This is a genomic window from Rhodanobacter sp. FW101-FHT13A11, from assembly GCF_058790335.1.
This window is the reverse complement of sequence record NZ_JBYTCN010000006.1, coordinates 177,980-222,490: the sequence shown is the minus strand read 5'-3', so window position 1 is coordinate 222,490 and position 44,511 is coordinate 177,980. Positions and strand designations below refer to the sequence as shown.

Here is a 44,511-nt window from a genome sequence, read left to right as displayed (position 1 = left end):
GCGCGACCCGGCGGCCGCGCAGGTCGCGCAGGGCGGAATGTTCGAGCAGGCCTTCGCTGTCCTGCATGCCGCGCGGCACCAGCGGCGCGGCAACGCCGTGCCGACGCAAGGCGCGTGCCGTGCCCCGGCCCACCGCCAGCACCACTGCCGCCGTTTCGAGCGGCAGCAGCGCCGCGGCGTAACGCACCGCAGCGGGACTGGTGAACACCAGCAATTCGTCCGCCAGCGCCATGCGCAGGCCGTTGCGCGCGGCCACCTCGTCCGCCGCGCCGCGCAGCGCCAGGCCCGGCAGCAACAGCGGCACGCCACCGAGCGCGCGCACCCGCCGCGCCAGCGCCGAGGCGGTGCCGGCCGGACGCGTGATCACCACGGTCCGGCCGCGCAGCCGGGGTTTTCCGGAGGATTGCCGCTGCATCCGCGCACCGCGTCCCTTCACTGTGATGGCCCCAGTGTAGCGGTGGCCCTACACTGACGGGCTTCCCTTCCCGCGAATCCCCGATCACGTGAGTACCCTCGACGACGACGCGACACCTGCCCGACAACTGATCGCATTCATCCGCAACGAGATCCCGCTGGCCCACGCGATGGACCTGCAGCTGGCCGGCTGCGGAGACGATTTCCTCGGCCTGCGCGCGCCGCTGGCGCCGAACGTGAACGACAAGGGCTGCGCGTTCGGCGGCAGCCTGGTCAGCCTGATGACCCTGAGCGGCTGGGCGCTGGTGGAACTGGCGCTGCGCCGGCGCGGCCTCGACTGCGACGTGTTCGTGGCCGAGTCGGCCGTGCGCTACCTGGCGCCGCTGTGGCGGGACTTCCACAGCGAGGCGCGGCTCGCCGCACACGCCGATTGGGCCACCTTCTTCGACACGCTGGCCGCCCGCGGCAAGGCGCGCATCGGCGTGGACTGCGTGGTGCCCGACGACGACGGCCGGCCCGCCGCCACCCTGGCCGCCCGCTTCGTCGCCAAGCGGCGTGCCTGAGTCGTCCGCCGCCACTTGGGGCAGAATGGCCGGATATCCATCGGGGAGGAAGACCATGCGCCGCATCCTGAGCCTGCTTGTCGCGCTGTCCATGCTGCCGGCGCTGGCCGGTTGCGCCACCAAGACCCGCAGCGACGAGCTGACCACCACGCTGAAGGCCTATGGCAGCACGCTGCGCTGGGGCGACTTCCGCAGCGCGGCGCAGTTCATCGAACCGTCCCGCCGCGCCGCCCACCCGCTCAGCACGATCGACCTGGCGCGCTACCAGCAGGTACGGGTAAGCGAGTACGACGACGGCGCCGGCCCGGTGCCCAGCGGCGACTTCGACGTGCAGCAGACGGTGCTGATCAACCTGATCAACGTCCACACCCAGTCCGAGCGCAGCGTCGTCGACCACCAGACCTGGCACTACGACGAGAAGACCAAGCACTGGTGGCTGACCAGCGGGCTGCCGGACATCACGCAGGACTGAGCGCCTGAACAGGCGCCGGGCCGCGGCGGCCGCGACATACCCGTATAATCGCCGGTTTACCCGGATCGGCGCCGCGCGCGCGAAGTGGACTGACGATGAACGATTTCCTGCACAAGCTGCCCGAATTTGTCGGCAACCATGCGGCCTTGTCGGCCCTGTTCGTGATCCTGCTGCTGGCGTTGATCGTGATCCAGGTCAGCACGCTGTTCAGCAAGGTCAGGGAACTGAGCCCGGCCGGCCTGACCCAGCTGATCAACCGCGAGAACCCGCTGCTGATCGACCTGTCGGCGATCGCCGAGTTCGAGAAAATGCACGTGCCCGGCGCCAGGCACGTGGCGATGAGCCAGTTCGACCCGGAGCACAAGGACCTGGCCAAGGCGAAGGAACTGCCGGTGGTGGTGATGGACAAGGACGGCCGCGGCAACTCGCTGAAGGCTTCGCAGCGCCTGATCAAGGCCGGCTTCGGCAAGGTCTACACCCTGGGCGGCGGCGTGCTGGCCTGGCACGCGGCGCAGCTGCCAGTGGCCAAGGGCCGGTAGGAGCGCACCCTGTGCGCGATGGCTCTTTGCCATATCGCAAAAGAGCCATCGCGCACAGGGTGCGCTCCTACCGGTCGTGGATGCCGGCGCGCCCGGCGAGGATCTGCGCCAGCACGTCCGGCGCGTATTCGAACGAGTCGTAGTAGAGCCGCTCCTCCGGCAAGCCCGCAGCGAGGAATCGCGGATGCGCGGCGTCGATCATCACCGGCGGGCCGCTCATGTACAGGTCGTGGCCGGACAGGTCGGTCTGGTCCAGCAGCACCGCTTCGTGCACCAGTCCCGTACGCAGGCCGTCGGCCCGCGCCGGGTCGGAAACGACCGGGCAGAAACGCAGGTTCGGCAGCTCGCGCGCCCAGTATTCGGCCAGCGTGCGCAGGTACAGCCCGGCTGCGCTGCGTGCGCCCCAGTACACCCGCATCGGCCGGCGCGTGCCCAGCGCGATGAAGTGCTCCACGATCGCCTTGACCGGGGCGAAGCCGGTGCCGCCGGCCATGAAGATCATCGGCCGCTCGGAATCCTCGCGCGGCACGAAGGTGCCCAGCGGCCCCTCGATGCGCAGCCGGTCGCCCACCTGCAGCCGGTCGCTGACCCACGAGGTGAAGCCGCCGCCGGCGACGTGCCGCACGTGCAGTTCGATCATGCCGTCGTCGCGCGGGCCGTTGGCGACCGAGAACGGGCGGCGCCGGCCGTCGTCGAGCAGCACGTCCACGTACTGCCCCGGCAGCCGCTTCAGCCGGCGCTCGCCGTGGGCCGGCAGCAGGCGCAGGCCGATGACTTCGTTCGCCAGCCGCCATTTCTCCGCCACCACCATGTCGAGCTGGCGTCGCGCGATGTCCTCCACCGAGGGGACCTCGCGCGCCTCCAGCAGCAGGTCGCTGGCCGGCACCGCCTGGCACAGCAGCACCGCATGCTGCGCCAGCGCGCCCGCGTCCAGCGCCCGCGGCGGGTTGCGCGGGTAGTCGCAGCGCCCCTCCAGCAAGATCGCCTTGCAGCTGCCGCAGACGCCGGCCCGGCACGAATACGGCAACGCCACGCCGGCGCGCTGCGCCGCTTCCAGCACGGTTTCGCCGGGGGCCACCGAGAACCGGCGGCCGGAAGATTTGAGGGTGACGGTAAACACCAGTGCATTGTCGCGGCGATCGCAGCGGACAACAATGCGGCCTCGCACCGAAGGAATCAACGATGAGCCTCTGGAAACAACCCACCGACCTCGCCCGCCTCAACGGCTGGAGCGCCAGCACCATGATGGAGACGCTGGGCATCCGCATCACCGCGGTCGGCGACGACTGGCTGGCCGGCAGCATGCCGGTCGATTCGCGCACCCACCAGCCGTACGGCCTGCTGCACGGCGGCGCCTCGGTGGCGCTGGCCGAGACGCTGGGCAGCACCGCGGCGATGCTCACGCTGGACCCCGGGAAGGAACTGGCCGTCGGGCTCGATATCAACGCCAACCACGTGCGCGGCGTGCGCAGCGGCACCGTGACCGGCACCGCGAGGGCGCTGCACATCGGCCGCACCACCCAGGTGTGGGAGATCCGCATCGAGAACGAGGAAGGCGCGCTGGTGTGCATCTCGCGCATCACCATGGCGGTGATCCCGGCACGCGGCATGGGCGTACGTTGAGCGCGGTTTTTTCTGCGAAAACCCGCTCCCTCACCTTCCCGCAAGGGGATTTCCTCCGGTCACACTCCTCTCCCGGAGGGAGAGGAGGCAACCACAAAAGGCGCGGTACCTGATGACAGCCGACACGCCGTACGCCAGCCTCACCCCCGACCTGGTGCTCGACGCGGTCGGCGCCTGCGGCCTGTGGCCGGACGGCCGGCTGCTGGCGCTGAACAGCTACGAGAACCGGGTATGGCAAGTGGGCCTGGAAGACGCTTCGCCAGTGATCGCGAAGTTCTACCGGCCCGGCCGCTGGAGTGATGCGGCGATCATCGAGGAACATGCGTTCACGCAGGAACTGGCCGACGCCGAGCTGCCGGTGGTGGCGCCGCTCGCCTTCGGCGGCCGCACCCTGCTGCAGCATGGCGGCTTCCGCTATGCGCTGACCCCGCGCCGCGGCGGCCGCGCCCCGGAACTGGAGGCGCTGGACCAACTGCAATGGCTGGGCCGGCTGATTGCGCGCCTGCACCTGATCGGCGGCCGGCAGCCGTTCGCGCATCGCGACCGGCTCGACCGCGACACGATGGTGCGGCAGCCGATGCGCGCGGTGCTCGATTCGTCCCTGCTGCCGGCCTCGCTGCAGGCGAATTACCACGCCGCGGCGACGCGGCTGGATGCGACGATCGCCGCGCGTCTGGAAGCGCTCGGCCCGGTGCGGCAGCTGCGCCTGCACGGCGACTGCCATCCCGGCAACGTGCTGTGGACCGACGCCGGCCCGCACTTCGTCGATTTCGACGATGCGCGCAGCGGCCCGGCGGTGCAGGACCTGTGGATGCTCGCCAACGACGAACGCGCGATGGACGCCGTGCTCGAGGGCTACCGGCAGTTCCGCCCGTTCGACCACGCCGAGCTGGCACTGGTCCCGGCGTTGCGCGCGATGCGCCAGCTGCACTACGCCGGCTGGATCGCCGCGCGCTGGCACGACCCGGCCTTCCCCGCCGCGTTCCCGTTCGCCGCCGAATCGCGCTGGTGGGAACAGCACGTCGCCGACCTGCATGAGCTGGCCGACGCGCTCAGCTAGGCCCGGTGCGCCGGAGACATATCCGTAGGAGCCCGCTCGCGGGCGATGCTGTTGTTCTGATCTTCGCCCGAATCATCGAAACAGGAGCATCGCCCGCGAGCGGGCTCCTACCGGTTCCGTTCCGGGTATCCGCAAGAACTTCCTTCCGCCCGCACAAGCAGGCATGCTTGGCCGGATAACTTGCCGAGCGTGCCCATGAAACGATCCCGCACCGCCGCCCTGCTGCTGATGAGCACGGCTCCGTTGTTGCTGACCGCCTGCGATCGCAGCGAAAGCGCGTCGCGCGAAGGCCTGTACACCTCGGTCGAGGCCTGCGTGGCGCAGACCAACGACAGCGCCACCTGCCGGCAGGCGTTCGCCAAGGCGCAGCAGGATGCGACGGCCAGCGCGCCGCGCTTCGCCAACCGCGAGGCGTGCGAGGCCAGCTACGGCAAGGAGCAGTGCGCCGAACGCAGCGACGGAGCCAATCATTCGTTCTTCGGCCCGCTGATGACCGGCTTCTTCCTGTCGCAGATGATGTCGCGCAACGGCGTGGCCGCCAACGGCTTCAACAGCGCGCCGGCGTTCCGCGACAGCAACGGCGGCTGGCAGCGCCCGGCCGCCGGTGCCGGCGGCGTCTACCGCGGCGGCACCGGCACCGCGATGGTGCCGGTCAACGCCACGCCGAACCGCGCGGTCACGGTCAGCCGTTCCGGCTTCGGCAGCTCCGGCAGCAGCCGCGGCATCGGCGGCTGATGCGCCGCATCGCCACGGCCGAACGCCCCGACTGGCGCGCGAAGGCCGCCGCCTGCGGCTTCGGCTTCCACACCATCGACGACGCGCCGTACTGGGACGAGTCGGCGTACTACGCGTTCACCCTGCGCGAGATCGAGGACGGCATCGAGGCGCCCACCGAGGAACTGCACGCGATGGCGCTGGACATGGTCGAGCGCATCGTGGGCAGCGAGCAGCACATGCAGCAGCTGGCGATCCCCGAGCCGTACCGCGACTGGATCGCGCAGAGCTGGCGCGAGCGCCAGCCGCACCTGTACGGCCGCATGGACTTTGCCTACGGCGGCAACGGCCCGGCCAAGCTGTACGAGCTGAACTACGACACGCCCACCTCGCTGTTCGAGGCCGCGTTCTTCCAGTGGCAATGGCTGGAGGACCAGCTAGCGCGCGGCCAGCTGCCGGCCGGCAGCGATCAGTTCAACTCGATCTACGAGTCACTGGTGGAGGCGTTCGGCACCATCGCGCGCGGCATCGCGCGGCCGTTCCACTTCGCCGCCGTGCGCGATTCGGCGGAAGACCAGGGCACCGTCGCCTACCTGCGCGATTGCGCGCTGCAGGCGGGCATCGACTGCGGCACCCTGGCCATCGAGGACATCGGCGTGTCTGCCGACGGCCGTTTCACCGACCTCGACGACCAGGTGATCGGCTGCCTGTTCAAGCTGTATCCGCTGGAGGACATGTTCCGCGAATCGTTCGGCGCCTGCCTGCCGCGCTCCGGCCTGCAGCTGATCGAGCCGCCGTGGAAGGCGCTGCTGAGCAACAAGGGCATCCTGCCGCTGCTGTGGGAGGCGCATCGCGGCCACCCGAACCTGCTGCCGGCCGAGTTCGACGGCGGCGGCGAGTTGCCGCGCGGCTGGGTGCGCAAGCCGCTGCACTCGCGCGAAGGCGCCAACATCACGATGCACCTGGACGACGGCCGTGAACTGCGCACCGACGGTCCGTACCGCGACGGCCCGTGCATTCGCCAGGCTTGCCACCCGCTGCTCGGCTTCGATGGCCACTATCCGCTGATCGGCAGTTGGGTAGTCGGCGACCGTGCCTGCGGCATCGGCATCCGCGAGGACGATTCGCTGGTCACCCGGGACAGCGCCCGCTTCGTGCCACATGCCATCGTCGAGGAAGCGCGCGGCGTGCTGATCGCCTGAGCCGCCTCGCCATTCGCGGAAAATCGCGACGCCCACGCAAATCACGCCGGCCCTGCTCGGCTAAGCTTGCGTCTTTTGAACGGGGCCACGCGTGCGCAATTTTCTCTTTCGCCTGATCGGCATCCTCGAAGTCGCCGGCGGCCTGTACGGCGTGGCGGTGATGCTGCGCCGCCTGCTGCCGCTGGGCTCGACCCACGACAGCATCCTCGCGCTGATCGGCCTGCTCCTGTACGGCTTCGTACTGGTCGCCGGCGTGCGGCTGCTGGAAGGCGGCGAAGGCGGCGTGCGGCTGTCGCGCTGGGCGCAGCTGCTGCAGCTGCCGCTGATCGCCACGCCCATCTTCAGCTACGCGCTGCACTGTGGCGCCTTCGTCAACGTGTACGCCACCCTGCAGGCCGCGCCGCGGCTGGGCATCGACTGGCACTTCGGCAGCCAGGGCTTCGTGCTGGCGATGGCCGGACCGGCCGTGTCGCGGCTGGGCCTCAACCTGCTGGCGCTGCTGTCGTGGCTGGTACTGCGCCTGCGCTGAAGCGCTCTGCTCCATCCCCTGCGAAGCAGGGGATGGCTGGGGTGGGGTTCACTCTTGATCTTCCACGCCAGCTCGAGCAACCCCTCCCGGCCTCCTCTGCGCAGCAGGAGAGGAGCAAAGCACCGGCTATCATGCGCGGATGAACATACCCGCCGCGCTCCCCGTCATCCGCCTGAAATCCGACCGCAGCCCCGGCCACCCGTGGGTATGGTCGGCGCAGCTGCACAAGCCGGAGCAGAAGCTGCCGCCGGGCAGCCTGGTCGCGGTGCACGATGCGAAGGGCCGTTTCGTCGGCCGCGCGTTCTGGAACGGCCACGCGCGCATCGCGCTGCGCCTGCTCGATGCGCATCCGGACGCCGGCATCGATGCCGACTGGATCGCCGCGCGCCTTGCCCGCGCCGTGCAGCTGCGCCGCGACTGGCTGCGACTGGATGCCGTCAGCGACGCCTGGCGCGTGGTGCACAGCGAGGGCGACGGCCTGTCCGGCCTGATCGTCGACCGCTACGCCGACGTCCTGGTGATCGAATACTTCGCCGCCGGCATGTGGCGTTTCCGCGAGGCGATCCATGCCGCCCTGCTGGCGCACTTTCCCGACGCGCAGCTTTATTGGTTCGCCGAGTCGCACGTGCAGAAGCAGGAATCGTTCGACTGCCGCAGCCCCGAGGTGCCCGCGCCGTTCGAGGTGCATGAGCACGGGCTGCGCTTCCACGCCGCGCCCGGCCTGGGCCACAAGACCGGCTTCTTCGCCGACCAGCGCGACAACCGCAAGCGCTTCGCGGAACTGGCGAAGGGCCGCCGCGTGCTCGACCTGTGCTGCAACGCCGGCGGCTTCGCCGTGCATGCGATGGCGGCCGGTGCGCGCGAAGCGGTGGGCGTCGACCTCGATGCGGGCATCCTGGAAGTCGCCCGCGCCAACGCCGCCGCGAACAACGTCGCAGTGACATTCGAGCAGGCCGACATCTTCGACTGGGTGCGCGCGGCGGTAGCGCGCGGCGAGCGCTACGACGCGGTGATCCTCGACCCGGCCAAGCTCACCCGCGACCGCAGCAAGGTGATGGACGCGCTGAAGAAATACTTCGCGATGAACCGCATGGCGCTGGACATCATCCCGCCCGGCGGCCTGCTGCTGACCTGCTCGTGCACCGGCCTGGTCGGCGAAAGCGAGTTCCTGGAGATGCTGCGCCGGGTGGCGCTCAACGCCGGCCGCGAGATCCAGGTGCTGGAAGTGCGCGGCGCCGGCGCCGACCATCCGTTCCGCACCGACGTACCGGAAGGCCGCTACCTGAAGGCGGTGTTCTGCCGGGTGGATTGAAACTCCCGGGCCTCCGAGCTTGAACCTCGACAACGAGGGTATTTCGTAGGGCGGGCACGGCCCGCCGCTCTACCTCACGTCTGCGAAAACCAAAGCCGGCGGGCCGTGCCCGCCCTACGAGGCTGCCGGGTGGATGGGACCGCCAGCTTCATCTGCGGTAGTGGTTGTTTACGCGCTGCGCGGCAACCGCCCGCGCAGCGACACGGCATCGAACGGGCCGGGCTCGGCGATCAGCTCGCGCGCGGCATCCACCTGATCCCACACGTTCCACAGCAGCACGCCGCGCACGCGACCGCCTTCGAGGTAGTACACCACACCCTCGCGGTTCGGTTCGCGCCAGTCCTCAACCACCTGCAGCCGTGTATCGAGCAGGCCGACCGCCTCGTAGCCGAGGTCGAACAGATCGGAATAGAAGAACGGCAGCGCGATGTATTCCCCGGCAACCCCAGCCATCGCGCGGCCGGCATGGCGGCCCATGCTGACCGCCGCGTCCTCGTGCTCCACTCGCAGGCGCCGGCCCAGCGCCGGGTTGTAGAAGTTGGCCACGTCGCCGGCGGCCCAGATATCCGCGTCGCTGCTGCGCAGGCGGGCATCGGCCACGATGCCGTCATCGACGGCGAGGCCGGCCTGTTCGGCCAGCGCGGTGTTCGGCGTCACGCCGAGGCCGGCCACCGCCGCCTCCACGCGCAGCAGGCTGCCGTCGGACAGCACCAGCTCCACCCCGCCGTCGGTGGGGTTGCTGCCCTGCACGCGGGCGCCGCTGCGCACATCCACGCCGCGGCTGCGGTAGTAGTCGTCGAGGTAGTGCGCCAGGCCATCGGGGTAGCGCCCTGCGCCGATCGTCGCGCCGGGAAACAGCAAGGTCACCTTGCAGCCGAGGCTGCACAGCGAAGCCGCCAGCTCGCAGCCGATGAAGCCGCCGCCGATCACCGCGATGAAGGCGCCGGGCTTGGCGTAACGCCGCAAAGCCTGGTAATCGTCCAGCGTGCGGAAATGGATGATCCGCTCGCCGCCCTCGAACGGCAGCTGCCGCGGGGTGGCGCCGGTAGCCAGCAGCAGGCGGCGGTAACGGTAGCTGTCGCCGCGGTCGTCGCGCGCCACATGGGCCACGCGGTCCAGCGCCTCGATGCGCCGGCCCTGATGCAGCACGGCGCCGCTGGCCGCGGTGGCCAGGTCGATGTCGGCCAGCGATTTGTCGCCCTTCCACAGCGCTTTCGACAGCGGCGGTCGTTTGTACGGTGGTTGCGCCTCGGCGCCGACGACGCCCACGTTCGCCGCGGCATCGACCTCGCGGATCGCCTTGGCGGCAGCATCGGCAGCCATGCCGCCGCCGATGATCAGGTAATCGTGAATGTGCTCCATGTCTGTCTCCCGGGCCGACGGATCGGCCCATGATGCACCGCTGCAGCAACGGCGACGTGAAATAGGCGCAGCCGATGAGACGGCTGGACGTACACTGGATGCATCGACCCGGGAAAACGTTCCATGCCGCTCACCGAGACCCTGCTGACCGTCCTCGTCATCCTCGCCGCGCTGGTGCTGCTATTGCAGATCGCCGCGCTGCTGCGCGGGCGCGGCGACCCCGGCCTGGGCGCGAAGCTGGACGCGCTGAAGGACGACAGCGCCCGCGTCGAGCGCACGCTGCGCGAGGAGCAGCGCGCCGGGCGCGAGGAACTGCAGCAGGGCTTCGACCGTTTCCGCAGCCATCTCGGCGAACAGCTCAGCGGCACGTCGCAGCAGCAGGCCGAGCGCATCGACGGCTTCGGGCAGCGCCTGCACCTGCTCACCGAGCGAACCGACGCCGGCCTGCAGGCGCTGGCGCAACGCCTCGCCGACGATGCACGCAAGAGCCGTGAGGAAACCACGCTCGCGCTCAACCATTTCGGCGAGCAGCAGCAACAGCGCTTCAGCGCGCTCAGCGCCGAGCACGAGAAGCGCATGGGCGAAGTACGCGCCACGCTGGAGGCCAAGCTCGGCGCGATCCAGCAGGACAACGCGGCCAAGCTCGAGCAGATGCGCGCCACCGTCGACGAGAAACTGCACGCCACCCTCGAAACCCGCCTGGGCGAGTCTTTCAAGCTGGTCTCCGAACGCCTGGAAGCGGTGCAGCGCGGCCTGGGCGAGATGCAGAGCCTGGCCACCGGCGTGGGCGACCTCAAGCGCGTGCTCGGCAACGTGAAGACGCGTGGCGTACTGGGCGAAACCCAGCTCGGCGCGCTGCTCGAACAGCTGCTGACGCCCGACCAATACGCCGTCAACGTGGCCGTGGTGCCCAACTCCGACGCGCGGGTGGAATACGCCATCCACATGCCCAACGGCGTCGATGGTGCCGCGCTGTGGCTGCCGATCGACGCCAAGTTTCCGCTCGAGGACTACCAGCGACTGCAGGAAGCCCAGGAAAACGCCAACGCCAACGCCGCGGCGGACGCCGCCAACGCGCTGGAGCGGCGTGTGCGCGACGAGGCCAAGCGCATCCGCAGCAAATACGTGGTGCCGCCGCACACGGTGGATTTCGCCATCTTGTTCCTGCCCACCGAGGGCCTGTTCGCCGAAGTGCTGCGGCGGCCGGGCCTGTTCGAGTCGCTGCAGCGCGACCACCACATCACGGTCGCCGGGCCGACCACGCTGGCTGCGATCCTGACCAGCCTCAAGGCCGGCTTCCGCACGCTGGCGATCGAGAAACGCAGCAGCGAGGTATGGCAGCTGCTGGGCGCGGTCAAGACGGAATTCGGCAAGTTCGGCGTGGTGCTGGACAAGGTCAAGAAGAATCTCGACCAGGCCAGCAACCAGATCGACGCGACCGGCGCGCGCACCCGCGCGATCGAACGCAAACTGCGCAGCGTGGAAACCGCACCGGGCGAAGTCACCCAGCAGTTGCTGGGTGACGACGTGCCCGCGCCGGACGAGGGCGACGACCCGGAAGCCTGAGCGCCCCGCCATGCCCGCGCCTGCGCTGGGTGGACGCTGCCGTTAAACTGACCCAACCCGCAACCCCAAAGGCATCCGCATGAGCGACCAGCCCCAGCCGAACGACGTCAGCCAGGAACAGGCCGAGGAGGCCGTGCGCACACTGCTGCGCTGGGCCGGCGAGGATCCTTCGCGCGAAGGCCTGCTGGATACGCCCAAGCGGGTGGTGAAGGCCTACCGCGACTGGTTTTCCGGCTACGAATCCGACCCGGGCGACTACCTGCGCCGCACCTTCAAGGAAGTGAACGGCTACGACGAGATGGTGGTGCTGCGCGACATCGAGTTCGAGAGCCACTGCGAACACCACATGGCGCCGATCATCGGCCGCGCCCACGTCGGCTACCTGCCGACCAACCGGGTGGTCGGCATCAGCAAGCTGGCCCGCGTGGTGGACGGCTTCGCGCGCCGCTTCCAGGTGCAGGAAAAGCTCACCGCGCAGATCGCGCAGTGCATCCAGGAAACCCTGAAGCCGGCCGGCGTGGCGGTGGTGGTCGACGCCAGCCACGAGTGCATGACCACCCGCGGCGTGCACAAGCGCGGCGTGTCGATGGTGACCAGCCAGATGCTGGGCACCTTCCGCGACGACGCACGCACCCGCGCGGAGTTCCTGCAGTTCATCGGCATCCACGGCAGCCACCGCTGAACGCGCGCCTGGCCACCGCGCTGGCGCTGCTGCTGGCGGCATCGGCCACGCTGGCCCAGGACACGCGGGCACAGTACCTGCAACTGTTCGACAGCGACGGCGACGGCCGCGTCAGCGAGGCTGAGTACGTCGCCTACATGAGCCGCGGCTTCCAGGCGATGGACCGCAACGGCGACGGCATCCTCGAAATCGACGAACTGCCCGGCGGCCGCGGCCACCCGATCACGCTGCGGGAATACCAGGACAACCTGCGCCGCCAGTTCCACAAGCTCGACCGCCACCATCGCGGCTACCTCGACGCGCAGGAACTGACCGCGCCGCCGCGTTGATACCCCTGGGGAAGGTGTAGGAGCGCACCCTGTGCGCGATGCTCTGATGTGTCATCGGAACGAAGAACATCGCGCACTGGGTGCGCTCCTACACAGGCCTTTGGCTTTTGGCGAGGTGGCGCAAAGCGGCGGGCAGTGCCCGCCCTACAAAACCGCGGCCGGGAAGGGGGATAACCCGTGCGTCAGGCCGAAATCGCCAGCTTCTCGGAGCGGTACAGCTGCACCGTCGCCAGTACCGCGAGCAGCGCCGCCGCCGCGCTGCCGGCCAGGCACGGGCCGAGTTGCCCGGCGCTGACGCCGTCGCCGCGCAGCAGCTGCATGATGCCGAGGTTCTGGCCCAGCAGCGGCACCGCGTACATCCATGCCTGCGCCTTGATCGGCATGAACGACAGCAGCAGGCTGGGGATGATCGGCACCAGCATCAGCAGCGAGATGTAGGTCTGCGCCTCGCGGTAGCTCTTGGCGAATGCGGCCACCATCGACTGCAGCGCGGCCAGCAGCAGCACCAGCGGCAGCATCAGCAGCAGCACATGGCTGGCGAAGTGCAGGCCGAGGTCCAGTTCCATGCCGATCTTCCCGGCGGGGATGAATTGCCCCACCACGGCGAACGCCAGCAGGGTGACCAGCAGGCTGGCAAGGGAGAACGCGCAGATCGCTGCCAGCTTGCCGCACAGGATCTTCCAGCGCGGCACCGGGTTGGCGAACAGCGGTTCCAGCGATTGCCGCTCGCGCTCGCCGGCGGTGAGGTCGATCGCCAGGTACATGCCGCCCATGAAGATGGTGATGACGAAGAAGTACGGCAGCATCGCGAACATCAGCACGGCGCGCGACTGCGGCGTGGCCTGGTCGCGCTTGGCCACCTGCAGCGGCCAGGCCGTGCCCGGCGACAGGCCGCGCGCCACCAGCCGCATCGCGCCCTGCTGGCGCGCATAGCTTTCCACCAGCTGGGTGACCCGCTCCACCGAGGTGTTCGCGTCGCGCTGCGAGGAGTCGTAGAACAGCTCCACCTGCACCGGCTCGCCTTCGCGCCAGGCCTTGCCGTAACCGGGCGCGATGCGCAGCACCACGTCGGCGTCCTGCTTGCGCACCGCCTGGGCCGGGTCGGCCACCGACGCACCCGGCACCACGCCGCCGGCCTTCAGCGCGGCGACCAGGTTCGGCGCGTGCTCGGCGCCGATCACCGGCACCGGCAGCGACTTCTCGGCCTTGTCCAGTTCGCGGTTGAGGGTGAGGTTGATCAGCATCACGAACAGCAGCGGCCCCAGCAGCGGACCGGTGAGGAAGGCGCTGACGAGGGTGCGGCGGTCGCGCAGGTTCTCCTTCACCTCCTTCAGCAACACGGTGAGGAAGGCGCCGCCGCGCCGGGTTTTCGGTGGAGTCGTGGTCATGCCGCCAGTCCCTCGTCGGTGCCGATGATCTTCACGAAAGCGTCTTCCAGGTTGGATTCGCCGGTCTGTGCCCTGAGCGCATCGGGCGATTCGTCGGCCACCACGCGCCCGTGCGCGATCACCACGATGCGATCGCACAGCGCGGCGACCTCCTGCATGATGTGGCTGGAAAACAGCACGCAGCGGCCTTCGCCCTTCAACCGCAGCATGAACTGGCGCAACGCGCGGGTAGCCATCACGTCGAGGCCGTTGGTCGGCTCGTCGAGGATCACGTTGCGCGGGTCGTGCACCAGCGCGCGGGCGATCGCGGTCTTCACCCGCTGGCCCTGCGAGAAGCCCTCGGTGCGGCGGTCGGCGATGTCATCCATCTCCAGCGCCTTGATCAGCGCTTCGCGCCGGCTCGCCAGCAGGTCCTCCGACAGGCCGTGCAGGCGGCCGAAGTAATCGACGTTCTCACGCGCGGTCAGCCGCTTGTACAGGCCGCGCGCATCCGGCAGCACGCCGAGCCGGCGGCGCACGCCGAGCGGATCGACCGCCGCGTCGATGCCGTCCACCAGCACCTGGCCGCGGTCCGGCGCCATCAGCGTGTACAGCATGCGCAGCGTGGTGGTCTTGCCGGCGCCGTTGGGGCCGAGCAGGCCGGTGATCTCGCCGTCGCGGGCGCTGAAACCGACGCCGTCGACGGCCTTCACCGCGCCGAACGCCTTGTGCAGATCCCTCACCTCGATCATGGCGCCGCTCCTTAAGGGGTTGAACCGTTGAAATCGATGAAGATCGGCGTGGGCCGCAGCCGGTCCAGGCAGCTCGCGTCCAGCGCCTTCGGGTCGGGCTTCTCGACGAAGTGCTGGATCAGCTGCGGCGTGCAGCCGGACGCCATCACGCTGTGCGCCTGCCCCTCGAGCACCAGCACGCGCGCGTTCGGCAGGCCCTTCGCCACTTCCTCCGCGTAGCGCGGCGGAGTCACCGGGTCGTACTGGCCGGCCAGCAGCAGCACCGGCTTGGCGGTCTTCAGCGGCTGGTGGAAATCGGCCGGACGCGCGCCTTTCGGCCATGCCGAGCAGACCGCCTTCAGCGCGTCGACCATGCGCGTGCCGAGGATGGTCTGCGCATCCTGCGGGCGCGCCGTGAGCAGGTCGGCGTCCTCGCTGCAGATCACCGAATACTGCATGCCGCTGCCCATCAGGTCGGACAGCTCGCCGGACAGCAGCTTGGCCTGGCCCAGCAGCGGGCCGACGTCGCCGTGCGCGGCGGCATCGATCGACAGCGGCAGCAGCGCGGCGGTGGCCGGCGTATACGCGAACATGCGCACCACGCTGGCCAGCGAGTCTTCGTCCAGCATCCGCTTCACCGTCTGGTAGCTCTGCGGGTCGCGGAAGCTCACCTCGTGCGGGTTCGCGCGCAGCGCGTCGCGCAGCTGGTACAGGGTCTGGTCCGGGTCGCCGAACTTCGCCTTGCAGGCCGGCTCGGCGGTGCAGCGGGCGAACTGCGCCTTCAGCGCATCGTCCAGGTTGCGCGCGAAATCCTCGCCCAACGCCAGCGCATTCGGCACCGCGCTGTCCAGCACCACGCTGCGCACCGCGTCCGGGAAGCGCCTCAGGTACTGCTGCGCCATCCGCGTGCCGTACGACACGCCGAGCAGGTCGAGCGGCGGCGAACCGAGTGCCTTGCGCACGTCTTCCAGGTCCTGCGCCGCGATCGTGGTGGTGTAGTAGCGCGGATCGGCGTGGCCGGCCAGCTGGCGCAGGCACTCGGCGGCCGCCGCGCGCAGCTTGCCCGCGTCCAGCGTGCCGTCGTCGCCGGGCGCGGCGCGCTCGTCGACGTGCTTGCAGCCGAGGGCATTCGAGCCGCCCGTGCCGCGCTGGTCCAGCAGCAGCACGTGGCGGTGCGCCAGCAGCGGCTGCAGCACCGACGCCACCGTGCCGGCCGAGTCGGTTGCCGCCTGGCCGGGACCGCCGGCGAGGAACGCCAGCATGTCGGGGCTGGCCACTTGCGCGCGCGAACGCAGTACCGCCAGCTTCAGCCTGATCGTGCGGCCGTGCGGGTCGTCGCGGTTTTCCGGCACCGGGAACTCGGCGCACCACGCCGCGGTGCTCAGCCCGCTGTTCGGCTGGGCCAGTTCGCATGCGGTCAGCGTCAGCGAACCCAGTTGCCAGGTCGCCGCCGGCGCCGGCGGCAACGGTTTTGCCGCGGCGCTCGAAGCCGCGGCCGGCGCGGCGGCCACCGCGGCCGGCTCCCGCGCGCGCCACTGGTTCCAGGCCAGGAAACCCAGGCCCACGACCACGGCACCGATGCGGATCGCGGTACGTCCCTTCATTGCCATTCCCTCACTCCTCACCCGGTACGAAGATCGATTCGATCGGACGGCCGAACAGCCTCGCGATCCGGAACGCCAGCGGCAGGCTGGGGTCGTACTTGCCGGTTTCGATCGCGTTGACGGTCTGCCGCGACACGTCCAGCCGCGCGGCCAGGTCGGCCTGCGACCAGCCGTGCTCGCCACGCAGTTCGCGCACGTGGTTGTTCATCGCCCGCGGTAGCGCCTGGCGACCAGCAGCTTGGCCACGCCGAAACCAGCGAACAGGCACGGCATCACCCAGATCGCCACGGCCGCCGGGTCCACCGCCCAGCCGACGCCCGCGCTGAGCAGCAGGCCGAAGCTGAAGTAGCCGAAGCCGGCCGACATCGCCGCGATCGCGATCGCCTCCAGGTCGATGCGCCGCTCCAGTTCGTCCTGGTCGCGGATCACCCGCACGATCGCGCGGATCACCAGCACGATGGGCAGCAACGGCAGCAACGCCAGCACGATCCGCCACGGCAGGCTTCCGATCCTCGGCACCAGCACGCCGTACAACACGATCAGCACCACGTAGGCCAGCATCGCCGGGAGGAACTCGCGCAGGTAGCGGCGGTGTACGGCGCGCAGCGTCATGGCGCATCCTCCGCCGATGTGCCGCTCCGCACGCGCCGCCAGCGCAGGGCTCCGGCCACCATCGCAGCCAGCGCCAGCGCGGGCAGCGCCAAGGCGCGCGCGCCATCAAGCTGCTGGCGCAGCAGCATCGCCAGCGCAAGCAGCCCCATCACGGACGCGCCCAGCAGGCAGGCCCGCCACACCGGCATGCGGCCGTCGCCGCCGCACAGGGTGCCCGCGCCGTAACGGCGCGCCACCCACCAGCGCGTCGCGTCGTAGCCGATCAGCAACACCGGAAACGCCCAGATCAGCACCGATCCCTGCAGCGTCAGCACGCGCGCCGCGGCAAGAAAGCCGCCGACCAGACTGAGCACGCCGACCACCACGGTGGATACGCCCAGGCCGATCAGGTGCGTGCGCTGCTCCAGTTCGTCACCCTGCTGCACGCGCCGGACCATCAGCCAGACCACGTACAGCACCGGCAGCACCGGCGTCAGCGCCAGCGCGACCTTCAACAGCGTGTCGTCCGCGGTGCGGACCAGCGGCCATGCCAGCAACATCACGCCCACATAGACCGTCATGGCCAGCGACAGCCGCTGGCGATATTGCTTTTCGGTGGTTCGTGGCACCCGCATGGCGACTCCCTTGATCCGCTCATGTCAAGTCAACTTGACATGAGCAGCGTAGGGAATCAGCTTGTCCCATGTCAAGCGAACTTTACAAGCATGTCCATGACCCTCGCCAACTCCTCCGCTCGCCCGGTGCCTTCCATACGTTTTAAGTGACGTGGTTCGCAGTTTTTTCGTGCCATAATTTGTCAGGTAAGTCCGATAAATCGTCAACGAACCGTTGCCCTGCCTCGAATTCCACCGTTCCATGATCGGCACCAGCACTCGGAGTAACCGTTTACACGGAAGATATGGCACGTGTTTTGCCTATTGTGTACCAGCCTTGGCGGAACCCGCGCCAGCCATCCGTCCGGGGGGACGCCTGCAAGTGCACGACCCTACGCGCCGGGCCGCAGCATCACCTGCCGCTTCCCGGTCGTCGCCCCCCTGTATCAGTCACGCAAGTCCATACCAGTCGACACCACGAGGAAAACCATAATGCACAAGCTCCTGCTGCCCACCGCACTGCTCGCCGCCATGGCCGCCATCGGCTTCGCCCCGACCGCCCAGGCGGTTGACGGCACCATCAACATCACCGGCCAGGTGGTGGGCCAGACCTGCAAGGTCGAAGGCACCGCCTTCGGCACCCAGGCCACCAAGAACGTGGCCCTGCCGCTGGTGCTGGCGCCGGTGCTGAACGCCGCCGGCAACACGGCCAACAAGACCCCGTTCAGCCTCAGCATCACCGGCTGCGACCCGGCCCTGAGCACCGTGCAGACCCAGTTCTCGGGCGCCAACATCGACTCGGTCACCGGCAACCTGAAGCTCACCGGCACCGGCACCGCCACCAACGTGGAAATCCAGCTGCTGAATGCCAGCAACCAGGTGATGCCCCTGAACGGCGGCACCGCGACGGCGCAGAACTCCCAGGTGGTCGCGCTCTCGGGCGGCGCCGCCACCATGAACTACTCGGCGCAGTACATCGCTGTCGGCGGCGCGGCAGGCGCAGGCGCGGCGAACACCAGCGTCGAATTCACGATGAACTACCTGTAAGCCGTTTGCGGCCGTGGCCGGCATCGCCGACGCGGCCGCCTTCCACCCGGAACCCGCCATCCCAATGAACAGACTCGCCTGTGCTCTCGGCACGGGGCTGCTGGCCTTTTGCCTGGTCCTGAGCAACGCCCACGCCAGCGTCGTGATCGCCGGCACCCGCGTGGTGTTTTCCGCCGCGGCCGGCGAGACCACCGTGCGCCTGAACAACGACGGCAGCCAGCCGGCCCTGGTCGAAGCGTGGATCGACGACGGCAACCCCGCATCCACGCCCGACACGGCGAAAGTGCCGTTCCTCATCACGCCGCCGTTGTTCCGCATGGATGCGGGCAAGGGCCAGAGCCTGCGCATCGTCTACACCAACCAGTCGTTGCCGAAGGACCGCGAATCGCTGTTCTGGCTGAACGTGCTGGAGATCCCGCCCAGGCCCGCGGCGAAACCCGGCGAGGAGCAGAACACGCTGCAGTTCGCCGTGCGCTCGCGGCTGAAGCTTTTCTTCCGCCCGCCCCATCTGGCCGGCGACCCGCTCGGCGCCGCCCGGCAGGTCACCTGGACGGTGGCCGCCGACGGCGCGGGCTATGCGCTGGTGGCGCACAACCCCACGCCGTACCACATCACGTTCAGCCAGCTGTCGCTGAGCGTCGACCACGTGGCATACGCGCCCGGCAACGGCATGGTCGCGCCGCTGTCGACGCTGCGCCTGCCGATCAAGAACCTCCGCCGCGCGCCGGCGGCGGGTACCGTGATCGACTACACCGTCCTCAATGATTTCGGCGCCCCGGCGTCCTACCAGGGCACGATCGCGCGGTGAATCCGGCCAGCGCCAGCGCCACGCTTGCCGCCAGCGGGCCCGTCGCCCGCCGCCGGCTGCTGTCGGCCCTGGTCGGCCTGGCGCTGTGCGGCGGGGGCGGCCACGCCGCCGCGGCCACCGCGGGCGCGGATGCGAACGCTCCGGCGGCTGACGCCGTGGATGCCAGCTTCGACCGCAGCCTGCTTTCCGGCGCCGGCCAGAACACCACCGACCTGTCCCGTTTCGAGCGCGGCGACTTCATCCCGGCGGGTACCTACAGCGTCGACCTCTTCCTGAACGGCGGATCCGCCGGCCGCACCGACGTGCGCTTCGCCGCCGCATCGGCCGACGCCAGCGCCACCCCCTGCGTGACCCCGGCCCTGCTCGAGCGGCTGGAGCTGCACCCGGACAAGCTGTCGGCCCGCACCATGGCGGAGCTGACCGACGACCACGCCTGCGTCGACATCGCCAGCGTGATTCCCGGCGCCAGCATGAGCTTCGCGATGTCCGACCTGCGCCTGGACACCAGCGTGCCGCAGGCCTACCTGGGGCAGCTGGCGCGCGGCTACGTCGATCCGAAGTACTGGGACGCCGGGGTGAACGCCGGCCTGCTCAACTACAACCTCAACAGCTATCGCACCCGCAGCGGTGGCGTGGCGCAGACCTCGTCGTATCTCGGACTGACCGCCGGACTGAACCTGGGGTCGTGGCACTTGCGGCACGTTTCCTCGCTGAACTGGCAATCCGGGGTCGGCGGCGTGCGTTCCAGCCGCCACTGGCAGAACATCGCCAGCTACGTGCAGCACGACCTGCCACAGCTGCACGCCCAGCTGACCCTGGGCGATTCCTGGACCAGCGGCGAGATCTTCGACAGCTTCGGCCTGCGCGGCGTGCAACTCGCCACCGACGACCGCATGCTGCCGCAGTCGCTGCGCGGCTACGCGCCGACCGTGCGCGGCATCGCCGACAGCAACGCCAAAGTGACCGTGCGCCAGAACGGCATGGTGATCTACCAGACCACGGTGGCCCCCGGCCCGTTCGCCATCGACGATCTCTACGCCACCGGCTACGGCGGCGACCTCGAGGTCGGCGTGACCGAGGCCAACGGCCGCGTGCACACGTTCTCGGTGCCCTACGCCTCGGTGCCGCAGCTGCTGCGGCCGGGCGCCGTGCGCTTCAGCATGGCCGCCGGCCAGCTGCGCGACGAGACGATCGTGCACAAGCCGGACGTGGCCCAGGCCACCGTGCAGCGAGGCTTCTCCAACCTGCTCACCGGCTACGCCGGCGTACTCGGCTCGTCGGGCTACGGCGCGGTGCTGCTGGGCGGCGCGCTGAACACGAGCCATGGCGCGTTCGCCATGGACATCACCGCCGCGCGCACGCACATCCCCGGCATGGACACGCTGTCCGGCCAGAGCGTGCGCCTGAGCTACAGCAAGATGCTGGCGCAGACCGGCACTTCGCTGACCGTGGCCGCGTACCGCTATTCGACCAGCGGCTACCTCGCCCTGGGCGACGCCGCGCGGGCGCGCGACTATGCGCGCCGCGGCCTGCCCGTGTTCGCCACGGGCCGACCGGCCCGGCCGCTGACGATCAACGGCGTGCCGGTGTCGGACCTGCTCACGCCGGCACAGCAGGCGGCGCTGGCCGGCGGCGACTACCGCAACTACCTGGTGCCGGCCGGCGTGGACCGCCAGCGCGACAACTTCAGCCTCACCCTCAGCCAGCGGCTGGGCGCGCGCGGCGGCTCGCTCTACATCAACGGCTCAGCCCGCGACTACTGGAACCGCAGCGGCAGCGACACGCAGTTCCAGGTCGGCTACAACAACTCGTTCCATCGGATGAACTACAACCTCTCGGCCAGCCGCGAGCGCGACCCGTTCGGGCGCAGCGACAACCGCTACATGGTCAACGTCACCATCCCGCTGGGCAGCGGCCAGCACGCCGCGACCCTCACCGGCACGCTGACCCGCGACAGCCACGGCGCCATGCAGGAACAGGCCACCCTGGGCGGCACCGCCGGCGTCGACGACCGCTTCAATTACGGCGTGACCGCTACCCGCGACAGCGGCGGCAACGCCAGCTACGGCAACACGGGCAGTACCGGCAGCATCAACGCGGGCTACCGCGGCAGCCATGCGCAATTCAGCGCCGGCTTCGGCGCGGGCAGCGGCTATTCGCAGTCCTCGCTGGGCGTGACCGGCAGCATCGTCGCGCATCCGGGCGGGATCACCTTCGGCCAGCCGATGGGCGACACCGTGGCCATCGTGCAGGCACCTGACGCCGCGGGCGCGCGCGTCGGCAACGCGGCCGGCGTGCGCATCGACCGCGCCGGCTACGCGCTGGTGCCGTACATCACGCCCTACATCCTCAACACGATCAGCATCGACCCCACCGGATTGCCGCTGGACGTGCAGCTCGACAACACCAGCACCCAGGTGGCGCCGCGCGCCGGTGCCGTGGTGCTGGTGAAGTTCAAGAGCCAGAGCGGGCACTTCGTGCTGATCCAGACACGCCTGCCGGGCGGCGCGACGCTGCCGTTCGGCGCGGAAGTCACCGATGAGCGAGGCCGGTCGATCGGCGTGGTCGGCCAGGCCGGGCGCATCATGGTGCGTACCGCCCGCGAAGCCGGACGCCTGAGCGTGCAATGGCAGGATCGGGACGCCACCCGCACCTGCTCGTTCCCGTACCGGTTGAAGGCCCGCGGCAAGGACCGGCAGGGCGCCGGTGCCATCGAGCAGATCGACGCGGCCTGCGATCAGCCCCACGACGCGGCGCAGGTCGCCGGGAGCGGAACATGATGCGCACCGCCATCCGGTGGACCACGCTGTTGCTGCTGCTCCTGGCGGCGCCGGGCGCCCATGCCGTATGCCGCTACCTGTCCGGCGGCAATACCACGGTCAGCTTCGCGCTGCCTACCACCATCTCGATCGCGGCGAACACGCCCAACGGCACGGTGCTTGCCACCTCGGCACAGGCCTCACCCGCCAATCCACCCACCATCACCTGCGGCTACTACAACGGCAACAGCAGCAACTGGAAGGTCCAGGCCGAGACGATGACCTACGGCGTCGCCAATGCCCGCGGCGGATACCTGGCGGACAACTACACCTATGACAGCGGCATCCCGGGCATCGGCTACCGCATCACGCACCCGCGCGCCTACCTGACGGCGTATCCGCTCAACAGCCAATCCGTCAGCCAGGCGACGTTCAAAGTGAGCTCCGGCCTGGAACTGGTCAAGACCGGCCCGATCACCTCCGGCGGCACGCTGGCGGCGGGCAAGCTGGGTGATTGGCAATGGACCGACGCGGGAGGAAACAACCTGTTCCCGGAAACGTTCTGGCTCGGCAACTCCATCACCTTCACCACGCCGAGCTGCACGATCGTCGCCAACCCGATCAACGTCGTCCTGCCCAAGGCGCTCGGCAGCGCCTTCACCGGGGTCGGCGCGACCTCGGGCAAGACGCCCTTCCAGATCCAGCTGTCCTGCCCGCCGGGAACCGCGGTGTCCGCGATCACCATGCACGCCGCGTTCCCCGACAGCCACACCGGCGTGGTGGCGCCGGCCGGTGCCGGCTATGCGGCCGGCGTCGGCGTGCAGATTCTCGACGGCAACTCGAACGCGGTGACGTTCGAGACGCAGGCCGTAGTGACTCCGGCGGCCACCACGTCGATCCCCTACTACGCGCAGTATTTCCAGACCGCGGCGGCGGTCACCAGCGGCCCGGTCAAGGCCACCGTGACCTTCGACATTTTCTATCAATAAGCGGCAGTCAGACGGCGCCTGCGACGGCCGGCGTCAGTCGTAGGTGTGGATGACGACCTTCGCCGCGGCCTCGCCACTAGTCGTGGCGTAGCCGGCGAAATAGTCGAGCAACCGGTCGTGGTTCCGATTCGCCGTGGCCAAGTCGACCACCACGCGCGAATAGGGGCGGCCAGGGTCGGTGGCGGTGTTGCCGCAGCTCATGCGTTGCGGGGCGGCGCCGGCACGGGAATAAGCTCCAACCTCATCCGGACCCGCCGCGGGACAGGTCGGCTCGACCACCGCGCCCGAGAACACGACCCGACCGTCCGCCGCGTACGCGCTCGAGACGCCCACGAGCATGGCCAGACCTGCCAACGCAATGCCAAGCGGACCGCGCATACCGCTCACCTCATCGAGGTACGACCCCGCCTATGCGGAGCCTCCTAGCGGGTCATCGGCCCGATCCATTCGACCTTGATCGATTCCGGCGAAGCCGTTGCCGTAAATGTGACGTCCATCACATTGACGGGGAGAGTCGGGACTGAAAGCCCGACGCTCGTTACCCGCCCCGGTCGTTTAGCCTTCGGCAGGTGAATTGGCCGTGACATATCGGTGAACGGCGGCCCCGCCGTGCATCACGGCGGATGACCGGCGTCGCCGGCCACGACGCACCGGCCCCACTCAGCGCGACGAAATGTACTTCTCCCGCCGGATCTGCGGCACCGGCAGGCCGAATTCCTTCAGCGCGTTGAACGCGGCATCGACCATGTTGGGGTTGCCGCACAGGTAGGCGATGTCACGGTCGGCGCGGGGGCCGAGTTCGGCCAACGCGTGCTGCACGTGGCCAAGGCGGTCGCCGGGGCGCGGCACGGCGCGGGCCTCGCGGCTGAGGCAGCCGTGGAAGGCGAAGCCGGGGTGGGCCTGGGAGAACGCCTCGAATTCCTCGCCGTAGAGCAGCTCCCGCTCGTTGCGGGCACCGTACAGCAGCACCACCTCGCGGCCGCCCCTCGCCAGCAGCTTCTCGATCTGCGGCAGCATCGCGCGGTACGGGGTGACGCCGGTGCCGGTGGCCAGCAGCAGGTAGCGCGGGTGGCTGTCGGTTTCCTGCAGGCAGAAGCGGCCGTACGGACCGCTGGCGTCGATCACGCCGCCCGGCGGCAGTTCACCGAGCAGTTTGGTGGCGGCGCCGCCCTCGACGTAGCTCACCGCGATCTCGATGCGCCGCACCGGCGAGTGGCCGTCGCCGATGGTCGCCACCGAGTAGCTGCGCTTGGTCGCCGTGCCATCGTCGTAATGGAAATGCACCTGCAGGAACTGGCCGGGCTGGAACGCCAGCGGCTGGCCGTCGACGCGCTCGAACACCAGGTGGCGCACCGCGGGCGCGAGCATGCGGCTGTCGACGAGACGGAGCTGGAAGTGGTCGGCCATGGAGGGTTTCCGGAAACGGTGTGTGCCGTCCGGCAGGGCCGGACGACGGGGGGTAGCCCGCTATAATAAGGGCTAACCCCCTCGGTGCAGCCCATGTCCCCGCAGTCCCAAGATACGGCCCCGGCGCTTGTCGTCGACAACCTGCGCAAAACCTACGGCAACGGCGTCGAGGCCCTGAAGGGCATCAGCCTCACCGTGCAGCCCGGCGACTTCTTCGCCCTGCTCGGCCCGAACGGGGCCGGCAAGTCCACCCTGATCGGCATCCTGTCCTCGCTGGTGAATTCCACCTCCGGCGACGCGCGGGTGTTCGGCATCTCGGTGAACCGGCAGCGCAGCGAGGCGATGAGGCTGATCGGCCTGGTGCCGCAGGAGATCAACTTCAACCAGTTCGAGAAGCCGTTCGACATCTGCGTGAACGAGGCGGGCTTCTACGGCATCCCGCGGAAGACCGCCGCCGAGCGCGCGGAGAAGTACCTGAAGGAACTGCGCCTGTGGGACAAGGCGCAGATGCAGGCGCGCACGCTGTCCGGCGGCATGAAGCGGCGGCTGATGATCGCCCGCGCGATGATGAACGAGCCGCGGCTGCTGATCCTCGACGAGCCCACCGCCGGCGTCGACATCGAGATCCGCCGCTCGATGTGGCAGTTCGTCAGCGCCATCAACGCGGCCGGCACCACGGTGATCCTCACCACGCACTATCTGGAGGAAGCCGAGTCGCTCTGCCGCAACATCGCGATCATCGACCACGGCACCATCGTCGAGAACACCAGCATGAAGCGCCTGCTGGCGACGCTGGACGTGGAGACCTTCGTGCTCGACGTGGCCGCCATCCCGGCCGGGCTGCCCAGCATCCCCAACGTCACCCTGCGCTGCCGCGACGAACACACGCTGGAGGCCGAGATGGCCCGCTCGCACGACCTCAACTCGCTGTTCGCGACGCTGTCCGCGCACGGCATCGCGGTGACCTCGATGCGCAACAAGACCAACCGGCTGGAGGAGCTGTTCGTGCGGCTGGTGGAAGGCGGGCGCAACGGCAACCATCAGGAGCAGGCCGCATGAGCAACGCCGCCGCCAACCTGGTCGCCCTCAACACCATCGTGCGCCGCGAGATCGTGCGCATCATGCGCATCTGGACGCAGACGCTGATCCCGCCGGCGATCACCATGACGCTGTACTTCGTGATCTTCGGCAAGCTGATCGGCAGCCGCATCGGCAGCATCCAGGGCGGCTTCACCTACATGCAGTACATCGTGCCGGGCCTGGTGATGATGAGCATCATCACCAACAGCTACGGCAACATCTCCAGCTCGTTCTTCGGCGCCAAGTTCAGCCGCGCGGTGGAGGAGATGCTGGTGTCGCCGATGCCGAACTGGGTGATCCTTGCCGGCTACGTCGCCGGCGCGGTGGTGCGCGGCCTGGTGGTCGGCCTGCTGGTGCTGGTCATCGCGCTGTTCTTCACCGACCTGCACGTGATGCACCCGCTGATCACGTTCGCCTCGGTGCTGCTGGGCGCCACCATCTTCTCGCTGGCCGGCTTCGTCAACGCGGTGTACGCGAAGAAGTTCGACGACATCGCGCTGGTGCCCACCTTCATCCTCACCCCGCTGACCTACCTGGGTGGCGTGTTCTACTCGATCAACATGCTGGGCGAGCCGTGGCAGGCGATCTCGCGCGCCAACCCGATCCTGTACATGGTCAACGCGTTCCGCTACGGCGTGCTCGGCATCAGCGACGTGCACGTGGGCTGGGCCTTCGTGGTGATGCTCGGCTTCGTGGTCGCGCTGTCGGTCGTGGCGCTGCAGCTGCTCAAGCGCGGCGTCGGGCTGCGATCCTGACAACACTGTAGGAGCGCACCCTGTGCGCGATGCTCTTGCGTGACATGACAAAGAGCTATCGCGCACAGGGTGCGCTCCTACATCGAGGGTCGAAATGCGCGTCAACAAATACATCAGCGAAGCCGGCCTGTGCTCGCGCCGCGAGGCGGACGAGCTGCTGCTCGCCGGGCGCGTCAGCATCAACGGCGAGGTGGTCAGCACCGGCGCCAAGGCGCTGCAAGGCGACGAGGTGCGCGTGGACGGCGAGGTCGTCAAGGCGCGCATCCTCGCCGCCACGCCGGCCGCGAAAAAGGCGGTCTATATCGCGCTGAACAAGCCGGTCGGCATCACCTGCACCACCGAGCGCGGCGTGGACGGCAACATCGTGGATTTCATCGACCACCCGCAGCGGATCTTCCCGATCGGCCGGCTGGACAAGGATTCCGAGGGGCTGATCCTGCTGACCAGCAACGGCGACATCGTCAACGAGATCCTGCGCGCCGAGAACCACCACGAGAAGGAATACCTGGTGGCGGTGAACAAGCCGGTCACCGACAAGTTCCTGGCCGGCATGGCCAAGGGCGTGCGCATCCACGGCCAGATGACGAAACCCTGCCGCACCCGCCGCATCGCCAAGTTCGGCTTCGCCATCGTGCTGACCCAGGGCCTGAACCGGCAGATCCGCCTGATGGCCGCAGCGTTCGGCTACCGCGTCACCCAATTGCGCCGCGTGCGCATCGTCAACGTGAAGCTCGGCCACCTCAAGGTCGGCCAGTGGCGCAACCTCACCGAGGCCGAGCTGAAGGGCCTGTTGCCCGGCCGCACGCAGTGGTGATTCTCTCCTCCCCCTGCTTGCAGGGGGAGGCTGGGAGGGGGTGAGGCTCTTGCCGTAAAGCACCCAACCCCAACCCTCCCCTGCAAGCAGGGGGGAGTGGCACCGGCAAGCCTCAGGCAGCCGGCAGGCTCTGCAAATCCCAGCGCGGACGCACCTGCACGGTTGCGTCCTGATGCTGGCCGCCGGCCAGGCGGATCGCGCCGGCCAGCGCGATCATCGCGCCGTTGTCGGTGCAGAAGTCCAGCCGCGGGAAATACACCCGGAAACCGTCCTTCTCGCCGGCCCTGGCCAGCTCGCTGCGCAGGTGGCGGTTCGCGCCCACGCCGCCGGCGATCACCAGCCGCTGCGTGCCCGTGGCCTCGAGCGCGCGGCGGCACTTGATGACCAGCGTGTCGACGATCGCCTCCTCGAACGCGCGGGCGATGTCGGCGCGGGTCTGCTCGCCCTGGTCGGATTGCTGCCACGCCAGCAGCACCTGGGTCTTCAGGCCGGAGAAGCTGAAATCCAGCCCCGGCCGGTCGGTCATCGGGCGCGAGAAGCGGAACGCGCCGGCGGTGCCCTGCCCGGCCAGCTTCGCCAGCGCCGGGCCGCCGGGGTACGGCAGGCCCATCAGCTTGGCGGTCTTGTCGAACGCCTCGCCGGCGGCGTCGTCCAGGGTGTCGCCCAGGATCGTGTAGCGGCCGATCGCCTGCACCTCGACCAGCATCGAATGGCCGCCGGAGACCAGCAGGGCCACGAACGGCGGCTCCGGCGGATCCTCTTCCAGCAGCGGCGCCAGCAGGTGGCCCTCCATGTGGTGCACCCCGATCGCCGGCACGCCCAGCGCCCAGGCCAGCGCACGTCCGGCGGAAGCCCCGACCAGCAGGGCGCCGACCAGGCCGGGCCCGGCGGTGTAGGCCACCCCGCCGAGGTCGTGCACGGTCAGCCCGGCCTCGGCCAGCGCCTCGCGGATCAGCGGCAGCAGCTTGCGCACGTGGTCGCGGCTGGCCAGTTCCGGCACCACGCCGCCGTAGTCGGCGTGCAGCTTGATCTGGCTGTACAGGGTGTGCGCCAACAGGCCGCGGCCCGGCGCATCCGGCTCCCAGCGCAGCAGGGCCACGCCGGTCTCGTCGCAGGAGGTTTCGATGCCCAGCACGGGCTTGTTCGCCGGCTTTGAAAATTCTGTGGTATCCACGGTATAATTCGCGGCTCGCCCTATTTGACAGTCCCGTACCAGCGGGCAGATTACCACTCGGAGTTTCCATGCCCAACGTAAAAGTTCGCGAGAACGAGCCGTTCGAGATCGCACTGCGTCGTTTCAAGCGTACCTGCGAAAAGGCCGGCGTCCTGGCTGAAACGCGCAAGCGCGAGTTCTACGAAAAGCCGACCCAGGAACGCAAGCGCAAGCGCGCCGCCGCGGTGAAGCGCCACCTGCGCCGCCTGTCGCGCGACGTTTCGCGCAAGGTCCGCCTGTACTGAGTTTCCCGCTCGCCGCCCGTCGGCGGGCCCGCCAGCGTCTTCACGCTGCGCATGCAGGAAACACGGTCGGCGCGGGTTCTCGCAGCCGCCGCAAGCACTCCGGATTCGACATGGGCCGGCGTTGTCCCCCAGGGCAACGCCGGCTTTGTCGTTTCCGTAGAATCAGCCACCCGACCCCGAGGCCTTCGCCATGACCCTCAAGCAGCAGATCACCGAAGACATGAAGACCGCCATGCGCGGCGGCGACAAGCACCGGCTGGGCGTGATCCGGCTGATGCTGGCGGCGGTCAAGCAGCGCGAGGTGGACGAGCGGATCGAGCTGGACGACATGCAGGTGCTCAGCGTGCTGGAGAAGATGCTGAAGCAGCGCAAGGACTCGGTCAGCCAGTACGCCGCGGCCGGCCGCGAGGACCTGGCCGACGTGGAGCGCGCCGAGATGACGGTGATCGAGGGCTACCTGCCGGCCAAGCTCGGCGACGCCGAGATCGACGCCCTGATCAGCGCCGCGATCGCCGACACCGGCGCCAGCTCGCCGCGCGACATGGGCAAGGTGGTGGCCGCGGTGAAGGAAAAGGCCGCCGGCCGCGCCGACATGGGCGTGGTTTCGGCCCGGATCAAGGCGCGCCTGGCCGGCTGAGCGTGCCGGCCACGAACAGCAGCCCCAGCAGCACCAGCATGCCGGCGACCACGGCCAGCGCGATGCGATGGCGGCGCCGGCGCAGCCGCTGCCAGTTCGCCACGTCGAGGAAATAGCGCCCCTCGCCCGGGCAGCGCAGCACCGCATGGCTTACCAGCTGGTACCAGGCCATGCCCGGTTTCAGGCCCAGTTGCTCCGCCGTGCAGGCGGTCGCCGCCGCGGTCGCGGCAGCCCGCTCGAATGCGCGCACGATCGCGCGCTGCTTGATCATCATCACCGCGCTGATCACCATGGCTTGCCGCTCCCGGAATACCCTCGGAAGCTTGCCGCCCCACACCGCCACTGGCAAGCGGCGCGATGCATCGCGTTCACGGCCGCCCCGCTACAAACGCCGTGTCCCGCCGCACACCTTGCCGCGCGGGCGATCGTCGCCGCAGGAGAAGCACATGCTGAAGTGGGCCCTCATATTCGCCATCATCTCGCTGGTCACCGGCTGGCTCGGTTTCGGCAGTGTCTCCGGCGCCACTGCCACCATCGCCAAGGTGCTGTTCGTGTGCTTCGCGATCCTGTTCCTGCTGGCCGTACTGGCGCTGATCGGCGTGATCAGTCTGTTCTAGCCAAGCTGTTCCAGCGGCGATTCAGGCCGGCGTCCTGACCGGAGCGGCGGATTGACCGCACGACGGCCATCGCGGCGGGCGGGGCGAAAGCGCGCCTCCCGACGGTGCGCGGCTCTTCACCGCGGCATTTCGCCTCAGGTCGGCGCAATCCGCCCGAGCCTCCCTGGCGGCGACCGACTAGACTAGACGGTCTATGCGCGGCCTGATTCCCGACAGCTTCATCGATGAACTGCTTGCCCGCGTCGATATCGTCGACGTGATCGAGCGGCGCGTGCCGCTGAAGAAGGCCGGACGCGAGTGGACCGCCTGCTGCCCGTTCCACAACGAGCGCACGCCCTCGTTCTACGTCAGCCCGGCCAAGCAGTTCTTCCACTGCTTCGGCTGCGGCGCGCACGGCAGCGCGGTGAAGTTCCTGATGGACTACGAGCGGCTGGAGTTTCCGGACGCGGTGGAGGAGCTGGCGCAGACGGTGGGCCTCACCGTGCCGCGCGAGGGCGGCCGCGACGAGCGCCCGCGCGAGGACAAGACCGACCTGTATGCCCTGCTCGACGCCGCCGCCAGCTGGTACGAAGGCGAGCTGCCGCGCAGCGCCGACGCCCAGGCGTACTGCGGCAAGCGCGGGCTGGACGCGGAAACGATCAAGCGCTTCCGCCTCGGCTGGGCGCCGGCCGGCTACGATGGGGTGATCAAGGCGCTGGGCAACAGCCCGCGGCGGATGGAGCTGCTGAACGAGGCCGGCATGGTCGCCTCCAGCGAACGCGGCAGCAAGTACGACCGCTTCCGCGAGCGGCTGATGTTCCCCATCCTCGACCGCCGCGGGCGGGTGATCGCGTTCGGCGGGAGGGTTATCCAAAAGTCCAGCGAGGGATCGCCGGTTCTTGATCCTCGCGCGCAGGACGCGCGCAAGAGTGAAGGCCCCAAGTATCTCAACTCGCCGGAGACCCCGCTGTTCCACAAGGGCCGCGAGCTGTTCGCGCTGTGGCAGGTGAAGCAGGCGAACGCGAACCTGCAGCGGATCGTGGTGGTCGAGGGCTACATGGACGTGATCGCGCTGCACCAGGCCGGGCTGCCGATCGCGGTGGCCACGCTGGGCACGGCGACCACGCCCGAGCACACCGAGGTGCTGTTCCGCGCCGCGCCGGACGTGGTGTTCTGTTTCGACGGCGACCGCGCCGGCCGCGCCGCGGCGTGGAAGGCGCTGGAATCCGCGCTGCCGCGCCTGCGCGACGGCCGCCAGGCGTACTTCCTGTTCCTGCCCGACGGCGAGGACCCGGACACGCTGGTGCGCAAGGAAGGCAAGGAGGGTTTCGAAAAGCGCATCCGGGAAGCGATGCCGCTGTCGGACTACTTCTTCAACGAGCTGTCGCACGATGTCGACATGGCCAGCCTCGATGGCCGCGCCCGGCTGGCCGAGCGCGCCCGCCCGCTGATCGCGAAACTGCCCGATGGCGCGTTCCGCGACCTGATGGGGCAGGAGCTGGAGAAGCGCAGCGGCGCGCGCGCCTTGCTGCAGGCCGATCCGGCCGTGCACCGCGCTGTGCAGCGGCCGGTGGCGGTGCAGCGCAGCCTGGTGCGCAGCGCGATCTCGCTGCTGCTGGCGCAGCCAGGCATGGCCGACCAAGTGGAAAGGCCTTACCGCTTCCTGCGCCTGGACAAGCCAGGCGTGGAGCTGCTCGCCGAACTGCTCGACCTGGCCCGCGCCCGCCCCGGCATCAACTCCGCGATGCTGGTGGAGCACTTCGCCGAGCGGCCGGAATACCCCTCGCTGCAGAAGCTGATGGCGGCGATGTCGGTGGGCGAACCGGAAAGCCAGCGCACCGAATTCTTCGACGCGCTGGCGCGGATGGAGGACCAGGCCTGCACCCAGCGCCGCGACGCCTTGACCGCGAAGAGCCGCGAAGGCCGGCTGGACTCCGCCGAGAAAGCCGAATTGCGCGAACTGCTGGCCGCCCGCGCACGGCCGCCGGTGGCCTCGGCCTGAGCATGACGAGCCGCCGTCTGCCCGCGTGCGCCCTGCGTCATGCCGCCCCATCGGCCATCGGCCGGCGCCCGACTGTGGGAACATGCCCGGCTGCGGCCCGGCGGCCCCCGTCTGAAGCGCAAGGACACTGATGGACCTGCTGCAGCAACTGGTGACGATCTTCGCCGAAAACGGCTATGTCGCGGTGTTCATCGCGCTGATGATCTGCGGCGCCGGCCTGCCGCTGCCGGAGGACGTCACCCTGGTCGCCGGCGGCGTGATCGCGGGCCTGGGCTACGCCAACGTGCACGCGATGTTCGCGCTGGCGATGTCCGGCGTGCTGCTGGGCGACTGCGCCATCTTCCTGCTCGGCCACCACTACGGCGCACGCATCCTGCAATGGCGCTTCGTGGCGCGCGTGCTGACGCCGGAGCGCTACGTCAAGGTGCAGGAGAAGTTCGACCAGTACGGCAACCGCATGCTGTTCTTCGCGCGCTTCCTGCCCGGCATGCGCACCACCGTCTACCTCACCGCCGGCACCACCCACCGGGTGTCGTTCCTGCGCTTCCTGCTGATCGACACGCTGGCTGCGCTGATCAGCGTGCCGATCTGGGTCTACCTGGGCTATTTCGGCGCCGACAACCACGAGTGGCTGGCGAAGTGGATACACCGCGGCCAGAGCAGCCTGTGGGTGCTGCTGGGCATCCTCGTGTTCACCGCGCTGATGCTGTGGTGGCGGCGCCGGCGCCGCACGCGCTGTGGGCTGGACTGAGCCGCCGGCATGTCGTCGCGCCGCGCCGGTCCCGACAACTTCACGCTCGCCCTGCTCGCCACCGTGGTGCTGGCCTCGCTGCTGCCGTGCCGGGGCGGGGCGGCGCGGGCGTTCGACGCGATCACCGACGGCGCGATCGCGCTGCTGTTCTTCCTGCACGGCGCCAAGCTGCCGCGCGCGGCGATCATGCAGGGCCTCACCCACTGGCGGCTGCACCTGACCGTGCTCGCCAGCACCTTCGTGCTGTTCCCGCTGCTGGGGCTGGCGCTGCAGCCGGTCGGCCACGCGCTGCTGACGCCCGGGCTGTACCTCGGCGTGCTGTTCGTGTGCACGTTGCCGTCCACGGTGCAGTCGTCGATCGCGTTCACCTCGATCGCCGGCGGCAACGTCTCCGCCGCGGTGGTCAGCGCGTCGATGTCGAACCTGCTCGGCATCGTGCTGACCCCGCTGCTGGTCGGCCTGCTGCTGGCCGGCCACGGCGGCGGCGCCTCCTGGCGGGGCGCGCTGGACATCGTGCTGCAGCTGCTGCTGCCGTTCGTGCTGGGCCACGCGGCCCGGCGCTGGATCGGCGGCTTCGTCGACCGCCACCGGCCGCTGCTCGGCTATACCGACCAGGGCACGATCCTGCTGGTGGTGTACACCGCGTTCAGCGCCGCGGTGGTCGGCGGCCTGTGGCACGACACGCCGCTCTCCGCCCTGCTCGCCACCCTGGCGATGTGCGCGCTGCTGCTGGCCCTGGTGATGCCGACGCTGGCCTGGACCGCGCGCCGGCTCGGCTTCCCGCGCGGGGACCAGATCGCCATCGTGTTCTGCGGCTCCAAGAAGAGCATGGCCAGCGGCATCCCGATGGCCAAGATCCTGTTCGCCGGCCAGCTCGGCGGCCTCGGCGCGCTGGTGCTGCCGCTGATGATCTTCCACCAGCTGCAGCTGATGGTGTGCGCGGTGGTGGCGCGGCGCTACGCCGTGCGGGGCGACCGCATCACCGCCGAAGACAGCCGCGAGGCCGACTGAGGCGACCCGCGGAAGCGCCGCCCACGACGCTCCCGCAGGTGCAAGGCACCGGCATGTGCCGCCGCTACAGCCAGCGTCCGTAACGACGGATGTAGATCAGCTTCATCAGCTGGGTCAGCACGCAGTAGGTCAGCACGGTCAGCGCGACCCAGCCGAAGAACACCGTCGGCAGTGGCACCATGCCGATCTTGGCGCCGATTCCAGTGAACGGTATGAACAGGCCGACCAAGATGACCGCGGTGGTCAGCGCCAGTACCGGCGCCGAGGCGATGCTCTGCAGGAACGGGATCCGGCGCGTGCGGATCATGTGCACGATCAGCGTCTGCGTCAGCAGGCTCTCGATGAACCAGCCGGACTGGAAGAACGGCTGGTGCGCCGTCGAATTCGCGCCGAACACGTACCACAGCAGCAGGAACGTGGTGATGTCGAAGATCGAGCTGACCGGGCCGATCCACACCATGAAGCGGCCGATGTCGCTGGCGTCCCACTTGCGCGGCTTGCGCAGGTACTCGTCGTCCATGCGGTCGAACGGGATCGACAGCTGCGAGATGTCGTACAGCAGGTTCAGCACCAGGATCTGCAGCGGCAGCATCGGCAGGAACGGCAGGAACGCGCTCGCCACCAGCACCGAGAACATATTGCCGAAGTTCGAGCTGGCGGTCATCTTGATGTACTTGATGATGTTGCCGAACGTGATGCGGCCCTCGATCACGCCCTCCTCCAGCACCATCAGGTTCTTTTCGAGCAGGATGATGTCGGCCGATTCCTTCGCGATGTCGGTGGCGGTATCCACCGAGATGCCCACATCCGCCTCGCGCAGCGCCGGCGCGTCGTTGATGCCGTCGCCGAGGAAGCCCACCGTGTGGCCCTGGCGCTGCAGCGACTTCACCACGCGCGCCTTCTGCAGCGGCGACATCTTGGCGAATACCGTGGTGCGCTTGACCAGCTCGTCGAGCGCCGCATCGTCCAGCGGCTCGATGTGCCGGCCCTGCGCCGAATGCTCCACGTCCAGCCCCACCTCGCGGCAGATCTTGCGCGTCACCGCCTCGTTGTCGCCGGTGATGACCTTCACCTGCACGCCATGATGATGCAGCGCGGCGATCGCGGTGGCTGCCGAATCCTTCGGCGGATCGAGGAAGGCCAGGCAACCCACCGCGGTCAGCCCGCTCTCGTCGGCGACGCCGTACGGACGCCCGGCCGGCGGCTGCTGCTTCACCGCCACCACCAGCACGCGCAGGCCGTCTTCGTTGAGCCCGCGCGTCATCTCCTTGATCTCGTCGCGCTGCGCGTCGGTCATCGGCACGATCTCGTCGCCGGTCTTCGCCCAGGCGCAGGTCGACAGCATCTCCTCCACCGCACCCTTGCACACGATCAGGTCGTGACCGTCGCCGTTGCCGAGCACGACGGACATGCGCCGGCGCTGGAAGTCGAACGGGATCTCGTCGACGATGCGGTAGTGCGCCGCGGTCGGCTCCAGGTCGCGATGCGCCAGCACCGCCTTGTCCATCAGGTTCTTCAGGCCGGTCTGGAAGCGGCTGTTGAGGTAGCCGTACTCCAGCGCCTCGTCGGACTCCTCGCCGTGCAGGTCGAGATGCCGCTCGAGCACGATCTTGTCCAGCGTGAGCGTGCCGGTCTTGTCGGTGCACAGCACGTCCATCGCGCCGAAGTTCTGGATCGCGTTGAGCCGCTTCACCACCACCTTGCGCCGGGACATCGCCAGCGCGCCCTTGGCCAGGTTCGCGGTGACGATCAGCGGCAGCATCTCCGGGGTGAGGCCGACCGCCACCGACAGCGCGAACATGAACGCCTGCAGCCAGTCGTGCTTGTCGAAGCCGTTGATCAGGAACACCACCGGCGCCATCACCGCCATGAAGCGGATCAGCAGCCAGCTGACGCTGTTCACGCCGCGGTCGAAGCTGGTCTGCACGCGCTGGCCCACGATGCTGTGCGCCAGCGAGCCGAGATAGCTGCGCGGGCCGGTCGCCACCGCCACCGCGGTGGCGGTGCCGCTGACCACGTTGGTGCCCATGTAGCAGATCGTCGGCAGGTCCAGCGGATTGGCGTGGTCCGCCTCAGCCGCGCCGTGCGCTCCCGGCGCGGCCTTCTCCACCGGCAACGACTCGCCGGTGAGGATCGCCTGGCTGATGAACAGGTCCTTCGCGTGCAGCAGGCGCAGGTCGGCGGGCACCATGTCGCCCGCGGCCAGGTGCACGATGTCGCCGGCGACCAGCTCGCCCACCGGCACCTCGATGCGCTCGCTGTGGCCGTCGGAGGCGCGCCGCGTCACCGTGGCGGTGTTGCGCACCATCGCCTTCAGCTTCTCCGCCGCCTTCGAGGAGCGGTACTCCTGGGTGAAGCTCAGCAGCACGCTGATGCCCACCATCACCGCGATGATGGCCGGCCCGGTGAGGTCGCTGGAGTCGGTGAACAGCTGCACCCCGGCCAGCACCAGCAGCACGATGATGAACGGGTTCTTGAACGCGCGCAGCAGCTGCCGCGACCAGTGCGGCGGCTTCTCGTGCGAGACCTCGTTGATGCCGTCGCGGGCCAGCCGCTCGGCGATCTGCCCCTCGTCGAGACCGGCCGGCGTGCTGTCCAGCCCGGCCAGCAGCGCCTCGTTGTCGCGGAACGCCTCCTGCGCCACCGCCACATGCAAGGGTGCCGACGCACCCCTGTCGGCCGCCCTCGGCAGAGCGCCCTGGATGGATTGCTTGATCATGACCCGCTTCCGTGAATTCGCCGATACCTGCCGCCGGTGCGAGTCCGCGGAATCAATCCGCCAACTTCGCCGGCGCCGGTGTGCCTGGCCGCGCATGCGGCCGGAACGGTTCCGCCACTGGCGGAGGCCATCCCTTGCATGACGTCATGGCGACCATCAGCGACTGGATACCAGTGCGAGATGGCCGGAGGATGGCAGCGCGTCGCCGCGGGCCTTCGTTGCCGCCGACGTGCGGCCGCCGGCGTCGGCGCGGCGGTGCAGTTCGACCACGTTGCTGCCGGCCGACCGCTCCAGCGGGGCGGGCACGGTGATGGTGTAGGTGGCGCGCACGGCCTCGCGGCGGCCAGCCAGCAGCCGGCGCAGCATGTGCAGCAAAACGGAATCGCGAAGGAGCTTCATGGCCCATCTCCTCGTTACGGCGCCCGCGGCGCCGGAGGAGGTGGGCCGGTCTTCCCTAGTCGAGGAAAGCGCCGGCCGACCGCAGGCGGTCGCCGCAGATCATCAGCTTGTTATGCAATGCCGGCATCCGATGCTCGCGGATGTCGACGTTGCGACTAGGGTAAACGTCCATATGCCTTGGTTAGTCAGGACAGGGAGCCCGCCGACGCTGGACGCGCCGGGGGGCGCGGGCATTGTCGTGCTGCGTTGCCGCAGTGTCAATCCCGGCAAGCGCCCTGCTCGAACGAAAGTTGCTGCGCACGCGGCCGGAATGTTCCGCTCAGCCCACCGCTGCCGACGAGACCGCCGGCTGCAGCAACGGCGACACCAGCCAGTGGTCGGCCAGCAGGAACGCGAACAGCGCCATCAGGTAGACGATGGAGTAGTTGAACACCTTCATCGCGTACAGCTCGTCCGGCGGGTTCAGCAGGCGCACCGCGTAATACAGGAACGCCCCGCCCAGCACCGCCGCGCCGCCCAGGTAGACCAGCCCGCTCATCCCGGTCAGCGCCGGCAGCAGGGTCACCAGCACCAGCAGCACGGTGTAGAACAGGATGTGCCAGCGGGTGAACACCACGCCATGGGTGACCGGCAGCATCGGCACCTGGGCGCGCGAGTAGTCGTCGCGGCGGAAGATCGCCAGCGCCCAGAAATGCGGCGGCGTCCACACGAAGATGATCAGGCACAGCTGCAGCGCGTACGGGTGCAGCGCGCCGGTCACCGCGGTCCAGCCCAGCACCGGCGGGATCGCGCCGGCGAGGCCGCCGATCACGATGTTCTGCGGCGAGGCGCGCTTCAGGAAGGCGGTGTAGATCACCGCGTAGCCGATCAGCCCGGCGAAGGTCAGCACCGCGGTCAGCGTGTTGACCAGCAGCACCAGCACCAGCATCGAGGCGATGCCCAGCGCCAGCGCGAACACGAACACCTGGCGCGGGTTGAGGTGCCCGGTGGCGAGCGGCCGGTGCGCCGTGCGCACCATCACCTTGTCGATGCGCTGGTCGATCAGCTGGTTGAACGCGGCGGCCGAGGACGATGCCAGCCAGATGCCCAGCGTGCCGAACACCAGCGCCTGCCAGTGCGGCAACCCGGGCACGGCGAGGAACATGCCGATCACCGCGCAGAACACCAGCAGGGCGACGATGCGCGGCTTGGTCAGTTGCATGTACTCGTGGAAGGCGCTCATCGTCAGTGTCGTCCCGGCGGCAGGAAGATCGATTCGTCGCGCCGCCGCTGCGTGCGCGCCAGCGTGGCCAGCAGGGTGAACAGCAGCAGCGCGGCCACGCCATTGTGCGCGGTCGCCACCGCCAGCGGCAGGCCGAAGTACACGTTGCTGATGCCCAGCAGCACCTGGCCCGCCAGCGCCAGCGCGATCGCCAGGCCGCAGCCGACCAGGCCGCGCCGGGCGGCCCTGGTCGCCAGCCAGCCGAGGTAGCAGAACACCACCAGCGCACCGAGCCGGTGTGCGATCTGGATCGCGCTGCGCGCAGCCATATCGAGCACGCCGCCCTCGTAGTTCACGCCGATCCCGCGCCACAGCACGAAGCCCTCGCGGAAATCCGTGGGCGGCGCCCACTGGCCGAGGCACTGCGGGAACGAACCGGGGCCGTAGCCGCAGGCCAGCGCCGCGTAGTTCGCCGAGGTCCAGCCGCCCAGCGCGATCTGGCACAGCAGCAGCACGATGCCGATCGCCACCAGCCGGCGCAAATCGGCGAAGCGATCGTCCGCCGCCGCCACGCCGGCGAAGCGCAGTGCGGCGTACGCCAGCAGCGCGAACGTGGCCATGCCGCCGAGCAGATGGCCCATCACCACGATCGGCTTGAGCAGCAAGGTCACCGTCCACATGCCGAGCATCGCCTGGAAGATGATCACCGCCAGCGCCAGCACGCAGATCTTCCAGGCACCGGGCCGCGGCAGGCGGATCGCGGCGAGCAGCGGCAGCGCGATTGCACAGGCCGCCAGCAACGACGACCACAGGTGTTCGCCGCGCATGTACAGGCCCACCCCGAGTGCCGCGAACACGGCGCCGGCGAGCACCGCCAGCAGCGCACTGCGCCGGCGCCAGCTGGCGAGCACCGCCAGCAGCAGCACCAGCACCCCGAGCGTGCCGGCGAGGAAGCGGTGCACCTGTTCGCGCCAGGCCTTGTGCGCCTCGTACGGGCGGTCCGGGAAGGCCGCGTCGGCGTGCGCCACCGCCTGCGCGTGCTGCGGCCAGGTGACCTGGCCGTAGCAGGTCGGCCAGTCCGGGCAGGACAGGCCGGCGTTCGACAGCCGCACGAAGGCGCCGAACATCACCAGCCCGAACGCGAACACCGCCGCGAACAGCGCCAGCCAGCGCAGGGTTTTCAGGGAGCGTGCCGACATCACTTGATCACCTTCACCATGTCCCGCAACAGGCCGGGAACCTCGAAGCCCGCCGGGTACAGCGACAGTGCAGTGCCGTTGGATTCCACCAATACGGCACTGACGCTGTCCGGCGCGGCCGGCGCGTACGCGGCCAGCTTGCCATCGACGTCGCTACCGAGCGTCCAGAAGGTCTGCATCGCGGTGCGCCGGCCCGGATCCGCCGGCGGCACGCCGACGTAGAGCAGGCGCAGGCGCGACTGGTTGCGGTTGAGCATGACGCGCGCCTTGGCGATCCCGGTCAGCGTCTCGAAGCATTGCGCGGCGCAGTCCGGGCCGGCCAGTGCAATCAGGGTGAATCGCGGTTCGCTGTCGCGCCATGGCCATGATGTGCCGTCGTACAGCCGCACCTGCAACTGCTCGGCGACGAAGTTGCGCTGCGGCAGGATCGGCTGGCCGTTGCCCTTCACGCCCGGCTGCCAGCCGCTCCAGTTGAGCAGGCCGGCGATGATCATCGGCGCGGCAAACACCAGCGCGACCAGCAGCAGGAACCTTCGGCTTTTGCGCACGGCGGCGGGGTCAACGGCTTTCATCGGACTTGACGACCTTCGGGGAATCAGGGCTTGCGCGGTGGGCGCTTGCGATGCACGACCAGCAGGATCACCACCGCGGCAAGCGCGAAGGTGAACCACTGGAACGCGTAGGCGCGATGCCGCGCCGGCGGCATCGCGGAGAAATCGAGGGTATGCACGCGTACGTAGATCGAGGCCGGATCGGGATCCAGCGCCAGCAGCCGCGGAAACAGCGGGCGGCCGAGGTCGCGGACGATCTCCGCCGGGTCCAGGAAGATGCTGCTCTTCGGCCACTGCGCCTGCCGCGCCAGCGCATTGCCGCCCATCTCGAAGCCGGGCGGCGGCGGCGGCACGTACACGCCTTGCAGGCTCACCTCGCCGTCGGGCAGCGGCGGCAGCTGCGGCGTCTTGCCGTTGCCGTTGCCGGGCAGGAAGCCCAGGTCGACCAGCAGCAGCGGCGCCTGGCCGTCCACCGCCAGCGGCGCGAATACCTCCACGCCGCCGAAACTGTCGTGCTTCGGGTTGTCCAGCAGGTACAGCCGGTCGGCCAGGTAGCGGCCGCTCACGCGCACCCGCGGAAAGCCGTCCGCCGGCGGTGTTTCGGCGACCCTGGCGAAGTCCTGCAGCGGCGCCTCCGCCGATGCGGCATACCGCCGCAGAAGCGCTTCCTTGAAGTCGGCGCGATGCAGCTGCCAGACGCCCAAACGCACGAACAGCAAGGCTCCGGCCGCAGTCAGCAGCAACGCCCACCAGGAAGGACGGCGAAACCCGTTCACGCCGGGCGCCTGGCGGCGACCGCTATACTGGCCTTGTCGAACTGGATCGGGTCAATCACGTGGAAACCATCTATAAAATCGCGCTGGTGGTGGTGCTGCTGGTGGTGATCTTCAGCCTCGGCCAGGCGCTGTACTTCATGATGACCGACAAGGACGACGACCGGCGCACGGTGTGGGCGCTGACCCGCCGCATCGGCCTGTCGCTGCTGTTCATCGCCATGGTCGCGTTCGGCATCTGGATGGGCTGGCTGCACCCGCACGACGTCGGCCAGTGATTGTAACCGCACGGCGGCGACTGTTCCTCCGCAAGACGAAAAAGCCCGCCGAATGGCGGGCTTTTCGTATGCGGACCCGACCTAGGACAACACATCCTTCGATGGTCCTACCCAGGCCAGAGCATTTTTGAAGAGTCCGGCCAAGGATGGCCGGTTTTTGACCTTCGCTCTCCGCGACACGACGTCGCGTGAAAATCAAAGTATATAGACGAACATGAACAGGCCGAGCCAGACCACGTCGACGAAGTGCCAGTACCAGGCCACCGCCTCGAAGCCGAAGTGGTGCTCCTTGTTGAAGTGGCCCTTCAGCACGCGCAGCCAGATCACCGCCAGCATGATCGTGCCCAGCGTCACGTGCAGGCCGTGGAAGCCGGTGAGCAGGAAGAAGGTCGAGCCGTAGACGCCGCTGTGCAGGGTGAGGTTCAGTTCCTTGTACGCCTCGATGTACTCGTGCGCCTGGAAGTACAGGAAGGTGGCGCCGAGCAATACGGTCAGGCCCAGGAACAGCAGGATCCTGCCGCGGTGGCCGGCACGCAGCGCATGGTGCGCGATCGTCACGGTGACGCTGGAGGTGAGCAGGATCAGCGTGTTCAGCAGCGGCAGCCCCCACGCCGGCACGGTGCGGAACGCGCCGCCGGCCTGCTCCGGGCCGTTGCCGCCATTGGCGCCCCAAGCGGCGGCGTAGTCGCTCCACAGGAACTGATGGGTCAGCACGCCGTGGCCGTGGCCGCCGAGCCACGGCACCGAGAACATGCGGATGTAGAACAGCGCGCCGAAGAACGCGCCGAAGAACATCACCTCGGAGAAGATGAACCACATCATGCCCATGCGGAACGAGGTGTCCACCTGGTGGTTGTAGCTGCCGGCCAGCGACTCGTTGATCACCGAGCGGAACCAGCCGAAGAACATGCCCAGCACGCCGATCACGCCGACGCTCAGCACGGTCTTGCCGAAGCCGGCGTCGCCGGGCTCGGCGTTCAGCCAGTGCGCGGCACCGAACACGGTGATGAACATGACCACCGCGGCCACGAAAGGCCAGGTGCTCTTGGCTGGAACGAAGTAAGCGTCGTGCTGCTGACCCATGGTGAGACCCCGTGGATTTCTCTTGATGACTTTTGCCCCGTCGTGCCGCCCGGGGAACTGCAGGCCGGCCGTCGAGCCGGGCCGGTCGGAAAAACGTGTGGCGCCCGCGATACCGCTATTTCATCAGCATGATCTGCAGGAACGACAGCAGGAAGAACGCCAGCACGATCGCCACCAGCACCGTCACGGTGCGCCGCACGCCCTTGCGGCGGCCTTCGCCGTCGTCGGCAGCTGGATGGTTGGCGGTGTGCTGGGTCATTCCGGTTCGTTCCGTTGCGAGGCCCCGGCGGTGTGCCCGGGGCCTCGCGGTCAGGTTCAGTCGTTCACGTGGCCGTGCGCCAGTTCGTCGTCGTTGATCACCGGCGGCACCTCGAAGGTATGGTGCGGCGCCGGCGACGGCACCGTCCACTCCAGGCCCTTGGCGCCTTCCCAGACGCGGTCGGTAGCCTTCTTCTTCGAGAAGAACACGCAGTGGATCACCACGCCGACGAAGATCAGCTGGGTGGCGCCGAACAGGAAGCCGCCGATCGAGCTGATCATGTTGAAGTTGGCGAACGCCACGTTGTAGTCGGGAATGCGGCGCGGCATGCCGGCCAGGCCCAGGAAGTGCTGCGGGAAGAACAGCACGTTGACCCAGATCACGCTATTCCAGAAGTGCACCTTGCCCCAGAACTCGTTGTACATGTGGCCGGTCCACTTCGGCATCCAGTAGTACGCCGAGCCGATGATCGCGAACAGCGCGCCGGTCACCAGCACGTAGTGGAAGTGCGCCACCACGAAGTACGTGTCGTGGTACTGGAAGTCGGCCGGCACCAGCGCCAGCATCAGGCCGGAGAAACCGCCGATGGTGAACAGGATGATGAAGGCGAGCGCGAACAGCATCGGCGTCTCGAACGTCATCGAGCCGCCCCACATGGTGGCGACCCAGTTGAACACCTTCACGCCGGTCGGCACCGAGATCAGCATGGTGGCGTACATGAAGAAGATCTCGGCGCCCAGCGGCAGGCCCACCGCGAACATGTGGTGCGCCCACACGATGAACGACAGGAACGCGATGCAGGCGATCGCGAACACCATCGCCTTGTAGCCGAAGATCGGCTTGCGCGCGAAGGTCGGCACGATCTCCGAGATGATCCCGAACGCCGGCAGGATCATGATGTACACCTCGGGGTGGCCGAAGAACCAGAAGATGTGCTGGTACAGCACCGGGTCGCCGCCGCCGCCCGGGTTGAAGAAATTGGTGCCGAAGTACTTGTCGGTGAGCAGCATGGTCACCGCGCCGGCCAGCACCGGCATCACCGCGATCAGCAGGAAGGCGGTGATCAGCCAGCTCCACACGAACACCGGCATCTTCAGCAGGTCCATGCCGGGCGCGCGCATGTTGAGGATGGTGGCGATGATGTTGATCGCGCCCATGATCGAGCTGATGCCCATCAGGTGGATGGCGAACACCACGTAGGCCAGCGAATCGGTCTGCAGCGCCAGCGGCGGGTACATGGTCCAGCCGCCGGCCGGGCCGCCGCCGGGCAGGAACAGCGTGGACAGCATCAGCAGGAAAGCGAACGGCAGGATCCAGAACGACAGGTTGTTCATGCGCGGCAGCGCCATGTCCGGCGCGCCGACCATCAGCGGGATCATCCAGTTGCCGAGGCCGACGAAGGCCGGCATGATCGCGCCGAAGATCATGATCAGCGCGTGCATGGTGGTCAGCTCGTTGAAGAAGTACGGCTGCATCAGCTGCATGCCGGGCTTGAACAACTCGGCGCGGATCAACATCGCAAAGCTGCCGCCGATGAAGAACATCGTCAGCGAGAAGATCAGGTACAGCGTGCCGATGTCCTTGTGGTTGGTCGACATGAACCAGCGCTGGAAGAAACTTTTCGGCGCGCCGTGGTGATCGTCGTGCTGATCATGGGTGGCTGCGTAGGACATGGCCTTGCACCTCTAACCTGGAATATTGAATGCGACTGCGAGAGAAACGGGTGCCGGGCGGGGCTCAGCCCTGCTTGGCCGCGGCCGGAGCGGCGACCTGCGCGGTTTGCGGCGCCGGAGCCGGCGCGGCGGAGCGCGCCTCCTGCTCGGCCAGCCACTTGGCGAAATCCGCCTTGGTCTTGACCTCCACCACGATCGGCATGAAGCCGTGGTCCTGGCCGCACAGCTCGGCGCACTGGCCGCGATAGGTGCCCGGCGTGGTGAAGTTGGCCCAGGCCGCGTTGATGATCCCGGGGATCGCGTCGAGCTTCCAGCCGGCCGCCGGCACCCACCAGGAGTGGATCACGTCGCCGCTGGTGATCACGAAGCGGATCTTGGTGTCGACCGGCACTACCAGCGGCTTGTCGACGTTCAGCAGGTAGGTGCTTTCGTCGCCGACCTTCACCGCGAACGGGTCCAGGCCGGAACCGAGCTGGCGGGTCTGGTCGCTCTGCGAGTCGAGCTTGGACATGAAGCCGACCTTGTCGATCGACTTGCCCAGGTAATCGACGTAGTCGTAACGCCACTTCCACTGGTAGCCGGTGACCTTGACGGTCATCTGCGAGCCGGTGGTGTCGGCCCAGCTGGCGAGGCCGCCGGTGGCCAGGTAGGCCAGGGTGATCAGGATCAGCACCGGGATGGTGGTCCAGACCACTTCCACCGTGGTGTTGTGCGACCACTTCTCGGCGACCGCGCCGCGCGACTTGCGGAAGCGGAACATCGCCACGAACATCGCGCCGAACACCAGCACGCCGATCACGGTGCACACGGCCAGCGCAATGTTGTTGAGGTGGTACGGCACCTGCGACCAGGTGCTCGCGCCGCGCTCCATGTTCAGCTGCCACGGACCGGGGGCGGCCAGGGCCACGCTGCCGAACGATGCAAGGGCGAGGGCCGCCGCTGCCGTGAATGATCGCCTGATGCCGCCAGATGTCATGTCTTGCACCTT

At 68.8% G+C, this 44,511-nt stretch carries 50 protein-coding genes (1 of these 50 running past the window's edge); 26 read left to right on the top strand and 24 right to left on the bottom strand.

Features of this window, described 5'->3' with window-relative positions; translation table 11 throughout:
- Positions 1–415 (bottom strand): uroporphyrinogen-III synthase (locus AC3WRN_RS09280; RefSeq protein ID WP_492622749.1); only part of this gene is annotated, 415 nt, incomplete at its 3' end.
- An 88-nt stretch (positions 416–503) separates the two neighbouring features.
- Between AC3WRN_RS09280 and AC3WRN_RS09275 the strand changes: the two genes are divergently transcribed.
- The 3 genes from AC3WRN_RS09275 to AC3WRN_RS09265 all read left to right on the top strand — a co-directional run bounded on the left by AC3WRN_RS09275 (position 504) and on the right by AC3WRN_RS09265 (position 1,988).
- Positions 504–977, top strand: a complete 474-nt coding sequence (locus AC3WRN_RS09275) for a YiiD C-terminal domain-containing protein (RefSeq protein WP_068092156.1) — start codon at positions 504–506, stop codon at positions 975–977.
- A 55-nt stretch (positions 978–1,032) separates the two neighbouring features.
- Complete coding sequence (locus AC3WRN_RS09270) at positions 1,033–1,449, top strand: lipoprotein (protein ID WP_492622748.1); 417 nt, start codon at positions 1,033–1,035, stop codon at positions 1,447–1,449.
- A gap of 95 nt (positions 1,450–1,544) precedes the next feature.
- Entirely contained in the window at positions 1,545–1,988 is a 444-nt protein-coding gene (locus tag AC3WRN_RS09265) for a rhodanese-like domain-containing protein (RefSeq protein ID WP_492622747.1), read from the top strand.
- Between the two features lie 67 nt (positions 1,989–2,055).
- Here AC3WRN_RS09265 and AC3WRN_RS09260 read toward each other — a convergent pair whose 3' ends face one another.
- Positions 2,056–3,108, bottom strand: coding sequence for a 2Fe-2S iron-sulfur cluster-binding protein (locus tag AC3WRN_RS09260; protein WP_492622746.1), 1,053 nt, complete (start codon positions 3,106–3,108; stop codon positions 2,056–2,058).
- A gap of 62 nt (positions 3,109–3,170) precedes the next feature.
- On the opposite strand from AC3WRN_RS09260, the gene AC3WRN_RS09255 reads away from it, so the two are divergent.
- From AC3WRN_RS09255 to AC3WRN_RS09230, 6 genes are all read left to right on the top strand, one after another.
- The gene (locus tag AC3WRN_RS09255) at positions 3,171–3,611 is read left to right on the top strand and encodes a hotdog fold thioesterase (RefSeq protein ID WP_492622745.1); all 441 of its coding nucleotides are present in this window, start codon (positions 3,171–3,173) and stop codon (positions 3,609–3,611) included.
- 112 nt (positions 3,612–3,723) lie between these two features.
- Positions 3,724–4,671 (top strand): serine/threonine protein kinase, encoded by a 948-nt coding sequence (locus AC3WRN_RS09250; protein WP_492622744.1) that lies wholly within the window; start codon positions 3,724–3,726, stop codon positions 4,669–4,671.
- Between the two features lie 195 nt (positions 4,672–4,866).
- Complete coding sequence (locus AC3WRN_RS09245; protein WP_068092174.1) at positions 4,867–5,406, top strand: DUF1190 domain-containing protein; 540 nt, start codon at positions 4,867–4,869, stop codon at positions 5,404–5,406.
- The gene (locus AC3WRN_RS09240; protein WP_492622743.1) at positions 5,406–6,587 is read left to right on the top strand and encodes a glutathionylspermidine synthase family protein; all 1,182 of its coding nucleotides are present in this window, start codon (positions 5,406–5,408) and stop codon (positions 6,585–6,587) included. The genes AC3WRN_RS09245 and AC3WRN_RS09240 overlap by 1 nt, the downstream gene beginning before the upstream one ends.
- Positions 6,588–6,678: 91 nt before the next feature.
- Entirely contained in the window at positions 6,679–7,116 is a 438-nt protein-coding gene (locus AC3WRN_RS09235; RefSeq protein ID WP_492622742.1) for a hypothetical protein, read from the top strand.
- 139 nt (positions 7,117–7,255) lie between these two features.
- On the top strand, positions 7,256–8,428 hold the full coding sequence (locus tag AC3WRN_RS09230; RefSeq protein WP_492622741.1) for a class I SAM-dependent rRNA methyltransferase: 1,173 nt from the start codon (positions 7,256–7,258) through the stop codon (positions 8,426–8,428).
- A 168-nt stretch (positions 8,429–8,596) separates the two neighbouring features.
- On the opposite strand, the gene AC3WRN_RS09225 is transcribed toward AC3WRN_RS09230, so the two are convergent.
- A complete protein-coding gene (locus AC3WRN_RS09225) occupies positions 8,597–9,790 on the bottom strand; it encodes an NAD(P)/FAD-dependent oxidoreductase (RefSeq protein WP_492622740.1) in 1,194 nt (397 codons plus the stop codon).
- Between the two features lie 123 nt (positions 9,791–9,913).
- On the opposite strand from AC3WRN_RS09225, the gene AC3WRN_RS09220 reads away from it, so the two are divergent.
- The 3 genes from AC3WRN_RS09220 (at position 9,914) to AC3WRN_RS09210 (ending at position 12,367) form a co-directional block, all read left to right on the top strand.
- Entirely contained in the window at positions 9,914–11,356 is a 1,443-nt protein-coding gene (locus AC3WRN_RS09220) for a DNA recombination protein RmuC (protein WP_068092190.1), read from the top strand.
- 79 nt (positions 11,357–11,435) lie between these two features.
- Positions 11,436–12,038, top strand: a complete 603-nt coding sequence (gene folE / locus AC3WRN_RS09215; RefSeq protein WP_492622739.1) for a GTP cyclohydrolase I FolE — start codon at positions 11,436–11,438, stop codon at positions 12,036–12,038.
- On the top strand, positions 12,035–12,367 hold the full coding sequence (locus tag AC3WRN_RS09210) for an EF-hand domain-containing protein (protein ID WP_492622753.1): 333 nt from the start codon (positions 12,035–12,037) through the stop codon (positions 12,365–12,367). Before folE ends, AC3WRN_RS09210 begins: the two co-directional genes overlap by 4 nt.
- A 182-nt stretch (positions 12,368–12,549) precedes the next feature.
- On the opposite strand, the gene AC3WRN_RS09205 is transcribed toward AC3WRN_RS09210, so the two are convergent.
- The 6 genes from AC3WRN_RS09205 to AC3WRN_RS09180 are packed head-to-tail and all read right to left on the bottom strand — an operon-like array spanning position 12,550 to position 17,295.
- Entirely contained in the window at positions 12,550–13,755 is a 1,206-nt protein-coding gene (locus AC3WRN_RS09205; protein ID WP_492622738.1) for an ABC transporter permease, read from the bottom strand.
- On the bottom strand, positions 13,752–14,486 hold the full coding sequence (locus AC3WRN_RS09200) for an ABC transporter ATP-binding protein (protein ID WP_492622737.1): 735 nt from the start codon (positions 14,484–14,486) through the stop codon (positions 13,752–13,754). The genes AC3WRN_RS09205 and AC3WRN_RS09200 overlap by 4 nt, the downstream gene beginning before the upstream one ends.
- Before the next feature lie 11 nt (positions 14,487–14,497).
- Positions 14,498–16,075 (bottom strand): alpha/beta hydrolase, encoded by a 1,578-nt coding sequence (locus AC3WRN_RS09195; RefSeq protein WP_492622736.1) that lies wholly within the window; start codon positions 16,073–16,075, stop codon positions 14,498–14,500.
- Positions 16,076–16,079: 4 nt separating this feature from the next.
- Positions 16,080–16,277: a helix-turn-helix transcriptional regulator gene (locus AC3WRN_RS09190; protein WP_201028673.1), complete on the bottom strand. Its 198-nt coding sequence runs from the start codon at positions 16,275–16,277 to the stop codon at positions 16,080–16,082.
- Complete coding sequence (locus AC3WRN_RS09185; RefSeq protein WP_068092206.1) at positions 16,274–16,681, bottom strand: hypothetical protein; 408 nt, start codon at positions 16,679–16,681, stop codon at positions 16,274–16,276. The genes AC3WRN_RS09190 and AC3WRN_RS09185 overlap by 4 nt, the downstream gene beginning before the upstream one ends.
- The gene (locus AC3WRN_RS09180) at positions 16,678–17,295 is read right to left on the bottom strand and encodes a hypothetical protein (RefSeq protein WP_492622735.1); all 618 of its coding nucleotides are present in this window, start codon (positions 17,293–17,295) and stop codon (positions 16,678–16,680) included. Before AC3WRN_RS09180 ends, AC3WRN_RS09185 begins: the two co-directional genes overlap by 4 nt.
- 471 nt (positions 17,296–17,766) lie before the next feature.
- On the opposite strand from AC3WRN_RS09180, the gene AC3WRN_RS09175 reads away from it, so the two are divergent.
- From AC3WRN_RS09175 to AC3WRN_RS09160, 4 genes are all read left to right on the top strand, one after another.
- Positions 17,767–18,321, top strand: a complete 555-nt coding sequence (locus AC3WRN_RS09175) for a fimbrial protein (RefSeq protein WP_068092208.1) — start codon at positions 17,767–17,769, stop codon at positions 18,319–18,321.
- Positions 18,322–18,385: 64 nt separating this feature from the next.
- Entirely contained in the window at positions 18,386–19,129 is a 744-nt protein-coding gene (locus tag AC3WRN_RS09170; protein WP_068092335.1) for a fimbrial biogenesis chaperone, read from the top strand.
- Positions 19,126–21,909: a fimbria/pilus outer membrane usher protein gene (locus tag AC3WRN_RS09165; RefSeq protein ID WP_492622734.1), complete on the top strand. Its 2,784-nt coding sequence runs from the start codon at positions 19,126–19,128 to the stop codon at positions 21,907–21,909. Before AC3WRN_RS09170 ends, AC3WRN_RS09165 begins: the two co-directional genes overlap by 4 nt.
- Positions 21,906–22,877, top strand: a complete 972-nt coding sequence (locus AC3WRN_RS09160; protein WP_492622733.1) for a fimbrial protein — start codon at positions 21,906–21,908, stop codon at positions 22,875–22,877. The genes AC3WRN_RS09165 and AC3WRN_RS09160 overlap by 4 nt, the downstream gene beginning before the upstream one ends.
- A gap of 33 nt (positions 22,878–22,910) precedes the next feature.
- Here the strand turns inward: AC3WRN_RS09160 and AC3WRN_RS09155 are convergent, their stop codons facing one another.
- Positions 22,911–23,255, bottom strand: coding sequence for a hypothetical protein (locus AC3WRN_RS09155; RefSeq protein ID WP_492622732.1), 345 nt, complete (start codon positions 23,253–23,255; stop codon positions 22,911–22,913).
- 282 nt (positions 23,256–23,537) lie between these two features.
- The gene (locus AC3WRN_RS09150) at positions 23,538–24,284 is read right to left on the bottom strand and encodes a ferredoxin--NADP reductase (protein ID WP_492622731.1); all 747 of its coding nucleotides are present in this window, start codon (positions 24,282–24,284) and stop codon (positions 23,538–23,540) included.
- A gap of 93 nt (positions 24,285–24,377) precedes the next feature.
- Between AC3WRN_RS09150 and AC3WRN_RS09145 the strand changes: the two genes are divergently transcribed.
- The 3 genes from AC3WRN_RS09145 (at position 24,378) to AC3WRN_RS09135 (ending at position 26,933) form a co-directional block, all read left to right on the top strand.
- Positions 24,378–25,343, top strand: coding sequence for an ABC transporter ATP-binding protein (locus AC3WRN_RS09145; RefSeq protein ID WP_492622730.1), 966 nt, complete (start codon positions 24,378–24,380; stop codon positions 25,341–25,343).
- Positions 25,340–26,119: an ABC transporter permease gene (locus AC3WRN_RS09140; protein WP_492622729.1), complete on the top strand. Its 780-nt coding sequence runs from the start codon at positions 25,340–25,342 to the stop codon at positions 26,117–26,119. Before AC3WRN_RS09145 ends, AC3WRN_RS09140 begins: the two co-directional genes overlap by 4 nt.
- A 94-nt stretch (positions 26,120–26,213) precedes the next feature.
- Complete coding sequence (locus AC3WRN_RS09135; protein WP_492622728.1) at positions 26,214–26,933, top strand: pseudouridine synthase; 720 nt, start codon at positions 26,214–26,216, stop codon at positions 26,931–26,933.
- Between the two features lie 112 nt (positions 26,934–27,045).
- Here the strand turns inward: AC3WRN_RS09135 and tsaD are convergent, their stop codons facing one another.
- A complete protein-coding gene (gene tsaD / locus AC3WRN_RS09130) occupies positions 27,046–28,107 on the bottom strand; it encodes a tRNA (adenosine(37)-N6)-threonylcarbamoyltransferase complex transferase subunit TsaD (protein WP_235604236.1) in 1,062 nt (353 codons plus the stop codon).
- 68 nt (positions 28,108–28,175) lie between these two features.
- Between tsaD and rpsU the strand changes: the two genes are divergently transcribed.
- Entirely contained in the window at positions 28,176–28,391 is a 216-nt protein-coding gene (gene rpsU, locus AC3WRN_RS09125) for a 30S ribosomal protein S21 (RefSeq protein ID WP_007081639.1), read from the top strand.
- 190 nt (positions 28,392–28,581) lie between these two features.
- Entirely contained in the window at positions 28,582–29,028 is a 447-nt protein-coding gene (locus tag AC3WRN_RS09120) for a GatB/YqeY domain-containing protein (RefSeq protein ID WP_068092222.1), read from the top strand.
- Here AC3WRN_RS09120 and AC3WRN_RS09115 read toward each other — a convergent pair.
- A complete protein-coding gene (locus AC3WRN_RS09115; RefSeq protein ID WP_068092225.1) occupies positions 29,006–29,320 on the bottom strand; it encodes a hypothetical protein in 315 nt (104 codons plus the stop codon). The two genes, AC3WRN_RS09120 and AC3WRN_RS09115, sit on opposite strands and share 23 nt — an antisense overlap.
- A gap of 154 nt (positions 29,321–29,474) precedes the next feature.
- Here AC3WRN_RS09115 and AC3WRN_RS09110 point away from each other — a divergent pair, with 154 nt between their 5' ends.
- From AC3WRN_RS09110 to AC3WRN_RS09095, 4 genes are all read left to right on the top strand, one after another.
- The gene (locus AC3WRN_RS09110) at positions 29,475–29,645 is read left to right on the top strand and encodes a DUF1328 domain-containing protein (protein WP_082823488.1); all 171 of its coding nucleotides are present in this window, start codon (positions 29,475–29,477) and stop codon (positions 29,643–29,645) included.
- Between the two features lie 193 nt (positions 29,646–29,838).
- Positions 29,839–31,626, top strand: a complete 1,788-nt coding sequence (dnaG, locus tag AC3WRN_RS09105) for a DNA primase (RefSeq protein ID WP_068092228.1) — start codon at positions 29,839–29,841, stop codon at positions 31,624–31,626.
- A 130-nt stretch (positions 31,627–31,756) separates the two neighbouring features.
- The gene (locus AC3WRN_RS09100) at positions 31,757–32,377 is read left to right on the top strand and encodes a DedA family protein (RefSeq protein ID WP_068092231.1); all 621 of its coding nucleotides are present in this window, start codon (positions 31,757–31,759) and stop codon (positions 32,375–32,377) included.
- A gap of 9 nt (positions 32,378–32,386) precedes the next feature.
- Positions 32,387–33,388, top strand: coding sequence for a bile acid:sodium symporter family protein (locus tag AC3WRN_RS09095; RefSeq protein ID WP_492622727.1), 1,002 nt, complete (start codon positions 32,387–32,389; stop codon positions 33,386–33,388).
- A gap of 64 nt (positions 33,389–33,452) precedes the next feature.
- Here the strand turns inward: AC3WRN_RS09095 and mgtA are convergent, their stop codons facing one another.
- The 6 genes from mgtA to AC3WRN_RS09065 form a co-directional block, all read right to left on the bottom strand.
- Complete coding sequence (gene mgtA, locus AC3WRN_RS09090; RefSeq protein WP_492622726.1) at positions 33,453–36,107, bottom strand: magnesium-translocating P-type ATPase; 2,655 nt, start codon at positions 36,105–36,107, stop codon at positions 33,453–33,455.
- 156 nt (positions 36,108–36,263) lie between these two features.
- Positions 36,264–36,506 carry a hypothetical protein gene (locus AC3WRN_RS09085; protein WP_492622725.1) on the bottom strand — a complete coding sequence of 81 codons (243 nt, stop codon included), beginning with the start codon at positions 36,504–36,506 and terminating at the stop codon, positions 36,264–36,266.
- Between the two features lie 319 nt (positions 36,507–36,825).
- Entirely contained in the window at positions 36,826–37,728 is a 903-nt protein-coding gene (gene cyoE, locus AC3WRN_RS09080; RefSeq protein ID WP_492622724.1) for a heme o synthase, read from the bottom strand.
- A 2-nt stretch (positions 37,729–37,730) separates the two neighbouring features.
- Complete coding sequence (locus tag AC3WRN_RS09075) at positions 37,731–38,906, bottom strand: COX15/CtaA family protein (RefSeq protein WP_492622723.1); 1,176 nt, start codon at positions 38,904–38,906, stop codon at positions 37,731–37,733.
- Positions 38,906–39,478, bottom strand: a complete 573-nt coding sequence (locus AC3WRN_RS09070) for a hypothetical protein (RefSeq protein ID WP_492622722.1) — start codon at positions 39,476–39,478, stop codon at positions 38,906–38,908. The genes AC3WRN_RS09075 and AC3WRN_RS09070 overlap by 1 nt, the downstream gene beginning before the upstream one ends.
- Positions 39,479–39,501: 23 nt before the next feature.
- Entirely contained in the window at positions 39,502–40,233 is a 732-nt protein-coding gene (locus AC3WRN_RS09065) for an SURF1 family protein (protein WP_492622721.1), read from the bottom strand.
- Positions 40,234–40,292: 59 nt separating this feature from the next.
- Between AC3WRN_RS09065 and AC3WRN_RS09060 the strand changes: the two genes are divergently transcribed.
- A complete protein-coding gene (locus AC3WRN_RS09060) occupies positions 40,293–40,508 on the top strand; it encodes a twin transmembrane helix small protein (protein WP_068092259.1) in 216 nt (71 codons plus the stop codon).
- Between the two features lie 195 nt (positions 40,509–40,703).
- Here the strand turns inward: AC3WRN_RS09060 and AC3WRN_RS09055 are convergent, their stop codons facing one another.
- The 5 genes from AC3WRN_RS09055 to AC3WRN_RS09035 all read right to left on the bottom strand — a co-directional run.
- Complete coding sequence (locus AC3WRN_RS09055; protein ID WP_068092261.1) at positions 40,704–41,591, bottom strand: cytochrome c oxidase subunit 3; 888 nt, start codon at positions 41,589–41,591, stop codon at positions 40,704–40,706.
- Between the two features lie 115 nt (positions 41,592–41,706).
- Positions 41,707–41,850 (bottom strand): hypothetical protein, encoded by a 144-nt coding sequence (locus AC3WRN_RS09050; protein WP_162840139.1) that lies wholly within the window; start codon positions 41,848–41,850, stop codon positions 41,707–41,709.
- A gap of 56 nt (positions 41,851–41,906) precedes the next feature.
- The gene (ctaD, locus tag AC3WRN_RS09045; protein WP_068092263.1) at positions 41,907–43,523 is read right to left on the bottom strand and encodes a cytochrome c oxidase subunit I; all 1,617 of its coding nucleotides are present in this window, start codon (positions 43,521–43,523) and stop codon (positions 41,907–41,909) included.
- A gap of 64 nt (positions 43,524–43,587) precedes the next feature.
- On the bottom strand, positions 43,588–44,499 hold the full coding sequence (gene coxB, locus AC3WRN_RS09040) for a cytochrome c oxidase subunit II (RefSeq protein ID WP_492622720.1): 912 nt from the start codon (positions 44,497–44,499) through the stop codon (positions 43,588–43,590).
- Positions 44,496–44,511 carry the final stretch of a DUF2244 domain-containing protein gene (locus AC3WRN_RS09035; RefSeq protein ID WP_068092273.1) on the bottom strand. Its footprint extends 449 nt past the window's final position, so 16 of the gene's 465 nt are visible here — the last part of the coding sequence; the start codon falls outside the window, past its right edge; the stop codon is at positions 44,496–44,498. The genes coxB and AC3WRN_RS09035 overlap by 4 nt, the downstream gene beginning before the upstream one ends.

Excerpts from the sequence above, each read along its gene's own strand:
- AC3WRN_RS09240 (WP_492622743.1), top strand. The coding sequence starts at position 5,406 with ATGCGCCGCATCGCCACGGCCGAACGCCCCGACTGGCGCGCGAAGGCC.
- AC3WRN_RS09070 (WP_492622722.1), bottom strand. The coding sequence starts at position 39,478 with ATGAAAGCCGTTGACCCCGCCGCCGTGCGCAAAAGCCGAAGGTTCCTG.
- dnaG (WP_068092228.1), top strand. The coding sequence starts at position 29,839 with ATGCGCGGCCTGATTCCCGACAGCTTCATCGATGAACTGCTTGCCCGC.
- AC3WRN_RS09180 (WP_492622735.1), bottom strand. The coding sequence starts at position 17,295 with ATGCGGGTGCCACGAACCACCGAAAAGCAATATCGCCAGCGGCTGTCG.
- AC3WRN_RS09145 (WP_492622730.1), top strand. The coding sequence starts at position 24,378 with ATGTCCCCGCAGTCCCAAGATACGGCCCCGGCGCTTGTCGTCGACAAC.
- AC3WRN_RS09250 (WP_492622744.1), top strand. The coding sequence starts at position 3,724 with ATGACAGCCGACACGCCGTACGCCAGCCTCACCCCCGACCTGGTGCTC.
- AC3WRN_RS09110 (WP_082823488.1), top strand. The coding sequence starts at position 29,475 with ATGCTGAAGTGGGCCCTCATATTCGCCATCATCTCGCTGGTCACCGGC.
- AC3WRN_RS09170 (WP_068092335.1), top strand. The coding sequence starts at position 18,386 with ATGAACAGACTCGCCTGTGCTCTCGGCACGGGGCTGCTGGCCTTTTGC.
- AC3WRN_RS09220 (WP_068092190.1), top strand. The coding sequence starts at position 9,914 with ATGCCGCTCACCGAGACCCTGCTGACCGTCCTCGTCATCCTCGCCGCG.
- AC3WRN_RS09150 (WP_492622731.1), bottom strand. The coding sequence starts at position 24,284 with ATGGCCGACCACTTCCAGCTCCGTCTCGTCGACAGCCGCATGCTCGCG.
- AC3WRN_RS09175 (WP_068092208.1), top strand. The coding sequence starts at position 17,767 with ATGCACAAGCTCCTGCTGCCCACCGCACTGCTCGCCGCCATGGCCGCC.
- AC3WRN_RS09095 (WP_492622727.1), top strand. The coding sequence starts at position 32,387 with ATGTCGTCGCGCCGCGCCGGTCCCGACAACTTCACGCTCGCCCTGCTC.
- AC3WRN_RS09265 (WP_492622747.1), top strand. The coding sequence starts at position 1,545 with ATGAACGATTTCCTGCACAAGCTGCCCGAATTTGTCGGCAACCATGCG.
- AC3WRN_RS09270 (WP_492622748.1), top strand. The coding sequence starts at position 1,033 with ATGCGCCGCATCCTGAGCCTGCTTGTCGCGCTGTCCATGCTGCCGGCG.
- rpsU (WP_007081639.1), top strand. The coding sequence starts at position 28,176 with ATGCCCAACGTAAAAGTTCGCGAGAACGAGCCGTTCGAGATCGCACTG.
- AC3WRN_RS09225 (WP_492622740.1), bottom strand. The coding sequence starts at position 9,790 with ATGGAGCACATTCACGATTACCTGATCATCGGCGGCGGCATGGCTGCC.
- AC3WRN_RS09115 (WP_068092225.1), bottom strand. The coding sequence starts at position 29,320 with ATGGTGATCAGCGCGGTGATGATGATCAAGCAGCGCGCGATCGTGCGC.
- AC3WRN_RS09230 (WP_492622741.1), top strand. The coding sequence starts at position 7,256 with ATGAACATACCCGCCGCGCTCCCCGTCATCCGCCTGAAATCCGACCGC.
- AC3WRN_RS09055 (WP_068092261.1), bottom strand. The coding sequence starts at position 41,591 with ATGGGTCAGCAGCACGACGCTTACTTCGTTCCAGCCAAGAGCACCTGG.
- mgtA (WP_492622726.1), bottom strand. The coding sequence starts at position 36,107 with ATGATCAAGCAATCCATCCAGGGCGCTCTGCCGAGGGCGGCCGACAGG.
- AC3WRN_RS09255 (WP_492622745.1), top strand. The coding sequence starts at position 3,171 with ATGAGCCTCTGGAAACAACCCACCGACCTCGCCCGCCTCAACGGCTGG.
- AC3WRN_RS09050 (WP_162840139.1), bottom strand. The coding sequence starts at position 41,850 with ATGACCCAGCACACCGCCAACCATCCAGCTGCCGACGACGGCGAAGGC.
- AC3WRN_RS09075 (WP_492622723.1), bottom strand. The coding sequence starts at position 38,906 with ATGTCGGCACGCTCCCTGAAAACCCTGCGCTGGCTGGCGCTGTTCGCG.
- AC3WRN_RS09120 (WP_068092222.1), top strand. The coding sequence starts at position 28,582 with ATGACCCTCAAGCAGCAGATCACCGAAGACATGAAGACCGCCATGCGC.
- AC3WRN_RS09185 (WP_068092206.1), bottom strand. The coding sequence starts at position 16,681 with ATGACGCTGCGCGCCGTACACCGCCGCTACCTGCGCGAGTTCCTCCCG.
- AC3WRN_RS09135 (WP_492622728.1), top strand. The coding sequence starts at position 26,214 with ATGCGCGTCAACAAATACATCAGCGAAGCCGGCCTGTGCTCGCGCCGC.
- AC3WRN_RS09155 (WP_492622732.1), bottom strand. The coding sequence starts at position 23,255 with ATGCGCGGTCCGCTTGGCATTGCGTTGGCAGGTCTGGCCATGCTCGTG.
- coxB (WP_492622720.1), bottom strand. The coding sequence starts at position 44,499 with ATGACATCTGGCGGCATCAGGCGATCATTCACGGCAGCGGCGGCCCTC.
- folE (WP_492622739.1), top strand. The coding sequence starts at position 11,436 with ATGAGCGACCAGCCCCAGCCGAACGACGTCAGCCAGGAACAGGCCGAG.
- AC3WRN_RS09085 (WP_492622725.1), bottom strand. The coding sequence starts at position 36,506 with ATGAAGCTCCTTCGCGATTCCGTTTTGCTGCACATGCTGCGCCGGCTG.
- AC3WRN_RS09140 (WP_492622729.1), top strand. The coding sequence starts at position 25,340 with ATGAGCAACGCCGCCGCCAACCTGGTCGCCCTCAACACCATCGTGCGC.
- AC3WRN_RS09195 (WP_492622736.1), bottom strand. The coding sequence starts at position 16,075 with ATGGCAATGAAGGGACGTACCGCGATCCGCATCGGTGCCGTGGTCGTG.
- AC3WRN_RS09100 (WP_068092231.1), top strand. The coding sequence starts at position 31,757 with ATGGACCTGCTGCAGCAACTGGTGACGATCTTCGCCGAAAACGGCTAT.
- AC3WRN_RS09190 (WP_201028673.1), bottom strand. The coding sequence starts at position 16,277 with ATGAACAACCACGTGCGCGAACTGCGTGGCGAGCACGGCTGGTCGCAG.
- ctaD (WP_068092263.1), bottom strand. The coding sequence starts at position 43,523 with ATGTCCTACGCAGCCACCCATGATCAGCACGACGATCACCACGGCGCG.
- AC3WRN_RS09200 (WP_492622737.1), bottom strand. The coding sequence starts at position 14,486 with ATGATCGAGGTGAGGGATCTGCACAAGGCGTTCGGCGCGGTGAAGGCC.
- cyoE (WP_492622724.1), bottom strand. The coding sequence starts at position 37,728 with ATGAGCGCCTTCCACGAGTACATGCAACTGACCAAGCCGCGCATCGTC.
- AC3WRN_RS09205 (WP_492622738.1), bottom strand. The coding sequence starts at position 13,755 with ATGACCACGACTCCACCGAAAACCCGGCGCGGCGGCGCCTTCCTCACC.
- AC3WRN_RS09245 (WP_068092174.1), top strand. The coding sequence starts at position 4,867 with ATGAAACGATCCCGCACCGCCGCCCTGCTGCTGATGAGCACGGCTCCG.
- AC3WRN_RS09160 (WP_492622733.1), top strand. The coding sequence starts at position 21,906 with ATGATGCGCACCGCCATCCGGTGGACCACGCTGTTGCTGCTGCTCCTG.